Below are 56905 nucleotides of genomic sequence, written 5' to 3'. Positions count from 1 at the left end.
GATAGCCCTCGACCTGGGTCGCGTAGGGGTGGTCGTAGTGGAAGCGGTGGCCGTTGAAGGTCATGGCCGAGTAGCGGAACAGCAGCACCGGCGTGGCCGGGACGGTCCAGGCGGCCTCGGCGGGCGGGCTCTCGGGCGCCGGCGGCGGTGCCGCGGCCGGCGCCCCCGGCCGGGCGGCCTCCCGGTAGACGATGTCCTGGCGCTCGCGGATGGCGAGGCCGCGCGCCGTCTCGTACGCGTGGCGCACCGTCACGAAGCACAGGGTGCCGGTGCGGCCCTCCTTCGCGGCGACGTCCGCCACGGTCTCGCGGCGGGCCACCCGGTCGCCGAGGCGCAAAGGCTGCAGGATCTCGATCTCGCCCCCGGCCCACATCCGGCGCGGCAGCGGCACCGGCGGCAGGAAGCCGCCCTTCGCCGCGTGGCCGTCCGGCCCGAGCGTCTCGGCGGCGGGGGTCTCGGGGGCGAGGCACCAGTGCAGGGCGAGGGGCGCCTCCCCCTCCCCCACCGGGGCGAGGTGCGGCGCGAAGGTCGCCCGGTACTCCGCCGCGAGGCGGGGCGTGACGACGTCCTCCACGATGCGGCTGCGGCCGATCCAGCCGCGCAGGTGGTCGAGGTCGAGAGCGGTCATCACAGGCTCGAAGCGAGGGCGGGGGCGAATTCGGCCCGGATCGCGGCGCTCTGGGCGCCGATCCCCGGCACCGGCCCGAGCGGGCGGCCGCGCCCGTCGATCAGCGCCGGCGGCGCCACGATCACGGCCGGGCCCGCCGGCGTCTCGACGGCGACGCGGCGCAGGGCCGGATGGGTGACGAGGTCGGCGACCGCGTTGACGAAGCCGTAGGCGGTGCCGCTCGCGGTGAGCCGGGCGGCGGCCTCGTCCCGGGTGAGGGCCGCGAAGGCGGTGGCGACCCGCGCGTCCACCGCGGCCCGGTTCGCGACCCGGGCGGTGTTCGAGCCGTAGCCCTCGCGGGACGGCAGGTCGGGCTCGCCCAGGACGCCGGCGCAGAAGGCGGCCCATTCGCGCTCGTTCTGGATCGAGATCAGCACCAGGCTGTCGTCGGCGGTGCGGAACGCCCCGTAGGGGCAGATCGACGGGTGGGCGAGGCCGACCCGCTCCGGGGCGCGGCCGGTCCCCTCGAAGTACAGGAGCGGCACAGTCATCCAATCCGCCATGCCGTCGAACAGGCTGACGTCGAGCCGCGCGCCCTCCCCGGTGCGCTCGCGCCCGATCAGCGCCTCCAGCACGGCGGCGTGGGCGGCCATCCCGCAGGCGATGTCGCAGACCGAGACGCCGACCCGGCCCGGCCCGGCCGGGTGCCCGGTGATCGCCGCGAGCCCGCTCTCGGCCTGGACCAGGAGGTCGTAGGCCTTCATCGGCGCGTAGGCGTGGCCGCTGCCGTAGCCGGTGATGTCGACGGTGATGAGCCGCCGGTGGCGCGCCCGCAGGGCCTCGGCGCCGAACCCGGCCCGGGCGGCCGCGCCGGGCGCGAGGTTCTGGATGAACACGTCCGCGTCGGAGAGGATCGCGTGCAGCAGGGCCGCGTCGGCCGGGTCCTTGATGTCGGCGACGAGGCTCTCCTTGCCCCGGTTCAGCCAGACGAAGTAGGTCGAGAGCCCGTTCACGGCGGCGTCGTAGCCCCGCGCGAAGTCGCCCTCCGGCCGCTCGACCTTGATCACCCGCGCGCCCGCATCGGCGAGCCGCGACGAGCAGTAGGGCGCCGCCACCGCCTGTTCGAGCGCCAGCACCGTGAGACCGCCGAGCGGCCGCGCGTCCGTTCCGCTCCCCGACATCGCGCCTCCCGCCGCCTCGTCGCCGGACCATGCGACGGCGCGGGGCGTCTGTCCAATGCGCGCGGCCGGTCAGCGGGCGAGGGACGTGCCGCGGGCGGGGCCGGCGCCTCCGGGGATGCCGTGGGCGGCGGAGTAGCCGATCGCCAGCGCGAGGAGCGCCAGGGCCGCGAGCCAGCCGAGCCGGAACAGGAACAGAGCGGGGGGCATGACACGTCTCCCGGTCGAGGGGGCGGGCGTCGATCGCGCCCCCGGGCCCGCTCCGCGCGCGGAGATGGTCGTGGCGTTCCCTCCCGGCCGTCTCGGGCCCGCCGGCTCGCTGCCGCGCGGCGCGCCCCGGTGCCGGCCGCGAGGATGGCGGGCCGCGCGCGGCGCGGCGCCCCCCGAATGGAGGAGGCGTCCCGCGCCATCCCGCCGCGCCCGGAAACCTGCCTGGACCCCGGCCCGGCCCGGTGCTTAACTCCCCGGTCAAGTGCTCACCGAGAGGGCACGCACACGAGGAGGCGTCACGTGGCTGGGCAGACCCGGTGCATCGCGATCGTCGGACCTTTCCAGAGCGGCAAGACCGCCCTCCTGGAAGCCATCCTCCACCGCACGGGCGCGATCGACCGCCCCGGCCGCGCGGCCTCGGGCAACCGGGTCGGCGACACCTCCGCGGAGGCCAAGGCCCACGGCATGAGCGTGGAGCCGGCCGTCGCCACCGTGAGCTTCCTGGGCGACAGCTTCACCTTCGTCGACTGTCCGGGCTCGGTGGAGTTCGCGCACGACGTGCGGGCGGTGCTGCCGGTCTGCGACGCCGCGATCGTCGTCTGCGAGGCGGATGAGCGCAAGCGGCCGGCCCTCGAACTCTGCCTGCGCGACCTGGAGGCCGCCGGTCTCCCCCGCCTCCTGTTCATCAACAAGGCGGACGCCGCGGCGGGCTCGCTGCGCGACGCGCTCGCCCTGCTCCAGCCCGCATCGTCCGTGCCGCTCCTGCTGCGCCAGATCCCGCTCTGGCAGGGGGAGGCGGCGGTCGGCTTCATCGACCTCGCCCTGGAGCGGGCCTTCGTCTACCGCGAGCAGGCCCCGAGCGAGGTGGTGGACCTGCCGGAGGGCGAGTGGCCGCGGGAGAAGGCCGAGCGCTTCACCATGCTGGAGCGGCTCGCCGACCACGACGACGCGCTGATGGAGGACCTGATCTCGGAGGTCGAGCCGGCCCGCGACCGGGTCTTCTCGGACCTCGCCCGGGAGCTGCGCGAGGGGCAGGTGGTCTCGGTGCTGTTCGGGTCGGCCGAGCACGGACACGGCGTCACGCGGCTCCTCAAGGCCCTGCGGCACGAGGCGCCCGGCCTGCCCGAGACCTGCGCGCGCCTCGGCGTCGCGCCGGAGGGGCCGGCGCTGGCCCAGGTGGTCAAGACCCTGCACTCGGGATTCGGCGGCAAGCTCTCGGTGGCGCGGGTGCTGCGCGGGACCCTGCGCGAGGGCGAGGCGGTCGCCGGCAGCGGCGGCGGGGGCGGGCGCATCGCCGGCCTCGCCGCGCTCACGGGCGCGGGCGGCGCGCGCGTCCCGGAGGCCCGGGCGGGCGAGGTGGCGGGCCTCGCCAAGCTCGACGGCATCGCCACGGGCGAGACGCTCCAGGCCGGGAGCGAGGCCCCGGCCGCGCTCGCGGACCTGCCCCGCCCCGAGCCGGTCCACGCCGTGTCCCTGCGCATCCGCGACCGCAAGGACGACGTGCGCCTCGCCGGCGCGCTGGCCAAGGTGCTGGAGGAGGATCCGGCCCTGGCCCTGGAGCAGCACGCGGACCTCGGCGAGATGCGCCTCACCGGCCAGGGCGAGATGCACCTGCGGGTGGCGGTGGAGCGACTCGCCTCCCGGTTCGGCATCGGGGTCGAGACCGACCGCGCCAAGGTCGGCTACCGGGAGACGATCCGGGGCGCGGCCTCGGCGCGGGCGCGCCACAAGAAGCAGACCGGCGGCCACGGCCAGTTCGCCGACGTGGCGCTCTCGGTGCGGCCGCTGCCGCGGGGCGAGGGCTTCCTGTTCGAGGACGAGGTGGTGGGCGGGGCGGTGCCGCGCCAGTATATCGGCTCGGTGGAGGCGGGCGCCCGCGCCTGCATGGCCCGCGGGCCGCTCGGCTTCCCGGTGGTCGACGTCGCCGTGACCCTGACGGACGGGGCCGCCCACGCGGTCGATTCCTCCGACGCCGCCTTCCAGGCCGCGACCCGGCTCGCCCTGGAGGAGGCCCTGCCCAAGGCCGGGCCGGTGCTGCTGGAGCCGATCCTGGCGGTGTCGCTGGCGGTGCCGTCCGCCGCCACCGCCCGCGCCACCGGCCTCGTCACGGCGCGCCGCGGCCAGATCCTGGGCTTCGACGCGCGGCCCGGCTGGCCGGGCTGGGATCGCGTCGAGGCGCTGATCCCGGAGGCGGAGATGAGCGGCCTGATCGTGGAGCTGCGCTCGATCACCGCGGGCGTCGGCAGCTACACGGCCCGGTTCGACCATCGCGCCGAACTGACCGGCCGCCCGGCCGACGCGGTCCTCGCCGCGCAGCCCGTGCGCCGGGCCGGCTGAGCCGCGATCGATCGTGTCGATCGCCGCGATCGATCGCCAGCGATCCAGGGGATTGCCCGCGATCCACAGGGATCCACCGCGATTGCGTCGATTGCCGCGGATCCGGGCGACGCGCCCTTAAGCCTTCCTCCTCCATCGTCGCGCCGGGACGAGGAGAGCACCATGCGCAGAGTTCTTGCGATCGCCGCCCTGGCGGCCGCCCTGCCGGCCGCCGCTCGGGCCGAGGGCCGGTTCGGGGGCGTCGGCATCCAGCACGTCGATGCCCGATTCGCGCCGCGGCCCGTGCGGACGGCCTCGGCGGAGACCGAGGGGCCCGTGCCGACCACCACCGGCTCGACGGCCGCCTCCCCTCCGGCGGCGGCCAAGCCCGGGCCCGCCAAGCCCTCCCGCCCCTGGTGCGAGGGCGGGCGCGTGTTCGGCAGCGGCAGCGGCTTCTGCGAGATCAACTGAGGGCGAAGTCGTCGGGCCGCGCTCAGTCCCGCGCGGCGGCGTTCCCGCTCAGGCGATCGGCATTCGCCCGCACGTGCTCGCGGTAGCGCGCGATCACGGCGTCGGGCGTGCCGCCGGTCAGCAGCGTGTCGGCCGCCTCGACGGCGGCGCCGATCTTCTCGGTGATCATCCGCTCCGCCTCCGCGCGGGCGGAGGCGCCGCCCGCCGCCAGGGCGACGAGGCGCAAAGCGATCACGGTCTGCGACTCGATGGCGAGCATCGCCGCCGCGTGCCACGGTGGAAGCATCGATGGTCCTTCAGGAGACGGGCGGCGGAGAGCGGCGCGGGCCGCCCGGATCGGGAGGTCGGCCCCGCGCCGGCCTGCGACGCGGGGCCGCCCCCACCCTCACGCCTTGTCGGTCGAGGCCTTGCCGGCCTCCTCGGTGAGGGTGGTGAACTCCTTCGCCTGCGTCTGCAGCGCGGCGATCTGGTTGCGCATGTACTCGCCCTGGAGGTCCATCGCCTCCTTGAGGTTCTTCGACCGGACCAGCTTCTCGGCCAGGTCGAAGGTCGCCGCGAGGTGCTGCTCCGTGTAGTCGAAGCCCTTGGTCACGGCGGTGCCGGCCTTGGTCTGTGCCGTCTCGCTCGACGTCTGGACCGATTCGGCGACCTTGCGGGCCGTCCCGAGCAGGTTGCCCAGGGCCGACTTGGCCTGCTGAAGGCCCTTCTCGGCGGTCTCCCGCATCTCGTTGGGGATCTCGAAACCCTTGTTGCTCATGGTCGCTTCCCCGAAGGATCCGGCGGCACCGTCGGCCGTGCTGCGGTGCGGCAGGATTTTGTTGCAGTGCAGCGCAAGTGTCAACCGGCGGGCGGACGGCGCCGCGGGCGAGGTCCGCCCGGCCCCGACGCTAGATCAGGACCCGGGCGCATGGCAACCGGCTCTCGATGAGGCCTTTGTTTTCGCAGCATTTTCCGCGACGGGACGGGTCCCGCCTCAGGGCCCCGCAGGGTCGGCCAGGGCCTCGCGGGCCGGGCGGGCGCTCGGGCCCTTCGCCGTGCGGGCGGCCGCGGCGGCGGTGTGCGGCAGCGACAGGGCCAGGTAGCCGCCCAGGCCGACATTGACCGCGAGCAGCAGGACGATGGCGGCGAGGAGGCCGGCGATGATCGCCTGCCCGCGGGACTCGAACAGCGGCGCCGCCGGGATCCGGGGCGGCGGGGGAGGTGCGACCGGGAAGAGGTTCGCCACGGGCGGCGGGGGCGGGGCGTCCTCGCAGACCTCGAAGACCGGGCGGTAGCCGCCGACCGGGACGCTGATGCGCACCGGGCGCGCCGCCCCCTCCTGCGCCTCCTCCAGCGCCCGGCGCAGGCGTCCGGCCTCGACCCGGACGCTGGGGTCGTTGGCCGGATCGAAGCTCGTCGCCCGGTTCAGGGCGCGGGTGGCGATCGTGTAGGCCTTGATCGCGTCGCCGCGCCCGCCGAGTTCCTCCTCGACGATGAAGGTCAGGAAGGCCGCGAGCTTCGGCGAGCGCCGGAAGGTCGGGGATTGCAGGCACTCGGCCAGGGCCTGGCGGATCTCGGCCTCGGTCGCACCGGGCCGGGTCTCCATCACGGCATCGATCATCGCCCCTCGCCACCGACGTGGTGCAGCCTGGGGCTGCCATAATAATGTATTCGATATACCGCTAGGATCGCCGCAGCGTCAAGTCCTGCCGCAGCAGGAGTAATGGAGTGCGGCGGGAAACAAGACAAGGCCGGTGTTTTCTTCGCCGGCTGCGGCCGAGGCGCGCGCCTCGGCGGGCCGTGAGCGGAGCAAGAACTGGCGTCATGCCGGGGCCGAAACTGCGATCGCGTGCGATTCGACCGCGCGTGGCGGGCCAAAACGGGACGTTACCGGGCTCGGGCCGGTGCCGGACATTGGTTCTCAGTTCGCCAAAGAGTTGCACTCCAGCATGGTCAACAATTGGGGCGATCACGGGGCGTGGGACTCCGCCGGCCTGATTAATCCTTCGCTAACCCTGTCGGCGGATCGTCGCCTCCTCGACATGCCGGAGGTGGCCCGTGGCTCACAATCAGGTTCGGCCGATGCCCAAGGCCTTCGCCCAGTACCCGATCCCCCTCGAATTGCTGGCCGCCCTGCACCGCGCGGGCGACGGGGAGGTGGAGGCGATGGTCGCCCGGGTGCCGCAGACCGGGCGGGCCCGGCTGGCCGCCTACTGCACCGACAAGGACCACCTGCACCGGCTGGGCCTGCGCATCGCCGGCACCTGCGACGAGGCCAGCCTGATGCGGGTGGTGGGCACCGATGCGGGCGCGAACCTCTACGCGCAGTCCCGTCCGCGGGCGTCGATGCCGCTCTAGACCATTGTCCGACCAAATGGACACCGGTTCGTCGCAGAAAATGCGGCAAAAACAAAAACCTAGAGCAGGGTGCGGCCAGACTGAAGCGTGGCGCCTGCCTGAGGTCTTCGATTGTGCCGCACGTCCGACGCTGAACCGGCACCCACGTCAGTGGGATAGGCTCGAGCCGGGGCGGAGCCGGGCGCGACCGTCGGCCGTTGTCCCGGCACAGGGGCCGCGGCGGATCGTCCCGGCCCGACGCCCGGTGGTGCCATGTCGACCCGTACGCCCGAGGAAGCCCGCGCGCAGCTCGCCTTCGTCCTGACGGCGAAGCGCGAATCTCTCCGCGCCGCCCGCCACGCCGCCGAGGCCCTGCCCGGCGACCCTGCCGCGCGGCGCGCCCTCGACCGTCTCCAGGAGGAAATCGGGCGCCTGGAGATCAGGCTGCGCGGGATCGAGACCTGAGGCCGGGCGCGCGGTCAGGGCGGCGCGTCGCGTTCCAGCGCGTCGAGGGCCGTGAGCGCCTCCGCGCAGGAGGCGGGCGGCAGCGCGGCGGCGAGGCTCGCCGCATCGTTGAAGGCCGGCAGGAACCGGTCCTGCCAGGGGCTTGGCCCGGCCAGGCGGCGCATCCGCTCGGACGCGGCGCGCGCGGCCGCCTGCGTGCGCGCCTCAGGGGCGCCGCAGGCGATGGCCCGGCCCAGGATGGTGCCCTGGCGCTCGCCCTCCACATGCGGCAGGACGAGGGACCGCTCCTGGCCCGAGGCCCCGCCCGCCGCGCCGAGGAGCGCGCCGGCCGCCAGCAGACGGGTCGTGCGGCAGGGCCCGCGACGGGGCCTCATGCGCGCGGCGGTCCCTTGAGGTAGCCCTTCAGGCGCAGGTAGTCGGCCAGGATGGCGCAGATCGCCTCGCCGCGGCTGAGCTGCTCGACGGCGGCGAACTCGGTGAGGGCGGCCGCGACCTCGTCGGGGATCTGGAAGGCCTCCTCCCGGCTCATCTCCTCGGCGGGTTCGGGATCGGGCATCGCGTGTCTCCTCGGGCGGCGCTGGCCTGTGAGCGCCGGACCCGGTTCGGCCGCGGCGGGCGCGGCCCTCACGGCGTCGACGGGTCGCACCGTCCCGGGGCCGCGACGGCGGCCCCTTCGGCGCGACCCCGTGCGCCTACTCGCAGACGCGGACCCGGCGGATCACCACGTCCCCGTAGGGGTCGATGGCGCGGCGGCGCTCGAAATGGCACACCACCGCGTCGTCCTCGACGTAGACGGGCGCCGGCGCGCGGTAGACGGGCCTGCCCGGGTAGTAGCCGTTATTGGCCGAGGCGATGGCGCCGCCGACGGCGAGGCCGCCCAGCACGCCGAGCGCCGCCGCGCCGCCGGGCCCGATGCCGTCGCGGGCCTGCGCCTGCGGAAGGCCGGTCCCGGCCAGGGCCCCGGCGACGAGCGCCGCGGACAGGATCCTCTTCATCTCTCTTCCCCTGCATGTCGAGCGGATGGACCGCAGCAGACAATCCGGGCTTTGCGGCGATTCTGCGCCAAGGCTGGTCGCGCCGGGGGCTTAACCCCTCGTTGACCGCGCTGCCCGACTCTGCCCGGCGACGGCAACGAAGGAGCAACCATGAGCGAGACGGCAGGCATTCCGGGCGATCGCATCCGCACCATCATCGAGCGCGTCGAGCGCCTGGAAGAGGAGATCAAGGATCTCAACGAGGCCAAGAAGGAGATCTTCCTGGAGGCCAAGAGCGACGGGCTCGACGTGAAGATCCTCAAGGAGATCATCAAGCTGCGCAAGCTCGACAAGGACGAGCGCGACGAGCACGAGACGCTCCTCGACGTCTACCTGCGGGCTATGGACGCGCCCCAGCCCGTCCCGAGCGCGGTCGCCGCCTGAGGCGCCGCGACCGGCCGCGCCCCGGCCGCGGCCCTGCGCCGCCGTCGGCGGCGCAGCGCGATCCGCGCACCCGGGCGGGACGGCCGGATGGGGCGCGGGGACACGTGCACCTCTCCTCCCCCTTCCGACCGCGTGGAGCGTCGGCGGAACGCGGCGCAAGGCGCCGCCACGCGGCTGATCCCCCGTCCCGATCCTGTCATCCGCAGCCGCGTCGCGGCGATCCATGATCCGGTTTGCGGATCTCCATCCGCCGCCGCGGCGGCCGCCCGGACAAGACGGCGCCTGCGGCAGACCGGGTGTCCCTCGAGGTGATCGGCCGGAATCCGCATCGGCATGCGCGTTCGGCGCACGGAGCCGATGGACCGGCCCATCGCGGGTCCGGAGCGGCGGGCCGCCAATCCTCAGGCGATCTTCCGGTCGATCCGGTTAAATCGAAGGAGCTAAGTCCCTCCTGCTGCCGCGAGCGCGAAGTTTCATGATAGTTCAAGACTGACATCGCCTGCTCCGGGCCGGAGACGCTGTGGTCGATGACCGATCGGAGAGTTCATGGTCTTTCAACGACCGCGCCCGTTGTCCTATTCGATCGCCGCGCTGGCGCTGTTGCTGCTGATCCCCAGCCTCCTGGTCTCGGCACTGCTCGCCCAGCGCTGGGTCGCGGCCGAGCAGGAGCGGCTGGAGAGCCGCATCGTCGCCCTCGACGCCCACGCGACGGATGCCGTCGATGCCTTCCTGACCGGGCAGATCGCGATGCTGCAGGCGCTCTCGACCTCGCCGGCCCTGGACATGCAGGACCTGCGCCGTTTCGACGCGCAGGCCCGCGAGCTGTTCACCCTGCAGGGCGTGATCATCATCCTCAGCCACTCCGGCGGGCAGCAGGTCGTCAACACCCGGCTCCCCTTCGGCGCCGGACTGCCCCGGACCGAGCGTCCCGTCGATGCGGCCGTGCTCGCGACCGGCCGGCCCGCCGTGTCCGACCTCTTCACCGGCGCGGTGACCGGCCGGCCGATGGTCCGGGTCGCGGTCCCGGTGATGCGCGCCGGCCGGCCCGTGGCCAGCCTCAGCGCGAGCTACGACCCGGCGGTGTTCGGCCACCTGCTCGCCGCGGCCGGCATCGCCGCGCCCTATTCCGGCTCGCTCACCGACCGGACCGGCACGATCATCGGCCGCTCGGACAACGGCGAGACCACGACGGGCAAGCCCCTGCCCGGCTTCGCCTCCATCGCGGGGGAGCGCGGCACGTGGTCGGGCCGCAACATTCTCGGGGTGCCGGTCTTCGCGACGTACCAGCGCTCCGCCCTGGCCGGCTGGACGGTCAGCGTCGGCATCGAGCGCGCGGCCCTGCAGGCGCCGCTCACCCGATCCCTGCGGGTGGTCCTGCCCGCCCTCCTCGGGTTGATGCTGGTGGCGCTCGCCGCCTCGGCGACGGTCGGGCGCCGCATCGTCGCCGCCCAGCGCCGGCTCGCCGCCGCCGCGCAGGGGCTCGGCGGGCGCGCGGTCGCCGCGGTGGCGGCCACGCCGTTCCGGGAGGTGAACGAGGTCGGCGCCGCGCTCGCGGCGGCGGCGGAGCGGCTGCACGAGCAGGCGGACGCCCTGCGCGCCGCGAACCGGGACCTGGAGGAGCGGGTCGCCGCCCGCACGCGGGAACTCGCCGCGCAGCGCGCCCTCCTCGAAGCCACCCTCGACGCCATGGACCAGGGGCTGGTGGTCACCGACGCCGCCGGCCTCGTCGCGGTCTGGAACCGGCGGGCGGGCGAACTGCTCGGCCTCGTGGCGGACGGGCCGTCCCGGCACCTCTCCCCGGCCGCCCTGCCGGCGGAGGCGCCCGGCGATCCCGCCCGCGAATGCGTCCGCCCGGACGGGCGCGTGCTGGAGATCCGCAGCACCGGGCTGCCGGACGGGAGCGTCGTGCGCACCTACACGGACGTCACCGCCCGCCGCCGGGCCGAGGCGGCCCTGCGCGACAAGACCGCGCTCCTCGACGCGACCCTCGCCCACATGGACCAGGGCGTGCTCGTCGTCGACGCGGAGGGGATCGTCCAGCTCTGCAACGGGCGGGCGCTGGCGCTGCTCGACCTGCCCGCGCGCTTCTCCCACGAGCGGCTGCCCTTCGCGGACCTCGTCGCGCACCAGGAGCGGGCGGGCGAATTCGCCGGCGCGGCGGCGGGGCGGGACGCGTGGCTGAAGCTGCGGGGGGACCTCCTGGCGGCGCCGAAGGTCTACGAGCGCGCGCGCCCGGACGGCACCGTGCTGGAGGTCCGCACCGTGCGGCTGGCGGAGGGCGGCGCGATCCGCACCTTCTCGGACGTCACCGCCCACCGGCAGCGCGAGCAGGCGATCGCGCTGAGCGAGGCGCGCTACCGCGCGCTGGCCGAGGCGCTGCCGCAGCTGGTCTGGACCCTGCGGCCCGACACGCGCGAGGCGATCTACCGGAACGCGCAGTTCGACCGCTTCTACGGTCCGATCTCGAACGCGCTCGGCGACCGCCTCGCCCACAACCACCCGGCCGACCGGGACCGCATGGCGCAGGCCTGGGCGCGCGCCGAGGCGGCGGGCTTGCCCCTCACCGTCGAGGGCCGCCTGCGCCGCCGCGACGGGGCCTACCGCTGGCACCGGCTCGTGATGGTGCCGCTCACCGCGAACGGGACGGTGAGCGAGTGGCTGGGAACCGCCCTCGACATCGACGACATCATCGCGGCCAAGGAGCGGATCCGCGAGGCGAACGATCTGCTGCAGATGGCCCAGAACGCCGCGGGCGCCGGCGTCTGGGAGTGGGACCTGCGGACCGGGCGGATGGTCCTGTCGCGGGCGAGCGCCCTGCGGCTCGGCCTCGCCCCGGGCCCCGCCGAAACCGGGGCGGCACTCCCGTTCGTGGAGTGGATCGCGCGGATCCATCCGGAGGATGCGGGGCGGGTCGCGGAGGTCACCGGGGCGGCCGTTGCGGCGCGGGGACCCTACGCCATCGCCTTCCGGGCGGCCGAGGCCGCGGGCGATGGGGCGGAGTGCTGGATCGAGAGCCACGGGCGGGTCGTCTGCGACGAGACCGGCGCGCCGCTGCGCGTCGTCGGGCTCGACCTCGACATCACGCCGCGGATGCGCACCGAGCGCGCCCTTAAGGAGGCGACGCGCCTCGCCGAGACCGCCCGCGCGGCCGCGGAGGCGGCGAGCCGGGCCAAGTCCGAGTTCCTGGCGATGATCAGCCACGAGATCCGCACCCCGCTCCACGGCATCCTGGGCTACGCGGACCTGCTGCTCGCGCGCGGGAGCCTCGCCCCCGACGAGCAGCGCCAGGTCGAGACGATCGGCCGGACCGGGCGGGCGCTGCTGCGGATCGTGAACGACGTCCTCGACCTCTCGGCGATCGAGGCGGGGCGGGTCGGGCTGCAGCCGCGGCCCTTCGCCCTGCGCGGCCTCGTCGAGGAGGTCGCGGCGATCGTGCGCGAGCCGGCGACCCGCAAGGGGCTGGCGCTGGCCGTGACGGTCGATCCCGCCCTTCCCGACCGCCTCGTCGGCGACCCGGACCGGCTGCGCCAAGTGCTCCTCAACCTCGCGGCGAACGCCCAGAAGTTCTGCCACCAGGGCACCATCGGCGTGTCGGTGACCCGCGGGGCGGATGCCGCCGGGGGCGACGTCGCGCTCCGCTTCGCGGTGAGCGACACCGGCATCGGCATCCCGGAATCCTCGCTCGGCCGGCTGTTCCAGCGCTTCAGCCAGGCGGACGGCTCGATCCGCCGCGAATTCGGCGGCACCGGCCTGGGGCTCGCGATCTCGAAGGCCCTGGTCGAGGCGATGGGCGGCCGGATCGGCGTCGAGAGCGCGCCGGGATCCGGCTCGACCTTCTGGTTCACCCTCGCGCTCCCGGCCGCCGATCCCGCCGGGCGCTGCGCGCCGGATCCCCTGCCACCGCCGAGCCGGCCGGCCGCGCGGCCCGCCCGGGTGCTCCTGGCCGACGACGGCGAGATCAACCGCGACATCGCCCGCCGGATGCTCGAGGCCGCCGGCCACGCGGTGGTCGCGGTGGAGACCGGCGAGGAGGCGGTCCGGGCGGTCGAGGCCCAGCCCTTCGACCTGGTGCTGATGGATGTCCAGATGCCGCAGGTCGACGGCCTCACGGCGACCCGGCGCATCCGCGCCCTGGCGTCTCCGGCCCGGTCCCTGCCGATCATCGCCATGACGGCGAACGTGCTGCCCGCGCAGGTGGCGGAGTTCCGCGCCGCCGGCATGGACGACCATGTCGGCAAGCCCTTCGGGCGCGAGGCCCTGCTCGCGGTAGTGCGGCGCTGGACGCGCGACGGAGAGGGCGGGGCCGGCCCCGCGGACGGGACCCGCCCGGCCGCGCCGGCGCCCGGCCCGACCGCCACCGAGGGCGAGGCCGCCTGAGCATCATCCGCTGAGACGGTCACCGGTTCGACGGCGACAAGGATGCAGGAACAAGCATCTCAGCAGAGTTGCGCAACGCAGCGCCGCTGAGGCGTTCGGCGCCGTGGTCCGGGCGCACCCCGCCGACGCTGCGCTGCCGATGTCATCTCGCCAGGCGACGGTGAGCCGCAGTATCATACCAGCGGTCCAGGATGCTGACTCATCGATTCGATCTCGGGCAGGCCCGAGATCGACGGGGCCGTTGACCCTCTCGAATTTTCGATGCCAAGCCCAAGGTTCAGGGTTCCGGGCTTGACGAAAATTCGAGAACTGAACCAGCGGTCATTAAAAAATGACCCCTGGTATCAGACCCGGCCGATGGCCACGAACCCAAACCCCTCATGCTGCGCAACCATCATCATAGTTGCGCAGCATGAGGGGTGTTGAGCCGTTCAGCTGAAGAGCTGGCGGCAGAGATGGGTGCACACGGTAGGGCCGACGCCCGGGGGCCCTGCGGGCGCAGGCCCGTCGCCCTCCGCGCGATCCCTCGGCGATGACGGGTGCGCCGCAGCGTCTTCGATGACCCAGCGTGCGAGGTGATTCCGGCCGCTGATCCGCGATGAGGCAGGCGGGCCTGCGCGATGTCGAGCTCTCATTCCAATTTAAGGGATCCGGGGGACATTGCGCGAATGAGGCGCGACAGCATCGACGTCGAGGGATTTTCATCGTGCTTGCCTGTCTGATGGCGGAGACCGGGATCCATGCCATTGCGTCCGGTATCGATGCGACCCTGCCCGAGGCCCGCGATGCCTGATCCGGTGCGCATCCCCCGCGGTCGGACCCGCGCGGTTGCCGAGAGGCTGGCCGGGTCGGCCGGCACCTTCCTCAGCGGTGTGCGGGTCGACGCGGCGCACGGGCAGATGGCGGTGCGCCAGCTCACCGAACTGCGCAAGCAGGTCCTGTCGCTCTACGCGCTGCTCTGCGTGAATGCCTGCGCGCTCGCCGCCACCCACCTGACGCTCGCCCCGGCCTGGCTGACCTTCGGCGTGCCCGTTCCCCTCGTGGTCCTGTGCGCGGTCCGCGCCGTGCACTGGAGCCGCCTGCGCCCCCAGGACCACACGGAGGTTCAGGCCGTGCGCTGCCTCCGGCGCGTCTCCGCGATCACCGCACTCCTGTCGGTGTGCTTCGTGACCTGGGCGATGCTGCTGAACGCCTACGGGGGCCCTTTCGAGCACGGGCACGTCGCGATCTTCGTCGCCATCACGGTGGTGGCCTGCATCTTCTGCCTCACCCACCTGCCGCTCGCCGCCTTCACGGCCACGGCCATCGTGCTCGGCGTGTTCCTGATCCACCACCTCGCGACTGGAAACCACATCCAGGTGGCCATCGCCCTCAACGTCGGCTTCGTGACGATCGTGATGGTGCGCGTCCTCGCCAACAACTTCCTGGTCTTCACCCAACTCGTCGTCTCGCAGGCGCGGGCCGAGCGGCTCGGCGAGGAGAATGCGCGCCTCGCCCACACCGACAGCCTGACCGGGTTGCCGAACCGGCGCTACTTCTTCCAGCGGCTGGACGCGCTCATCGCGGCGGCCGAGCGGCAGGGGGCGCCCTTCGCGCTCGCGATCTTCGACCTCGACCGCTTCAAGCCGGTCAACGACACCTACGGCCACACGGCCGGCGACCGCGTCCTCGCCGAGGTCGGAGCGCGCCTCTCGGCCTTCGCCGACGAGGCGGTGTCGGTCGCCCGGCTCGGCGGCGACGAGTTCGGGATGCTCATCCGCGCTCCCGCCAACGCCGCGGAGGCCATCGCGCTCTGCGACCGGCTGTGCCGGACGCTGCAGGCCCCGATCCGTGTCGGGGAGGCGCAGGTCGTCACCGGCTGCTCGGGCGGGCTCGCGCTCTATCCAAGCGCCGGCCGCCGGGCCGACGCGCTGTTCGACCGCGCCGACTACGCCCTCTACCACTCCAAGCAGGGCCGCCGCGGCGTCACGACCCTGTTCTCGCAGGAGCACGAGGACGCGATCCGGGCCGAGCGGGCCGTGGAGTCCGCTCTCGGCAGCGCCGACCTCGCCGCCGAGATGGCGGTGCATTACCAGCCCATCCTCGATACGGCGACGGGCAGGGTCGCGCTGGTCGAGGGGCTGGCGCGCTGGACCAGCCCGACGCTGGGCCCGGTGCCGCCGGACCGCTTCATCGCGGCCGCCGAGCGCTGCGGCATCATCCACGCGCTGACGCTCCTGCTCATGCGCAAGGCCCTGGCCGAGGCGGCCCGGCTGCCACCCGGGATCGGCCTGTCCTTCAACCTCTCCGCGCACGACCTCGCCTCCCCCGAGACGGTGATCGGGATCGTGGCGGCGGTGCGGGAGAGCGGGTTCGACCCGCACCGCCTCACCCTCGAACTGACCGAGACGGCGCTGATGCGCGACTTCGCCCGCGCCGAGGCGGCCCTGCGGACCCTGCGGGCGCTCGGGATCACCATCGCGCTGGACGATTTCGGCACCGGCTATTCCAGCCTGGGCTACGTCCACCGCCTGCCGCTCGACAAGATCAAGACCGACCGCAGCTTCATGGCCGATATCGGGTCGGATCGCGGCTCGGGCATCGTCACGACGATCGTGCATCTCTGCCGCACCCTCGGTCTCGACAGCATCGCCGAGGGGGTCGAGACGGCGGACCACCTCGCCGCGGTGCGCCAGCACGGCTTCCGCTACGCGCAGGGCTACCTGATCGGCCGGCCGGTCCCGATCGAGGTCCTGCTGGCGCAGCTGCCGGAGGACGGGGCGGCGCCCGAGGCGCTCTGTGCGTGAGGCCCAGCTCGGAACCGCCTCGACCGGCCGCCGGTTGGTGGGCCACGACGCCAACGAGGGTCCGCATGTCCCGCCGCCATCTCGCGCTGCTGCCGCTCCTCGCCGCGCTGGCCGGCCCCGCCGCCGCGCAGACGACGCCCGGCGAGATCAAGGGCCAGGACGTGATGGGCGACAGGAGCCGCAGCACCGAGGACGGCTACGTGCAGGCCCCGATCCCGCGCGAGACCTCCCCGGCCAAGGACGCCCCGAACCCGGGCGGCACCTCGACGCTGCAGAACGCCCAGCGCAACGTCCCCGACGCCCCGACCTCCTACCCGCCCGGCGCCGACCCGCAGGCCCCGATGCCCAACCGCACGCCGGGCCCGTCGGGACAGAACCCGGCCGCCCCGTCCCGGTGAGGCGCTCGGCCGCGCGCAATGGCATCGTGCGCGCAGATGCCGCCGCCCGCTGATTGGAACGCGTCCAAATCACTCTTGAACCCGCTCCCCCGAGGGGTGTTAATGGGGCGCGGCATCAGCGACGGGGTTGCGGGATGACGGTTCAGGTTTCTCGGCGCGGCTTGCTCAAGGGGCTCGGCGCGGGCCTGGCGGGGGGATCGCTCGGCGCCCTCGGCTTCGGCGCCCTGGAGCCCGCCCTGGCGGCTTCGGTTCGGCCCTTCAAGCTCGCGCAGATGCGCGAGACCCGCAACACCTGCCCGTACTGCTCGGTGGCCTGCGGGGTCATCCTGTACAGCCTCGGGGACCGGTCCAAGAACGCCCGCTCGGCGGTGATGCACGTCGAGGGCGACCCGGACCACCCGGTCAACCGCGGCACGCTCTGCCCGAAGGGCGCGAGCCTCCTCGACTTCGTGCGCTCCGAGACCCGGACCAAGTACCCGATGCACCGCGCGCCGGGCTCGTCCGAGTTCAAGCGCGTGACCTGGGACTTCGCCCTCGACCGGATCGCCACCCTCCTCAAGGAGGACCGCGACCGGAACTTCGTGGCGAAGAACGGCGACCTCACGGTCAACCGCTGGATCACCACCGGCTTCCTCGGCGCCTCGGCCTCGACGAACGAGACCGCGTGGCTCACCTACCGGACGGTCCGAAGCATGGGGGCCCTGGTCTTCGACAACCAGGCCAGGGTCTGACACGGCCCATCGGTCGCCAGTTTGGCGCCCTCCTTCGGCCGCGGTGCGATGACCAACCTCTGGATGGACATCAAGCACGCGGACGTCATCACGGTGATGGGCGGCAACGCCGCCGAGGCGCACCCCTGCGGGTTCAAGTGGGTGGTGGAGGCCAAGGCGCACAACAACGCCAAGCTCATCGTCGTCGATCCGCGCTTCACCCGCACCGCCTCGGTGGCGGACCTCTACTGCCCGATCCGGCAGGGCACCGACATCGCGTTCCTGTCCGGCCTGACCAAGTACCTGCTCGACACCGACAAGATCCAGCACCGCTACGTCGCCGCCTACAGCAACGCCGGCTACATCGTGCGCGAGGGCTACGCCTTCGAGGAGGGCCTGTTCACCGGCTACGACCCGGAAACGCGCGACTACGACAAGACCACCTGGGACTACGAGATCGGCCCCGACGGCTACGCGGTGGTCGACGAGACGATGCAGCACCCGCGCTGCGTGATGCAGCTGCTGAAGAAGCACGTCGCGATCTACACGCCCGAGATGGTCGAGCGGATCTGCGGCTCGCCCAAGGAGACGGTGCTCAAGGTCTACGAGCTGATCGCCACCACCTCCAGCCCGGAGCGGACCATGGCGTCGCTCTACGCGCTCGGCTGGACGCACCATTCCAAGGGCTCGCAGAACATCCGCGCGATGACCATCGTGCAGACGCTGCTCGGCAATATCGGCATGCTCGGCGGCGGCATGCAGGCCCTGCGCGGCCACTCCAACATCCAGGGCCTCACCGATATGGGGCTCATGAGCAACCTGATCCCCGGCTACCTCAACCTGCCGATCGAGAAGGAGCCGACCTTCACCGAATACATGTCGCGCCGGCAGTTCAAGCCGCTGCGGCCCGGCCAGGTCAGCTACTGGCAGAACTACGGCAAGTTCTTCGTCTCCTTCCAGAAGGCGATGTGGGGCGACAAGGCCACCAAGGAGAACGACTGGGCCTACGACTACCTGCCCAAGCTCGACCTGCCGCTCTACGACGTGATCCGCGGCTTCGAGCTGGCCAAGCAGGGCAAGATGACCGGCTACGTCATCCAGGGCTTCAACCCCCTGCTGACGTTCCCCAACCGCGCCAAGATGACCGAGGCGCTCTCGAACCTGAAGTTCCTGGTCGTGATGGACCCGCTTCAGACCGAGACGGCCCGGTTCTGGCAGAATCACGGCGAGTACAACGACGTCGATCCCTCGAAGATCCAGACCGAGGTGTTCGAGCTGCCGACGACGTTGTTCGCCGAGGAGGAGGGCTCGCTCTCCAATTCGAGCCGCTGGCTGCAATGGCACTGGCAGGCGCAGGACGCGCCCGGCGAGTGCCGCTCCGACATCGAGATCATGTCGGGCCTGTTCCTGCGCCTGCGCGAGCGCTACGCCAAGGAGGGCGGCGCCTATCCGGACCCGATCCTCAACCTGACTTGGCGCTACGCCATCGCCGAATCCCCGACGCCGGACGAGCTCGCCCGCGAGATCAACGGCTACGCGGTCGCCCCGATCCAGGGCGCGAACGGTCAGGCGATCGCGGCCGGGCGGCAGGTCGACGGCTTCGCCGACCTCAAGGACGACGGCAGCACGGCCTGCGCCTGCTGGGTCTACTCGGGCTGCTACACCGAGAAGGGCAACATCATGGCCCGCCGGGACAACACCGATCCCGGCAACCGCGGCATCGCGCCGAACTGGGCCTTCGCCTGGCCGGCCAACCGCCGCGTCCTCTACAACCGCGCCTCCTGCGACCCCGAGGGGCGGCCCTGGTCGGAGAAGAAGAAGCTCATCGAGTGGAACGGCAAGCAGTGGGTCGGCTTCGACGTGCCCGATTTCGGGGTCACGACGCCGCCCGACAAGGGCGTGGGACCGTTCATCCTCAACCAGGAGGGCGTCGCGCGCCTCTGGACCCGCAGCCTGATGCGCGACGGGCCCTTCCCGGTCCATTACGAGCCCTTCGAGTCGCCGGTCGCCAACGTGGTCTTCCCGAAGATCAAGGGCGCGCCCGCGGCCCGGATCTTCAAGGACGACCTCGCGGATCTCGGCACCTCGGCGGAGTTCCCCTACGCGGCGACGAGCTACCGGCTCACCGAGCACTTCCACGGCTGGACCAAGCACGCGCGCATCAACGCGATCCTGCAGCCGGAGGCCTTCGTGGAGATCTCGGAGGAGCTCGCCCGCGAGAAGGGCATCGCCAAGGGCTCCTGGGTGCGGGTGTGGTCGAAGCGCGGCTCGCTCAAGGCCAAGGCGGTGGTGACGAAGCGCATCAAGCCGCTCCTCTGCGACGGCAAGCCCGTCCACGTGGTCGGCATCCCGCAGCACTGGGGCTTCATGGGGCTGACCCGCAAGGGCTGGCACCCGAACTCGCTCACCCCGGTGGTGGGCGACGCCAACACGGAGACGCCCGAGTTCAAGGCCTGGCTCGTCAACATCGAGCCGACCACCCCGCCCTCGGATGCGGTGGCGTGAGGAGCTGAGAGATGGCCGATTACAGCTCCCTCGACATCCGCCAGCGCTCCGCCTCCACCGAGCAGCCGCCGGCCATCCGGCGGCACGAGGAGGTGGCCAAGCTCATCGACGTCTCGAAATGCATCGGCTGCAAGGCCTGCCAGGCGGCCTGCGAGGAATGGAACGACCTGCGCGACGGGATCGGCGAGAACACCGGCGTCTACGACAACCCGCACGACCTCACGCCGCGGACATGGACCCTGATGCGGTTCATGGAATACGAGAACCCGCAGACCAACCACCTCGAATGGCTGATCCGCAAGGATGGCTGCATGCACTGCACCGATCCGGGCTGCCTCAAGGCCTGCCCGTCACCGGGCGCGATCGTGCAGTACTCGAACGGCATCGTCGACTTCGTCGAGGAGAACTGCATCGGCTGCGGCTACTGCATCAAGGGCTGCCCGTTCAACATCCCGCGCGTGTCCCAGGTCGACCACAAGGCCTACAAGTGCACGCTGTGCTCGGACCGCGTCGCGGTCGGTCAGGCCCCGGCCTGCGCCAAGACCTGCCCGACCGGCGCGATCATGTTCGGCACCAAGGAGGCGATGATCGAGCAGGCCCACGACCGGGTCGAGGACCTGAAGTCGCGGGGCTTCGACAAGGCCGGCCTCTACGACCCGCAGGGGGTGGGCGGCACCCACGTGATGTACGTGCTCCACCACGCCGACCAGCCGACCCTCTACAACGGATTGCCGGAGAACCCGCGGATCTCCCCGCTCGTTCAGTTCTGGAAGGGCGGCGCCAAGGTGATCGGCCTCGCCACGATGGGCCTCGCGGCGATCGGGGGCTTCTTCCACTACATCACGGCCGGCCCCAACGAGGTCGTGCCGGAGGAGGAGGAGGAGGCGGTCGCGGTCGAGCGGGGCGGCCGGGACGGCGACGCGGCGCGGCCGCAGTGACGGACGGGTCGGGCGGCCGAGAGGCCGCGGCGGCCCGAAGGGACGGGTGAGCCTGATGACGATCCATTCCGACATCCGGGACGGCGAGCCGCGCCCCCTGCGGGAGGTGAGGTCCGGGGCGCCCGAGATCCTCTACGTGCCGCGCTACACGGGCCTGCAGCGGGTGAACCACTGGATCACCGCGATCCTGTTCAGCCTGCTGACCCTGTCGGGGCTCGCCATGTTCACGCCCTTCCTGTTCTTCCTGAGCGGGCTGTTCGGCGGCGGGCCGGCGACCCGGGCGATCCATCCCTGGTTCGGCGTCGCGCTGGTGGTCAGCTTCGCGTTCCTGTTCGTGCGCTTCTGGCGGCTCAACATTCCCAACCGCGACGACGTCGCCTGGTCGATGAAGATCGGCGACGTGCTCACCAACCGCGAGGACCGGCTGCCCGAGCTCGGCAAGTACAATGCCGGCCAGAAGGGCGTGTTCTGGGGCCAGACCGCGCTCATCCTGATCATGTTCGTGACCGGGCTGGTGATCTGGGACCAGTACTTCTACGAGTACACGGTGATCGAGACGAAGCGCTGGGCGGTGCTGGCGCACTCGCTGGCGGCGGTGGTCGCCATCGCGATCATCTTCGTCCACATCTACGCGGGCATCTGGGTGCGCGGCACCGGCCGGGCGATGGTGCGCGGCACGGTGACGGGCGGCTGGGCCTACCGCCACCATCGCAAGTGGCTGCGCCAGATCGTGGGCGTCAAGCGGGTCGAGCGCGGCTCGGTCGACAAGCGGGGTTCCTGAGGCGTGGCGCGCTTCTTCCGCCGCGGCCCGCGCACCGACGCGGCGCCCGAGGCGTCCCCCTCCCCGCGCGAGGCAGCGTCCGCGCCCCGCGACCTGAAGCCGGACCCCGACCGCATCGGCATCGCGGGCTCCGTGCCCTTCGCGCGCCTGCCCGCGCCCGGCAGCCTGTTCGGGGACCGGGCGAAGCGCCTGCGGGCAGTGGCGCCCGGTCACCCGCTCGAAGGCTACCTCCTGTTCCTCGCCGAACTCGCCGCCGCCCAGGACCGGGTGCAGGCGCGGCGCAGGGAGGCCGGTGTCGGCGCGTCGCTCCCGCCGAGTTCCCTGGAGCGCGCCGCCCACGGCATGCCGCCGCTGGGGCGCGACCTCGTGGAGCACGATCCCGCCCTGCTCACCCTCCTCGCCGCCCTGCTCGCCGCGATCGACGTCGCCGGGGCGCCGGAGCCCGTGCGGGCCGCGCGCGAGCGCCTGCTCGCCGCCCCGCCCGAGGAGACGCGCGACCTCGCGCTGCAGGTCTTCGAGGGCGCCATCCCGCTGGAGCGGCTCGCCGAATGCACCTTCGCGGCGGCGGCTCTGCAGCTGTTCCTCGCGGAATGCACGACCGGCCTCGACGCGCGCGCCCTGAACCCGGTGGCCGACGGGGTCTGCCCCTGCTGCGGCGGGGCGCCCGTGGCGAGCCTGATCGTCGGCTGGACGCCCGCCGACAAGGCCCGCTACCTCGCCTGCGGGCTCTGCGGCACGCAGTGGAACCACGTCCGCATCCGCTGCACCGCCTGCGGCTCGGGCGAGGGGATCAGCTATTACGGGCTCGACGAGGTCTCGAAGGACGTCCAGGTCGAGACCTGCACCGCCTGCCATTCCTCGCTCAAGCACCTCCACCAGGACCGCGCGCCCGGTCTCGACCCGATCGCCGACGACGTCGCCACCTATGGCCTCGACCTCAAGGTGGCCGAGGAGGGCTTCCACCGCGCCGGGCTCAACCCGCTGTTCGTCGCCTGAGCGGGAACGGTCGCCCCGTCCGGATCCTTGGTCTCGCCGGAGGCGCCGCGCCGGCCCCGGCGCGCGCCCGGATGGAGGCTCGCGCGTTGAGACGTCTCAGGATCGCCCTCGCCACCACCGCCCTCGTCGCGACTGCCCTCCTGGCGGGCGGGCTCGCCGTCGCGCAGGAGAGCGTGTCGTCCAGCAGCAAGGCGGACAGCCCGAATTCCCGCGGGCTCGGGCCCGGTCATTCCGCCCAGGCGCCGCATACCGGCGGCACCGGCGACGCCGCATCGACCGGTAAGAGCAGCCCCGGCGATTCCCGCGACACCGCGCCGAAGGACGCGCTGTCGGGATCGGCCCTCGGCCGCACGCCCGACGCGGTCACGAAGGGCGGCAAGCAGGGACCCTGAGCGGGTCCCCGCGGCGGCCGGCCGGTCCCGACCGCGATCCTGCTGACGCACCTGTCGGGCGGCTGGACGGTGCCGGAGGCGCTGCGCGCGCGACACCATCGGCCCAGGATGCCAACGCAGCGAGGGCGGCGGGCGGGACCAGACGCCCACCCACGCAACACCCCGAGTCGAGCCCGGCAGCCATCGGGACGACACGGCCGCGATCGTCTCGCCGATCACAATTGACAAAGATCGAGGCATGCCTCCTCATGCGGCAATCCGCTGTAGCGGCCAGACGTCCGCTATAAGGGACATGCGGGATTGGGGGATGGCAATGGATGGGAAAGCTCTGGTGCTGGGTCTCGCGGCGGCCGCGTCCGTCGCCCTCCTCCCGGATGACGCGGCGGCCGGGAAGCTCGAGAGCGTGCTCTCGCGTGGAACGCTGATCGTCGGCACCGGATCGACCAACGCCCCCTGGCATTTCAAGGATGCCAGCGACACGCTCCAGGGTTTCGACATCGACATCGCGAAGATCATCGCCAAAGCTCTGTTCGGAAATCCGGACAAAGTGAAGTTCGTCAACCAATCGTCAGACGCGCGCATCCCGAATATCACGACCGGCAAGGTCGATATCACCTGCCAGTTCATGACCGTCACGGGAGAGCGCGCGCAGCAGGTCAACTTCACCGTTCCCTACTATCGCGAGGGTGTCGGCCTGATGCTGAAGGAAGGCGGCAAATACGGGGATTACGCGGCGCTCAAGGCGGCCGGCTCCTCCGCCACGGTCGCGGTGCTCCAGAACGTCTATGCCGAGGCGCTGGTGCGCAAGGCGCTGCCCAAGGCGACGGTCGACCAGTACGAGTCGCAGGATCTGCTCTATCAGGCGCTGCAATCGGGCCGGGCGGACGCGGCGGCCACCGACCAGTCCTCCATTGCCTGGTACGTCACGCAGAATCCCGGGCAGTACAAGGATGCCGGCTACGGCTGGAGCCCGCAGACCTATGCCTGCGCCGTCGCCAAGGGCGACCAGGACTGGTTGAACTTCGTCAACACGGCGCTGCACGAGGCGATGACGGGCGTCGAGTTCGATACCTACGCCGCCTCGTACAAGACGTGGTTCGGCAAGGACCTGCCCCCGCCGGCGATCGGCTTTCCCGTCGAGTTCAAGTAGGCGCCCGGGCGGCCCGGGTGCCTCGTCCGGGCCGCCGCCCCGATCCCTGCCGCCGCGCGAGCGATCCCGATGGGATACACCCTGAATTTCGACGCCGTCTGGCGGAATGTCGGCGACCTGCTGTGGGGGCTTGGCCTCAGCCTCGTCCTCGCCTTCGTCGCGATCGGCATCGGCGCGCTTCTCGGTCTCGTCCTCGCCTTCTGCCGGATCAGCCGCTCCAGGCTCCTGTCCGTGCCGGCGGGCGCCTACGTCACGCTCCTGCGCAACCTGCCGCTCCTCGTCCTGGTGCTCTTCTCCTTCTTCGCGCTGCCCCAGTTGGGCTTGCGCCTGTCGAAGCAGAATTCCTTCGTGCTGGCCCTCGCGCTCTACGCGGCCGCCTACCTCGCGGAGGTCTTCCGCGGCGGGCTTCTCGGCGTGCCCAGGGGCCTGCGCGAGGCGGGCCTCGCCATCGGCCTGACCGAAGGCCAGATCCGCCGGCACATCGTCCTGCCGGTCATGATCCGTGCCGTCCTGCCCGCGCTCGGCAGCACCTTCATCGGCCTGTTCAAGGACACCTCGCTCGCCGCGGCGATCGCCGTGCCCGAACTCACCTTCGAAGCGCGCAAGATCAACGTCGAGACCTTCCGGGTCGTCGAGACCTGGATCGTGGCGAGCGGCCTGTACGTCGCGACCTGCTCGATCCTGGCTGCCCTCCTGCGCCGCGTCGAAGCGCGGCTCGCCGCGTCGAGGTAAGCCCGTGACCACGCCTCCGTCCTTCCTCGCCATCGTCTGGCTCGCGCGCTGGCCGCTCCTCTACGGGCTCGGCACCACGGTTGCCGTCTCTCTGCTCGCCATCCTCGGCGGCACGGTGCTCGGCACGGGGCTCGGCCTCGCGCTCACCTACGGCAACCGGGGCGTGCGGCTGCTCGCCCGGATCTACACCGACATCGTGCGCGGCACGCCGGTCCTCGTGCTGATCCTGGCCAGCTTCTATAGCCTCGGCACCGTCGGGCTCGACCTCTCGGCCTTTCAGGCGGGCGTCCTCGCGCTCACCCTCTTTTGTGCCTCGCATGTCGGCGAGATCACGCGCGGCGCGCTCCAGACCCTGCCCCAGGGGCAGACGGAAGCGGCCAAGGCGATCGGCCTCACCTTCGGCCAGACCTTCCGCCACGTCCTGGGGCCGCAGGCGCTGCGCCTCGCGCTGCCGCCGCTCGTAAACACGGCGGCCGAGATGGTGAAGGCCTCGACGCTCCTCTCCGTCATCGGCGTGTCGGAACTCCTCCTGCGCACGCAGGAGGTCATTTCCCGCGCCTTCCACAGCCTCGAATTCTACCTTCTGGCCGGCTGTCTCTACTTCATCGTCAACGTCGCCATCGAGCGACTCGGCCGCATGGTCGAGCGCCGCGTGAGCATCGCGTGAAAGGCGCTTCCGTGACCGCGAACCTTCTGGAAATCCGGGGCCTGCGCAAGAGCTACGGTTCGGTGGAGGTGCTCAAGGGCGTCGATTGCGACGTGCGGGCCGGGGAGGTGATCTCCATCATCGGCGCGTCCGGCTCCGGCAAGACCACGATGCTGCGCTGCGTCAACATGCTGGAGGAGTTCGAGGGCGGCACGATCCGCATCGACGGCGAGGAGATCGGCTTCACGACCAGCGGCGGCCAGCGCCGGCGCAAGAGCGACAAGGACATCGCCCGCCAGCGCGCGCTGACCGGCATGGCCTTCCAGCAGTTCAACCTCTTCCCGCACATGACGGCGCTCGAGAACGTCACGCTCGGCCTCGTCCTGGTCCGCAAGATGGGGCGCGACGCGGCACGGGCGCTGGGCGAGACCTGGCTCGACCGGGTCGGCCTCCTGTCGCGCAAGGACGTCTACCCGTCCAAGCTCTCGGGTGGCCAGCAGCAGCGCGTCGCGATCGCCCGCGCCATCGCCATGAGCCCGCGCCTGATGCTCTTCGACGAGGTGACCTCGGCGCTCGACCCGGAGCTGGTCGCCGAGGTGCTCCAGGTCGTGCGTGCGCTCGCCGAGGACGGCATGACCATGCTTCTCGTCACCCACGAGATGCGCTTCGCCTACGAGGTGTCGAGCCGCGTCATCTTCATGAATGGCGGCCGCATCGGCGAGGAGGGGAACCCGCGCGAGATGTTCGCGGCCCCCAAGACCGAGCGCCTGGCCGCCTTCCTCCAATCCTACCGCTTCGCCTGAGACAGGAGGACCGCGACGCATGACCCGCGACCGCGATGGGGCTGGCGAGACCGGAGCCGGCGGCGGGCCGCGGCCCTTCGCCCGGGCGGTGGGGGCCGACGGCTGACCCTTCGTCTCCGGCCGGGGGACCATGGAGAACGGCGAGGATTTCTGAAGCTTCGATGGCATCCACGCCCAGTCTTTCGACAATCATTCTCCGGCCCGCGCCTGCGTGTACGCCTCCATGAGGGCCGATCGCACGGTCGAGATTGACGGCGTGGCCGACACGCGGAATCAAGCCGGGAGGCGACGGAGCCGGGACGGGATGGGCCAGCGCGTGGACGACACCGCCAACCGGCGGGCTCGCGGGATCGACCGCGCCTTCGACATCCTGGATGCGCTGCGCGCGGCGGGCCGTCCCCTGCGCCCCAACGAGATCGCATCCGCCCTGTCGGCGCCGCGATCCACCGTCTACGAGGTCGTCGCGGCGCTCCTGAAGCTCGACGTGCTGGAAGCGGCGGACGCGGAGGGCCGCGTCTTCCTCGGCCGCCGCCTCTTTCTCTACGGTCAAGCCTACGGCCACCACTCCGACCTGCCGCGCCGCGTCGCCGCCGTCCTCGAGCGTCTGACGGAGGAGACGCGCGAAACCGCCCAGTTCTGCCTGCTCGACGGCCCCAAATACACGGTCGCGATGATGCGCGAGAGCCCGCGGCCCTTCCGCATCTCGTCCAGCGTCGGCGAGCGCACGCCGATCCCCTGGACGGCGTCGGGCCGGCTTCTGCTCGGTCATCTCAGCGAGGCGGACATCCGCGCTTTCGTGCCGCCGGAGGATTTCCGGCTGCCCTCCGGCCAATGGCTCGACCCCTCCGACTTCGCCGCCCAGGGACGCCGAGCGGTGGCGGACGGCTATTTCACCTTCGACTCCATCGTCGACAGCTACACGCATTGCTTCGCCGTCCCGGTCAACCGACCCGACGGCACGGCCGCCGCGACGCTCTGCCTCGTCGCCCCCAAGGCCGACGCGCGGCGCAACCACGCGGATTACCTCGCGAGACTTCGCTCCGCCGCGGCCTCCCTGGAGCCGTCCTTCGGTGGCGCCGCGACGTGACGCGGCGCCCGGTCGCCGCCGACGTGGCGGCCCGGGTCCCTCAGCCCCGCCACGGCGAGTGGCGGATGACGCGGCAGAAGTCGCCCCGGTGGAAGTGAGGGTCCTTGTCGGCGAGGACGTCGGCCTTGACGTTGCCGAAGGTCGTCGCCGGCTTGTGCCGGATCCCGTCGTAGAAGGCCTGGATGATGGCCTCCTTGAAATGCGGCGGGCGGGGGAAGTCGGCCACGACCGCCTCGCGCTCCGCATCCGAGTAATCGCGGTAGGTCAGGCCGAGCACGTCCATCTCGACGCCCGCCGTGACCAGGGCGACGACCGGATGCATGTGGACCGGGATGCCGGGCGTGGTGTGGAGCGCGATGGCCGTCCACACCGTCGTGATCTCCTCCTCCGGGACGCCATGCGACCTCAGGAAGGCGCGGGCGGCGTCGGCCCCGTCGACCTCGAAGCGCTCCCCCGCGCTGCTGTAGCCCGGCATCAGGCCGAGATCGTGGAACATTGCCCCTGCGTAGAGCAGTTTGCGGTCGAAGGTCAGGCCGCGGTGGAGGCCGGCCAGGGCACCGAACCGGTAGACCCGGCTCGAATGGTTGAACAGCAGCTCGGTCTCGTTGTCGCGGATGAACTCGGTGATGGCCCGGGCCAGGCGGCTGTCGGGGATGGCGGTCTGCGATGCATCGGTCATGGCGGAACCTCGGTTGCGGATGGCGCCGCGACGGGGTACGCCCGGGCTGCTACGGCAGCAATCGTCTGTTTCCGACGATTTCTGCCATCATGCAGGTTTGGACGGACATGCCGAAGATGCGGGAGGATGGCCCAACGGAACTGAGCGTGGCGGTTCTGGCCCTGCCGGGGGTGCAACTTCTCGATGTCGCGGGTCCGCTCGACGTGTTCGCCGAGGCGAATGCTCAGGCCGGGCGGACGGTCTACCACCTCGCCGTCGTCGGCATGCGCGCGGGCCCGGTCGAGACCTCCTCCGGACGGCGGCTCGTCGCCGACCTCGCGGCGGGCGCGGAGGAGGCGATGGACTTCGACACCCTCCTGGTGGCGGGGGCGCCCCGCATGCACGCGGTCGCGATGCCGGCGCCGCTCCTCGACTGGCTCGCCGCGGCGGCGGCGAAGGCCCGGCGCTACGGCTCGGTCTGCAGCGGAGCCTTCCTGCTCGGACAAGCGGGCCTGCTGAAGGGGCGCCGCGTCACCACGCACTGGGCGGTGGCGGAGGAACTGGCTCGCCGCCATCCCGAGGCGGCGATCGAGGGCGACGCGATCTGCGTCTTCGACGGTCCGCTGCGGACATCGGCCGGTGTGACCGCGGGGCTCGACCTTGCGCTGGCCCTGGTGGAGGAGGACCTGGGTGCCGAACTGGCGCGCCGGGTCGCGGCGCAGCTTGTCATGTACTTCAGGCGCGGCGGTCAGATGCAGTTCAGCCGCCGGGGCGTCGGCGCGCCGGCCGGGCGCTCCGCCCTGCAGGAGGTCCAGCGCTTCGTGGCGGCCCACCCTGAGGCCGAGCACGACGTCGTCACCCTGGCCGCTCGGGCCCGCATCAGCCCGCGCCATTTCGCGCGCCTGTTCCGGGCGGAGACCGGCCTGACGCCGGCGGCCTTCGTGGAGAATGTCCGCATCGATGCGGCCCGTCGGCTCCTGGAGGGCGGAGCGGCCGCCAAGCAGGTGGCCGGCGCCTGCGGGTTCCATGACACCGACACGCTGCGACGCGCCTTCGTCCGACGCCTCGGCCTCACACCGGCGGAATACCGGCAGCGCCACGCCGCGGCGAGACGCTGACCGCCCCGAGCGCTGCGCGAGAGGAGCCTGCACCGCCGCTCACGGGCAGGCTCGCCGTCAGCCGCGCGGCGATCTCCTCGCTCGTCGCGACGCCCTCCGGCGTGAGCGCGATCAGCAGCACCAGGAGCAGCGCGGCCGCGACCGCGAGCAGCACCACGCCGACGCGCTCCGCATCGAAGCGGCGGGTGTGCAGCAGCGTGCAGCCGAGGGTGAACGCCGCCGCCTCGGTGAGGGGCACGACACTGGTCAGTCCCACGGAGATCTCCCCGATGCGCGCGGCCGGCCGCGGCGCCTATTCCTGCGCGACGCCCGCCCTCGGCTCGACCGCCCCGAGGGCGGAAGCGGCCGCCCTCAGGTCGCGCCGCGCCTGCGCCACGGCGGCGGACCTCGCGTCGCTCTGCGCCGCCAGGGCCTCCAGGAAGGCCGTCCAATCGGCGCGCGCCGAGGCCGGGATCTCGCCGTCGAGCTTCTGCCGCAGCTGCGCCACCCGCCCGTCGGGCGTCGTCTCGGCGGGCCCGGCCGTGTCCGCATCGTAGACGCCGACCGCGCAGGTCTGGTCTCCCGCCTTCGTGTAGTAGGTGGTCTTGGGCTCCTCGACGGTGCTGCCGGGCTTCGGGAACAGGTAGTGGATCTCCGAGACCTGCCCGGCCCGGGCGGTCTGCAGCATCGTGCGGATGAAGTAGTTGCCGGTCCGGTCGTGAAGGTCGCGCACGTCGTGCCCGCGCAGGATCGGGTTGGGGTGGGCGCTCATCACGCCGTCCGCGCCGATGCAGAACACGTAGGTGTCGGCGGTGCGGAAGCCGTCGCTGCCCTTCGTGAACTTGTCGAGGGCGACCGTCCGGTCGGCCTGCACGGCGCTCGTCACGCGCTGGAGCATCCACTTCGCCCCCGCCTCCTGGCCGGTCTCGCCGCAGGGCGTCGGCGCCTCCCCGTCCCCGCAGGCGAGCGCGGGCAGCGGCGCCACGATCCCGATCAGCAGAACGGCCGTGGTCAGCGAGCGGCGTGCCATCGTGAAGCCCCTTCCTCACCGGGTTCCGGAGATGCTCGCCGGCATCTGACTGCAAACGCTCCGATTCGACAAGCGGCGTCGGAAGTCATCCGGCCATGATGCGCCGAGGGACACTGCCTTTCGAAGTGGATCCGAGGCCGTTTCCTGTGCACGTCGACCACGACTTGCCTCGCTTCGGACGGCTGGACAGAACAGGCAACGATCTCCCGGGCGGATCGCCCGGTGTGCCCATGTGTTTGAGGCGGCGGCGAAATCGCGCTTCGCTTGCGGACAGGTGCGTGATGCGAAGCCGTCTTCCGAAATCACCCGCTGTGTCGTTGGGAACCGGCTGGTGCGGAAGCGCACCGACCGTGTCGCGGGGATGGGCGTGCCGCGGTGCGCTGGGTCGCCCGAACGGTGCATCGCACGGGGCTGCCCCGCGCGGCGTCGGCAGATCGGATGGGGTTTCGCGGGAATGTCAGGTGGTACCGCCACCCCGGCTCGAACGGGGGACCTCTAGATCCACAATCTAGCGCTCTAACCAACTGAGCTATGGCGGCCGACGTGGGGCGCTGTGTAATCCCCGCGCGGCCCGCTGACAAGCGGTCGGGCCGCGATACCGGGGAGAATCGGTGGAGCCGGTGGTCGCAGGCGGCGGTGGGCGGCGAAAATCCATCGACCCCGGCGCCGCGCCCCCCTAAACAGCCGGTGCCGCCCGGGTCCGGTCCCGGGCGGACGTTCCGCGCTCCCTCCGCGCTCCCTTGCCCCGATGACGGCGAAGCCCGAGACGATCCGACGCTCCCTCACCGACGCTCCCGTGGTCCAGGCGCCCGGGGGCTTGCGCGCCCTGGTCCGCGGCAGCGAGATCGGACTCGTCGGTCTCGCTCTCCTGATCGGGCTCGTCTCGGGCCTCGCCGTCAGCGGCATGGCCTGGACCACGCAGGGCCTGCACCGGCTGTTCTACGGCATCCAGGCCGACGGCCGCCTCAGCGCCGTGCCGATGCTCCCTCCCCTGCTGGCGCTCACCGTCCCGACCCTCGCGGGCGTGGCCCTCGCCCTCGCGGTGCGCTTCGGCAACCGCCTGCGCCGCGCGCCCGGCCGCCCGGTCGTCGATCCGATCGAGGCCAACGCCCTCCACGGCGGGCGGCTCTCCCTGCGCGACTCGGTCCTCGTGGCGGTGCAGAACCTGATCTCCAACGGCGGCGGCGCCTCGGTCGGGCTGGAGGCCGGCTACACCCAGATCTCGGCGGGGATCGCCTCGCGGATCGGCCTCGGCTTCGAACTCCGGCGCACCGACATGCGGGTGCTCGTCGGCTGCGGGGCCGCCGCCGCCATCGCGGCCGCCTTCGACGCGCCGCTCACCGGCGCCTTCTACGCCTTCGAATTGATCATCGGCACCTACGCCATCGCCTCGCTCACGCCGGTCGTGGCGGCGGCCCTGGCCGGCGCGCTCGTGTCCCGCTCCATCCTGCCCCACCCGGCGGCGATCGCCCTCGATCCCACCCCGCCGGTCGGCGCCGCCGATTACCTGCCGACGATCGGGCTCGGCCTCGTCTGCGCGGGTCTCGGCATCCTGATCATGCAGGGCGTCACCCTGGTCGAGGCGAGCGTGCGCCGCAGCGGCGTGCCCGCCCTCGCCCGCCCGGCGCTGGGCGGCTTCCTGGTCGGGCTGCTGGCGCTCCTCGCCTCGCCGCAGGTGCTCTCGGCCGGGCACGGGGCGCTCCACCTCAACCTCACGCAGGACGGGCCGGTGCTCGGGGCGGGCGCCCTCGTCGGCCTGTTCTGCGCCAAGGCGCTCGCCTCCGCGATCTCGATCGGCACGGGCTTCCGGGGCGGCCTGTTCTTCGCCTCGCTGTTCCTCGGCGCCATCGCCGGCAAGGTCTACGCGATCGTGATGCCGCCCCTCATCGCCACCGCCCTGCCGCCCACCACCTACGCCATCGTCGGCATGAGCGCGCTCGCGGTGGCGGTGATCGGCGGGCCCCTCACCATGACCTTCCTGGCGCTCGAGACGACGGGCGACTTCCCGGTCACGGTGCTGGTGCTGGTCGCGGTGATCGCCTCCTCGCTCACCGTGCGCAAGACGTTCGGCTACTCCTTCGCGACCTGGCGCTTCCACCTGCGCGGCGAGTCGATCCGCTCGGCCCACGACATCGGCTGGATCCGCAGCCTCACGGTCGGCCAGATGATGCGGCGCGACGTGCGGACGGTCCGGGCCGACACCACGCTCTCCGCCTTCCGGCGCGCCTTCCCGCTCGGCTCGGCGAGCCAGGTCGTGGCCACCGACGAGGCCGGGCTCTATGCCGGGATCGTGCTGGTGCCCGAGGCCCACGCCGCCCCGATCGACGAGAAGGCCGACACCATGCGGGTCGCCGACATCCTGCGCTGCCGGGGCGAGGTGCTGCTGCCGCAGATGAACGCCAAGGAGGCCGCGGCCCTGTTCGACCGCTCCGAGAGCGAGGCGCTCGCGGTCGTCGAGAGCCGCCAGTCCGCCCGGGTGATCGGGCTCCTCACCGAGAAGCACACGCTGCGCCGCTACAGCGAGGAACTCGACCGCCAGCGGGCCGCGAGCGTGGGCGAGGTGCGGTAGGAAGCGGTCGCGCCGGGCCAGCGGGACAAGGTCGCCGAGGCCCGGGGAGCGATCCCGGAGACGGGCCGGCGCCGCAAGCCCTCGGTTGACCGGCGTCCCCGGATGCGCGAGCGATGGCGCGCGACACCAATACCGGGAGAAACGCCATGGCCTCACCCTCGCGCCGCTACCGCATCGCCGTGATCCCCGGGGACGGGATCGGCAAGGAGACGGTGCCGGAGGGCGTCCGGGTGCTGGAGCAGGCCGCCAAGCGCCACGGCTTCACCCTCGAGCAGAACTGGTTCGACTTCTCGTCCTACGACTACTACGCCAAGCACGGCCGCATGATGCCGGAGGATTGGCGCCAGCAGGTCGAGGGCCACGACGCCATCTTCTTCGGCGCGGTCGGCTGGCCGGAGAAGATCCCGGATCACGTCTCGCTCTGGGGCTCGCTGATCCTGTTCCGCCGCGACTTCGACCAGTACGTGAACCTGCGCCCGGTGCGGCTGATGCCCGGCGTCCCCTGCCCGCTCGCGGGCCGCAAGCCCGGCGACATCGACTTCTGGGTCGTGCGCGAGAACACCGAGGGCGAGTATTCCAACGCGGGCGGGCGGATGTTCGCCGGCACCGAGCGGGAATTCGCCGTCCAGGAATCGATCTTCACCCGTCACGGCACCGACCGGGTGCTGCGCTTCGCCTTCGACCTCGCGCAGAGCCGCCCGAAGAAGCACCTGACCTCGGCCACGAAGTCGAACGGCATCTCGATCACCATGCCGTACTGGGACGAGCGGGTGGAGGCGATGGCCGCGCACTACCCCGAGGTGCGCTGGGACAAGTACCACATCGACATCCTGACCGCGCATTTCGTGCTGAACCCGGACCGGTTCGACGTCGTGGTGGCCTCGAACCTGTTCGGCGACATCCTGTCGGATCTCGGCCCAGCCTGCACCGGCACGATCGGCATCGCGCCCTCGGGCAACATCAACCCGGACCGCAGCTTCCCCTCGCTGTTCGAGCCCGTGCACGGCTCGGCCCCGGACATCGCCGGCCAGGGCATCGCCAACCCGATCGGCCAGATCTGGTCGGGGGCGATGATGCTGGAGCATCTCGGCGAGCACGCGGCCGCCGCCGAGATCGTGGCGGGGATCGAGCGGGTGCTGGCCGAGCGCACCCTGCGCACCCGGGATCTGGGGGGCAATGCCGACACCACGGCCTGCGGCGAGGCCGTGGCGGACGCGCTGGGCTAGGGCCCCTGCCGGGCGCGGGCGGGGAGCCCCCGCCCTACACGGCCATCGTGGTCTTCACCGTCTCGACGAGCTGCTTCAGGCTGAAGGGCTTGGGCAGGAAGTTGAATTCCTCGCCCTCGGGCAGGTTCTTCTGGAAGGCGTCCTCGGCGTAGCCCGAGACGAAGATCACCTTCAGGGTCGGGTGCAGCTTGCGCAGCTCGCGCAGGAGGGTCGGGCCATCCATCTCGGGCATCACCACGTCCGAGACCACGAGGTCCACCGGCGCCTCGCGCTCGCCCATGATGGCGAGCGCCTCCAGGCCCGAGGCGGCCTCCAGCACCGTGTAGCCGCGCGCCGCCAGCGCCCGCGCGTTCACGGCCCGCACCGGGTCCTCGTCCTCCACGAGCAGGATGGTGCCGCGGCCGGTGAGGTCCGGGGCCGGGGCCTTCTTGGCCGGCTCGCCGGCGGCGGACGCGGGCGCCGCCGCGGAGGCGGCCGGCGCGGCGGGCTCGGGCGCGGGCGCCTCCTCGGGCACCGGCACGTGCCGCGGCAGGTAGATGCCGAAGACCGTCCCCTCCCCGAGCTTCGACTTCACGTCGATGTAGCCGCCCGACTGCTTGACGATGCCGAACACCGTGGAGAGGCCGAGCCCCGTGCCCTTGTTCACCTCCTTGGTGGTGAAGAAGGGCTCGAAGATCTTCTCCATGATCTCGGGCGTCATGCCGGTGCCGGTATCGGCCACCTCGACCAGGACGTAGTCGGCCGCCGGCAGCCCGGTGAGCTGGAGCGCGCCCGCCGCCTCGGCGGCCACGTTCGCGGTGCGGATGGCGAGGCGGCCCCCCTCCGGCATCGCGTCGCGGGCGTTCACCGCGAGGTTCACGACCACCTGCTCGAACTGGTTCACGTCCGCCTTGACCGGCCAGAGGTCGCGTCCGTGCTTGAGGTCGAGTTCCACCCGCTCGCCGAGCAGGCGCTTGAGGAGCAGCGTCAGGTCCGAGAGCGCGTCCCCGAGATGGATCACCTCCGGCCGCAGGGTCTGGCGGCGCGAGAAGGCGAGCAGCTGGCGCACCAGGCTCGCGGCCCGGTTCGCGTTCTGCTTGATCTGCATGATGTCCTGGAAGGCCGGGTCCACCGGGCGGTGGCTGGCGAGCAGCAGGTCCGAGTAGCCGATGATCGCCTGCAGCACGTTGTTGAAGTCGTGGGCGATGCCGCCCGCGAGCTGGCCCACCATCTCCATCTTCTGGGCTTGGTTGATCTGCTGCTGGAGCTGGAGCTGCGCCGTGGTGTCGAGGGCGTAGAGGATCACCGCCTCGCGCCCGCCCTCCTCGTCCGGGCCTTCCGTGGCGCGCGCCTCGGGGCTGAGCCAGATCCGGGCCGAGCGGTTGCCGGGCGCCGCGACGCCGACCTCCACGGGCGCCACGTCGCCCCGTCCCTCGGCGGCGAGCCGGAAGGCGCCGTCGAAGCCCTGGCGGTCGCGCTCGGCGATGCACTCGTGGGCCGAGGGGCCGATCTCGCCGCCCTCGCCGCCCTCGCCGGTCCGCGGCAGGGTGCCGAACAGCCGCGCGAAGGAGGCGTTCGCCCGCACGAGGCGCCCCTGCGGATCGAGGGTCGCCACCGCGATCGGGCTGGTGTTGAAGAAGCGGGCGAAGCGCACCTCGGCGGCGCGCTGCGGCTCGTCGGTGGCCTCGCCGGCGGAGCGGTTGAGGACCAGGGTGCGCGAATCGCCCGGCTTGCCGTCCTGCCCGTAGGCGACCCGGTGGTAGATCCGCACCGGCAGCGGGTGGCCGTTGCGGCGCCGCAGGTCGAGGTCGAACACGTCGGTGCGCACCTCGCCGGGCTGGGCGTTGCCGGCCACCAGCACGTCGCCCACCGTGGCGGGCAGGATCTCGCCGAGGCGCAGGCCCCCGGAGCCGACCTGGGCGAGGTCGTGCCCGAGCCAGGCGGCGAGCGTCGCGTTCATGTAGACGATGCCCCCGCGCGGATCGACCGACAGGAAGCCGGCCGGCGCGTGGTCCAGGAAGGCGATCGTGTGCTGGAGGACCTGGAAGACGTTCTCCTGGCGCTCGCGCTCGTGGGTGATGTCGGTGACGCTCCACAGCGCCACCGGCCGGCGGGGCAGCGGCAGGGGCCGCACGGCGATCCGGTACCACGCGAAGTCCCGCCCGCCCCCGCCCGGCGGCGGCGCCATGCGGATCTCCTCCGCGAGGCTGCGGCCCTCGCGGGCGGCCTGGGCGAGGCGGTAGACCGCCTCCGACACGTCCGGGCTGCCGACGAAGACCCGCTCGACGAGGCGCAGGTCCGAGAAGCTGTCGCTGCCGGCCAGCGCCAGGTAGGCGGCGTTGGCGTAGATCGGCCGCGTGCCGTCCTCGACGGCGATCATACCCTCGGGGGCCGCATCCACCACCGCCTTGGTGACGTCGTTGCGGGTGCCCTGGCCGGTGAGCTGGAGCGCCCCGATCGCCAGCGCGAAGAGCGAGAACACGCCCGCCATGGCGAGGATCGCCAGCAGCCCGAGGATGAGCGGCTGGGCCTGCTCGCTCGCCACGAAGCTCAGGCCCACCGCCGCCCCGACGAGGAGGCCCGCGAGGAGCAGGAGCAGGCTGACCCGGCCCGGGCGCTCCGAGCGGTCGAGCGCGGCCGCCTCCGGCAAGGGGGGGGGACTCAACTCGGGCATGACGCCGCCATCCATCCTGTCCAGCCGGTCCGACGCCCGCGACGCCCCATCTTGCCGGACAAGGCTTGCGCGGAGGTTGAGACGGGCCCCCTGCGCGTTATGCCCGAGCGGTTGAGTCCGGCAAGTGCGGCAGACGAGGAAGTGCGGCAGACCAGGAAGTGCGGCAGACCGGCGGGTCGCGGCGGCGTGACCTCCGGCAGCGGGCTCAGCGGCGGCGCTGGCGCAGCACGAAGCCGATCACCTCGGCCACCGCTTTGTAATGCTCGGCCGGGATCGGCGCGTCGATCTCCACGGTAGCGTGGAGCGCCCGGGCGAGGGGCGGGTTCTCCACCACCGGCACGCGGTTCTCCGCGGCGACCTCGCGGATCTTGAGGGCGAGGGCGTCGACGCCCTTGGCGACGCAGACCGGGGCGGCCATGCCGGTCTCGTAGAGCAGCGCCACCGCGAAGTGGGTCGGGTTGGCGACGATGACGGTGGCGCCCGGCACCGCCGCCATCATGCGCTTCTTGGCGCGCGACAGGCGGATGCGGCGCAGGCGGCCCTTCACCTCCGGGCTGCCCTCGCTCTCCTTCATCTCCTCCTTGATCTCGGCCTTGGTCATGCGCAGGCGCGCCCGCCAGCGCACCCGCTGGTAGACGGCGTCGCCGAGCGCCAGCGCGACGTAGGCGGCCAGGATGCCGGCCATCAGGCGGAGCGCCAGCACCAGGGTGGCGGGCAGGAGCGAGGCCGGCTCCAGCCGCGCCAGGGCGTCGAGCCGGTCCCGGTCGCCCCACAGCACGAGCCCCGCCACCGTGCCGACGAGGGCGACCTTCACCACGCCCTTGCCGAACTGGAACCACGCCTCGGGGCCGAACAGGCGGCGCAGGCCCGCGGCGGGGGAGACGCGCTCCCACTTCGCGCCGAGGGTCTCGGTGGTCCAGACGAAGCGATGCTGGAGGAGCCCGCCCGCGAGGCCCGCCGCGAGGGCGGCGCCCACCGGGGCGGCGAGCGCGAGGGCGAGGGCCGAGAGGGCGCGGCGCGCGACCGCCGCGTAGCCCGCCGCGTCGGGCGGGACCTGGTGGAGGCCGCCGAGGAGGGCGCGCAGCTCAGCCGTGAGCTGCTGCGCGATGGCGCCCGCGCCCGCGAGCAGCACCAGGGTGAAGCCGCCGAGCACCAGCAGCGTGTTGATCTCCGTGCTGGTGGCGACGTCGCCCCGCCGGATCGCGTCGTCGAGGCGCTTCTGCGTCGGCTCCTCGGTGCGGTCCTCCTGCTCGCTCTCGCCGGCCACGGCTCAGACCCTCCCGAAGGCGCCGAGCCAGCGCCCGAGATCGTCCACGAACACGCCCATGACCACGCCCAGCGTCGCCAGCAGCACCGCCATGCCGATCAGGATCGCCGCCGGCGTGGCGACGAAGAACACCTGCATCTGCGGCATCAGGCGCGAGAGCACCCCGAGGCCGAGATTGAACAGGATGCCGAAGGCGATGAAGGGCGCGGAGATCCGCACGGCGAGCGAGAAGCCGCGGGCCACGGCCCGGATGGCGAGGTCCGCCGCGTCGCCGGTCGCCGGCACGCCCACGGGGGGCATCAGCGCGTAGCTGTCGCGGATGCCCGCGATGGCGAGGTGGTGCAGGTCGGTGGCCAGCACGAGGGTGATGCCCAGCAGCGTCAGGAAGGTGCCGAGCGTCGCCTGCTGGCCCGCGGTGGTCGGGTCGACGGTCATCGCGTAGGCGAGGCCGAGCTGCTGGGCGATGACCGTTCCGGCGGTCTGGAGCGCCGCGAGCACGGCGCGGACCGCGAGGCCCAGCACCAGCCCGACCGCGATCTCGCCGATCAGCGTGCCGATGAGATCGGGCCCGGTTCCGCCCTGTTGCGGCAGCAGCGGCCGCACGACCGGGAACAGCACCAGGGCGACGAGGAGCGCGAAGGCGAGCCGCAGGCGCGGCGACACGACGGTCTCGCCGATCCCCGGCATCAGCATCACGAGCGTGCCGACCCGCGCGAAGACCAGCAGGTAGGCGGCGGCGATGCCGGGGAGGAGGAGGTTCACGGGGCGAATCGTCCGGGCTCACCCGCCCGCGGCGATCCGGGCGGCGATCCGGGTCATGTAGCCCGAGAGCGCGTCGCCCATGAAGGGCAGCATCAGCAGCAGGGCGGCGAAGACCGCGACGATCTTGGGCACGTAGATCAGGGTCTGCTCCTGGATCTGGGTCAGGGCCTGGAGCAGCGACACGGCGAGGCCGACCAGCAGGGCCACCACCATCAGGGGCCCGGCCACCTTCAGGAAGGTGAGGATGCCGTCGCGGGCGATGTCGAGGATGGCGAGGCCGGTCATGGGGAGGTCATCTGAGGGGTGAGGGCGTTCGGATGGCACCGCACGGGGACCCTTCCTTCCGCTGCGGGCCGACGGTTCGCACCGTTCGGCATGGGCTGACGGTCTGAAAAGGGGCGCAGGATCCCCTCTCCCAATTGGGCTAGCGTGTTCACACTTCGCCTCCCGGCATCAAAAAAGCGCTTCTTTCGCAGTCGTTTGAACGGAACCGAGGAGACCCGCGGGATCCCCTCTCCCGTGCGGGAGAGGGGTTCCCCGCGCCACATCCGGGAACCATCGTGTGTCGACGCAAGTATCTGCCCTGTTTTTATTTTTCGCGTTCTGTGAATCCGCTAGCCCAATTGGGAGAGGGGTCAGGGGATCGAAGATCCCGCGTGAGGGTGGCTCGGCTTCAGGATTGAACGCCGAAGGTCGAGCCGGCGGCGGTACGGCTGCGTCTTCTTGCTGAAGCGTCCGGCCCTCACCCCTCCCCCTCTCCCACCCGGGAGAGGGGATCCCGCGCCCCCGCGTCGAACCGGGGCGTGTGGATGCGTCGAGGCGTGTGGGACGGATCCTCAGATCTGCATCCGCATGATGTCCTCGTAGGCGGAGATCACCCGGTCGCGCACGGCCACCAGGGTCTGGAGGGCGGTCTCGCTCTCGGCCACCGCCGTCACCACGTCGACGACGTTGGCCTTGCCGGCGCCCACCGCCATCATCTGCTGCTCCGACTTCTTCCCGGCCGCCTCGACGCCGTCGAGGGTCGAGGCGAGGAACTGGCCGAACCCGGCCTGCGGCGCGGCGGGCTTGGCCGCGGCGTCGGGCCGCCCGAGACTCTGGATCGCCGCGTAGGCACCGGCCGCGAAGGCGTTCGTGGGCATGGGTCAGGCCTTCAGGATGTCGATGGTGCGGGAGATCATCCGGCGGGCCGCCGTGACCATGTTGAGGTTCGCCTCGTAGCTGCGCTGGGCCTCGCGCATGTCGACGGTCTCGACCAGCAGGTTGACGTTCGGCAGCTGCACGTCGCCGTTGGCGTCCGCGACCGGGTTGCCGGGGTCGTGCTTGGTGCGGAAGGGGCTCTGGTCGCGGCGCACCCGGGCGAGCTCGACCACGCTCGCGTCGAGGTCGCGGTCGAGGTGGTTGGTGAAGCTCGGGACCTTGCGGCGGTAGGGCGAGGCCCCCGCCCGCAGCGGCTCGGAATCCGCGTTGGCGATGTTCTCCGAGATCACCCGCATCCGTCCGGACTGCACCCGCAAGCCCGAGGCCGCGATGCCGATCGCCTTCATGAAGTCCACGGCGCGCCCCTTCCCTACTTGCCGACGGCGGTGCGCAGCATCTGCAGGCTCTTCTGGTAGAGAGAGGCGGCGAGCTGGTAGTCGGCCTGGTTGTCGGCGGACTTGATCATCTCGTCCTCGAGGCTCACGGCGTTGCCGCTGGGCACCGCGTCGAAGCGGGTGCGCGCGCGGTCCTCGGACGTCTCCGCCGAGGCGGTCCCGGCGAGGTGCAGCGGGCTCGTGCGCTCGACCGGCACGCCCTGCGACTGCGAGGCCGCGAGGCTGCCGTCCGGCCGGAAGACCGGCGCCCGCAGGTCGCGGGCCCGGAAGCCCGGCGTGTTGGCGTTGGCGACGTTCTCGGCCAGGACCTTCTGACGCGTCTGGTGCCACTGCATGCGGTTGCGCAGCATGCTGACGAGCGGGAGATCGGCGACTGGCACGGGCGGCCCCGGTTTCGGCCGGACCGGAGGGTGCGGCCGGCAAAATCTGCCGGGTTCATGGTTAAGGGGCGGTTAACCGATCCGCGGGCACACCGCACCGACCTGCCGCCGGGTCGCCAACCCCTTCATGAAGTTGTTAAGACGTCTTAACGCGGCCTGCGCGGGAATGGCGGCCTCGTGTTAGAAACCCCTCGTATCGCGTCGGTGCTCCGGCACCTCACCTGTGAGAGATCGTGCATTGCTCTCGTCGATTCTCGGGACGGACGGTTCGCCCCTGATCTCCTACCTGATCGTGTTCCTGATCATGGTGGTGCTCCTCAGCGCCTTCGCGTTCGGCGCGAAGCGCCTCGCCCGCGGGCGCCTGAGCCTGGGCAACGGCGGCGGGCAGCGGGGCCGCCAGCCGCGCCTGGGGATCGTCGACATCTACGAACTCGACCGGCAGCGGCAGCTGATCCTGCTGCGCCGCGACAACGTCGAGCACCTCCTGCTGGTGGGCGGCCCCAACGACGTGGTGGTGGAGCGCAACATCGTGCGGGTGGCGGGCGCGCGCCTGCCGGCCGACCTCGCCGAGCGCTCGGAGCCCCAGCCCGAGCCGCCCCTGTCCCTGCCGGCGGAGCCGGAGCGCACGTCGCTTCCCCCACCCCTGCCGCCCTTCCCGGAGCCGCCCCTCTCCGCACCGCCCTTCGCGGTCGAGGAGACCCGTCCCGAGCCGGCGCTCGCCGAACCGGACGCGGCGGCTTTCGCCCCCGCGGCGGCGGCCTTCACGCCCGTGGCCGTGCCGCCGGCCGAGCCCGCCGCCCCGCCGCCGGAGCCGCCGGCCCGGCCCGTGATGCCGCCGCGCCCGACCGCGCGCTTCGGCGCGGCGCGCCGGGCCGAGCCGCCGAGCCCGCGCGGGGCCCGGCAGACGCCCCCGCCCCTCGACATCCCGTCCCGCCCGCCGGAAGCCCCGGTCGGCCCCGTGCCGGCGCCGGCGGGGGCCCGCGGGAGCGAGCCGCGGGCGGTCGACGCCGCCATCCTCAACGATATGGCGCGCCAGCTGGAGGAGGCCCTGCGCCGGCCCGCCTCGGCCGTGGCTCCCTCCCGCCCGACCGTGCCGGTCCGGGAGCGGCCGCCCGAGCCCGTGACGCCGCCGCCCGCCCCGGAGGCTGTCGCCCCGCCCGTCGCCCCCCTGCCCGAGCCGGTGCCCCTGCCGGAACCCGAGCCCGAGCCGGTCTTCGAGCCGGAGCCCGCACCGGTGCGCGTGCCTGAGTCGGAGCACCGGCCGGAGCCGCCCGCGGCCAAGCGGCCGCCCGAGCCGCCTCAGCCCATCGCGGCGCCGCCACCACCGGCCCCGGTGGAGCCCGTCCCGGCGCCGGCCGCGCCGGAGCCGGCTGTCCCGCCGCCGCCCACCCCGGAGCCGGTGCATCTGCCGGAGCCGCCGGCCCCGGTGGCGGCCCCCGCGCCCGAGCCGCCCCCGCCGCCGCCTCCCCTGCCCGAGCCGGAGCCGGAGCCCAAGAAGCCGGCCTCCGCGCCCAATCCGTTCTCCGTGGAGGAGATCGAGGCGGAGTTCGCGCGGCTGCTCGGGCGTCCCCTCGACCGCCGCTGAGGCGCCCGCCTGTTGCACGCCCGCCGCGAGGACGCAGAAGCGCGCGGCGGGGGCGGGCCGCGCCCTTGCGCCGGATGCGGGCCGGGCGCCAGGGTGCGCGCATGGCCCGCGCGACCCGATCCGCCCGGAGCCGGTGCGCCGCGGCGCTCGCCGGGCTCCTCCTCCTCGTCTCCGCGACCGGGGCGCTCGCCCAGAGCGTGACGGTCGATCTCGGGCCGAATGGCGGGGTGACCGAGCGGGCGCTCCAGCTCGTCGCGCTCATCACCGTCCTGGCGCTGGCGCCCTCGGTGCTGGTGATGGCGACCGCCTTCACCCGCATCGTGGTGGTGCTCTCGATCCTGCGCTCGGCGCTGGGAACGCAGACGGCGCCGCCGAACGCGGTGATCGTGAGCCTCGCCCTGTTCCTCACCGCCTTCGTGATGGCGCCCACCGCCCGCGAGGCCTACCGGGCCGGGATCGAGCCGCTGGTGGCCGGGCAGATCCAGCAATCCCAGGCCTTCGAGCGGGCCTCGGCGCCGTTCAAGACCTTCATGCTGCGCTCGGTGCGCGAGAAGGACCTGCGCCTGTTCCTCGACCTCGCGGGGGGCGCCCGGCCGGCGACGCCGGAGGCGGTGGGGCTCGAGATCCTCACCCCGGCCTTCATGATCTCGGAGCTGCGCCGCGCCTTCGAGATCGGCTTCCTGCTGTTCATCCCCTTCCTGATCATCGACCTCGTGGTCGCCTCGGTGCTGATGTCGGTCGGCATGATGATGCTGCCGCCCGCCACCGTGGCGCTGCCGTTCAAGCTGATCTTCTTCGTGCTGGTCGACGGCTGGACGCTGGTGGCGGGCTCGCTGGTGCAGAGCTACGGGGGCTGACGCGGGATCCGCCCGATCAGGCGCGGAGGGCGCATCCGGCGCGTCGGCGGCGTCGCCGTTCCGTGCGGACGAACAGGTGTTCTGATGGGCGGCACCGACCGTCCAACATCGATGCGGCGCTTCGGGACGGGTCGCTTCGCAACGCAGGCGAACTATAGATTTGCCGGAAAAAATAGAACTAAGAGTTGTAGAATTCAGTTTATTGAGTTAACGTGCACAGACACACCGATTTTGAATTGAGCGCAGGAGATATCCGATGGCGCATCATTCACATGCGATCAAAAATCCGGTGTTCCATGAGCCTGTCTTCTCCGAGTCGAAGCAGAGCGCCGATCCATTCGGGTTCGAAGTCAGGCATGCCTCCGATAACGAGACGTACAAACAGATCGAGGATCTGCTGAAGTCGCAAGTCGTCTCGTTTCCGAAATCGCGTCTGGCCGACGACGACGTGGTGTCTCTCTCTCAGATCTACGGCGCGCGCGGATCCGACGTCGAGGCCGCGATCCGCAAGGCCGGGCGGCTGGTGTTCCACGCGGTCGGTGACACCGGCTCCTCGGACGTGCGGAAGTACCGCAACGAGCTTCGGGTCGCCGACCAACTCGCCCTCGATTGCCGCACCGCCGAGGCGAACAACCGTCCGGCCTTCTTCTTCCATCTCGGGGACGTCGTCTACAGCTTCGGGGAATCCGCCTACTACTACGACCAGTTCTACGAGCCCTACCGGGATTACCCGGCCCCGATCCTGGCGATCCCGGGCAACCACGATTCCTTCGTGCTGCCCGGGACGCCGCAGGGCGAGGAGCCGCTGACGACCTTCGCGCGGAATTTCTGCGCGGCGGCGCCGGCCATCACCCGCGAGGCGGGCTCGCTCCACCGCACCGCCAGCACGCAACCCGGCGTTTACTTCGCCCTGGACGCTCCCTTCGCGCGCGTCATCGGCCTGTTCAGCAACGCCCTGGAGGATCCCGGTGTCATCTCGAGCGAGCGCGGCCGCTGGCCGGGCGTCCCGGATCACCAGCTGGCCTTCCTGCGCGCCCAGTGCCAGCGCATCAAGCGGGAGGGGTACAGGGGCGCGGTGATCATCGCCACGCATCATCCGCCCTTCACCTACGAGCCGCGCCACACCGGCGCGACCGCGGGCGGCCACCACGGAGGCTCGCCGAACCTGCTGCACGACGTCGACGCGATCTGCGCCGCGGAGGGGGTCTACCCGCACGCGTGGCTCTCCGCGCACGCGCACAATTACCAGCGGTTCACCCGGACGGTGACGCTGGGCGGCGCCGTCCGGCAGGTGCCCTTCATCGTCTGCGGCAACGGGGGGCACAACGTGAACCCGCTCGTGCGCGGCTCGCGCCACGGCCCGGCCGAGGAGCCCGAGAACGGGACGGACGTCACCTACCTCGACGCGAAGTCGGACGTCGCGGCGACCGGTCTGCGCTTCGACAAGTACGACGACCACACTTACGGCTACCTGCGCGTGACCGCCGATGCCGAGCACCTGCGGATCGCCTACCATCAGGCCGGCGTGCGCAGCATCCTTCAGTCGCGCTACGACCTCGCGACGGTCGACCTCGCCCGGCACGTGCTCGTGGCGAATTGACGGGCGGCCTCACCCCGGCGGCGGCCCGCCGGCCCGGCGCGCCTCCGCCCCCGGCTCGGCGGCGGGCGGGGTCTCGGGCGGCGGCGCCTTCGGCCGCTCGGGCACCGCGCTCTCGGGGTAGCGCGCCCGGTAGGCGGAGAGGAAGGCCGCCAGGGTGTCGGCGCTGATGGCGCGGCCGGCGACCTCCCGGAAGGCGGCCGTGCGGGTGGCGTTCGGGGCCGCGATCAGCGCGAAGGTGCGCGCATCCGGGCTCTCGGCCATCTTCGGGGTGAACTTCGCCCGCAGCCGGTCGAGGCTCATGCCCTCCTCCGCCAGGGCGTAGGCGATGGCCGCCCGCATCACGTCCGCCCGCTCCGCGTCGGTGAGCGGGCCGGGCTCGCGCCAGCGGCTGCCGGCCAGCGCCTCGTGGGCCTCGCCGGCCTCGCGCCAGCGCCGGGCCGACCACAGGATGTCGGCGCGCAGCCGCGCCGCGTCCGCCCCCTCCGCCCCCTCCAGCAGTTCCAGGGCGAGGTCGGTCCGCGACAGGTCCGACAGGGCGCGCGCCTCCAGCAGGGTGCGGGCCTCGCGCACCCGCTCGGGCAGTTCCGGCAGGCGGGTGGCCTGCAGCACCTGCAGGGCCTGGAGGGGCTTGTCGTCCATCAGGCGGATGCTGGCGAGGCGGGCGGCGACGCTCGCCCGCGCGGCGCCGGTGAGCCGCTTGTCGACCTGGTGCTGGAGCAGGTCGGCGGCGGCGTCGAGGAGGTCGAGGGAGACGAGGCGGTCGGCGAGCCCGCGCACGATCTCGTCGCCCCGCCGCCCCAGCGGCGTGAACTCCTTGAAGTCGTAGAACAGCGCCAGCGCCTCGACCCGCCCGAGGCTCGCCCCCCGGTCGGTCAGGAACAGGTCGGCGAAGAGCGCCACCGTGTCCTGGTGCAGGCCGCGCGTCGCCGGGTGCTCGGGGAAGAGCCGGTTGGCCTTGCGGGCGGTCGCGAAGGCGTGCCGCCAGCGCCCGGCCTCCCCGTAGGCCCGGCTCAGGCGCGCGAGCGTCTCGGCCTCGACATCCCCCCCGTGCCAGACCAGGGCGAGGCGCTCCAGCCGGGTCAGGAGGTCGTCCCGGGGCACGGTCCCGGCCGCGCGGGCGAGGTCGATGAAGCGCAGGGCCGCCTCCGCGGCGACCGGCGGCTCGGCGGCGTCGATGAGCCGCTGGTAATCCCGCCGCGCCAGCGCCTCCTGGCCGAGCTGCTCGGTCAGCCGCGCGCGCAGCAGCGCCACCTCGTCGTGGGCCAGGGGCGTCGCGGCGATCGCCCCGGCCGCCGTGATCATCCGCTGCGCGAAGGTGAGGTCGCGGGCGTCGAGGCCGAGCGCGGCCGCCGCCGTCAGGAAGGGCAGCCGCAGGTCCTCCGGATAGGCCTCCACCACCGGCAGCGCCGCCCGCAGGGCGGCCAGCGCCACCGGGCCGGCGATCCGGCGGGCGCGCGCGTCGAGCAGGGCGCGCCACAGGCGCGCCTCCGGGTCGCGCGCGAGCTTGACGTCGCCGCCGAGGAACTCGGCCGCGCGGGAGTCCCGCCGCATCCGGGTCGCGGCGATGGCCGAGAGGATGCGGGCGGTGCGGTCGATGGCGAGGACCGGGTCCTCCTTGGCGGCGAAGGCCAGCACGCCGCTCGCCTCCGCGTCGAGGCCGTTGGCGAGGTAGAGGCGGGCGAGGTCGAGGCGCGCCGGCGCGCGCCCGGCCCGGTCCGCCGTGGCCGCCGCACGCTCGGCCTCGCGGATGCGGGCGCGCACGTCGCCGCTGCGGTCCGCCCGCCAGCGGTCGGGCTGCACCGCGAGTCCGTCGGGCGAGAGCGGCGCCCCCTCCTCGCTCCCCTCGGCCACGACCGGGCTCACCGCCAGGCCGCCCGGCCGGCTGATCGCCACGTCGGCGAGGCCCGGCCGCACCACGAGGTCGTCGGCGAGCGCCAGGACGGCGACGCCCTGGCGGCTCGCCAGCAATTCGAACTCCACGAAGCGCGCCCGCTTGGGCACGCCCGCGAGGCCGGGCCCGCGGGCGGTGACGACGGCGATCCGCTCGCCGTCCTGCTTCAGCCACACCGCGGTGGCGGCCCGGGCGAGCGCCAGCGTGACCGCGGGCCGGCCGGCGGCGTCGGCCGCCCGCTGGGGGGCGAGGAGGTCGCCGGGCGGCAGGCTTCCGTCCCCGAGGACGAGCGTCCAGCCGCCGCCCTCGGCGGCGAGCTGCGGGATGGTGCCGCGGTCGAGGGCGAAGCGCAGCACCGCCACCGGCCCCTCGCTCCGCGGCGGCTCGGCGAGTCGCACGGGGGCGCTGGCGGACAGGGCGGCGGGATCGAGGCGCACCGGGGCCGGGGTCTCGAAGACCAGGGTGGCGACGCCGCCGCGCTCGAACAGGGCGGCGGGCGGGCGGGCGGCGAACGGAAAGGCGATGCGGAGGGCCGTCCCGGCCCGGGTCACCCGGCCCTCGACGGGGCCGGCGGGCGGCGCCCCGGGGGCCGGCGGCGGATCCTCGGCCGGCGGCGGGTCGGGGGCGCGCGCCTCCCGCACCGGCGGGACCGTAGCCCCGGCGGCCGGCGGCGGTTTCGCCGCCTCGCCCCGGGAGGGAGCGGCCGGCAGGTCCGGCACCGGCGGGGCCGCGCGATCGCCGGCCTTGCGGATGTCGATCGTGTAGCCGTCCTCCTCCCGGTAGCCCTCCGCCTCGTAGCCCTCCGCGAGGGTCAGGGCGATGCGGGCCCGCTCGGGGCCGGCCTCGGCCGAGAGGGCCTCCACGGCGGGCCGCAGCCGGGTGCGGGCGTCGCCGGGCTGCACCGCGTAGGCGCCGTCGAGGGCGAGGCGGAGCGTGCGGTCGCTGCGCTCCAGCACGGCCGGCGCGCCTGCGGGCAGGCGCACCGTCAGCCGCGACAGGGTCGGCAGCGCGGCGGTCTCGAGGCGCAGCGGCTGGGGCGGGTGGGCGCGGGCGGCCTCGCGGCGCAGGCGCGCCTCGGCCTCCTCGGCGCGCCGCGCGAGCTCCGCCACCACCTCGGGCGGCAGGCCCGGCGGCAGGCCGGTCCAGGTCTCGGGCAGGAGGTCGACGAAGACCTTCTCGGCCGCCTCCAGCACGTTGACCGTGACGGGGCGCTGCAGGGCGAGGCGCAGGCCGCTCCCGTCGGGGTCGCGGCGCACCTGCGCCACGTAGTCCGGCATCTCGGCGGCGAGCCGGTCGCGCAAGAGGCCCCCCGCCGGCTCGCGGAAGCGCAGCACCAGGACGCTGCCGGAGAGCTTGGCGGTGACCTTGACGCTCTGGTCGAAGGTGAGCGCGATCCGCCCGAAGCCGCGCGGCTGCGTCCCCGTCACCGACACGAGCGCCGCCGCCGCCGCTCCGGCCGTGCCGAGGAGCAGCGCCGCGAGGGCGATGAGGAGCCGCGCTCCGCACCGGCCTGTGCCCGTACGACCCATCCGCACACCGCTTCCCGACCGGGACGCGAGTCTGGCAGAGCAGGGCTAACGGGGGCTTAACCTCGGGGCAGGCGGGGAGCAGCCGCGGGGGAGAGCCGCCTCACTCCCCCACCGCGATCCGCGCCTCGACGCCGATCAGGCGGCCGAGGCCGCGCAGGCGGTTCGACAGGCGGTCGCTCGCCAGCGCCCGCAGCTCCGCGGGCAGGTGCAGCACCAGGGCGCCGTCCCGCAGCAGGAGCGGCGTGCGCGGCAGCACCCCCTCCATGGCGACCGAGATCGGGAAGGCGACCCGCAGGGCCGTGCCGAGGAGCCGCGCCAGTTCGAACAGCCGCCCGCCCGCGAGCTGGCGGAGCGTCGGGCTGACCTTGTCGGGCGCCACGCCCTCGTGGCGGAAGAACACCGCCACCGCCAGGTAGGCCCGGCCCGGATGGTCGATCCCCACGAAGGCGCCGTGGGCGATCAGGTTCAGGCTCTGCTCGCCCCGATAATCGGGATGGGTCCGCCAGCCGATATCGGCGAGCAGGCAGGCCGCGTGGCGCAGGCGCCGCTCGTCGGCGGTCTCGGGCCGGTCGAGGCTCGCCATGAGGGCGTCGGTCCAGGCCTGGAGCTCGGCACCGTGACCCGGACAGCGCGAGCGCAGGCGGTTCAGTTCATCGGCCGCGACCAGGAGCGGGTCGAGATTGCGCCCCGCCGGGTCGAGCAGCTCGTAGAGCAGCCCCTCGCGCACGCCCGTGGCGGAGATCGCGATCTCGCGCGGGCGCCCGCTGCGGATGATCTCCTCCAGCACCACCGCCCCGTAGGCGAGCAGCGGCCGGCGCGCCTCCGAGACGCTCTCCACCGCGGCGAGCGTCGCCGCGTCGACGCGCTCCACCACCTCCAGGAAGGAGAGTTCGTCGTCCGGCTCGATCGTGTGGCCGTGCATCACGTGCAGCGGATAGCCGCGGGCGGCCTGGTGCAGCCGGGCGAGCGCCCGCCACGTCCCGCCCACCGCGTAGAAGGTGCGCCCGCGCAGGGTCTCGAGCTGGGGCGCGGCCTTCTTGAGCGTGTCGGCGGCGATCTTGCGCGCCTTCTTCAGGGAGCCGCCGCTGAGATCCTGGAGCGCCAGCCCGCCGAGCGGCGTGGTCACGCCCTGCCCCACCGCCGCGCCGCGCACGTCCACGAGTTCGAGGGAGCCGCCGCCGAGATCGCCCACCACCCCGTCCGGGGCGTAGAAGCCGGCGATCACCCCGTAGGCCGAGAGTTCCGCCTCGCGCCGGCCCGACAGGAGCTCGATCGGCTGGCCGCAGGCTTCCTCGGCGGCGCGCAGGAAGTCGGGGCCGTTCTCCGCGTCGCGGGCCGCCGCCGTGGCCAGCACGTGGATCCGCCCGACCCGCATGGTGCGGCACAATTCGCGGAAGCGCGCCAGGGCCTGGAGGGCGCGCCGGATCCCCTCCTCGTTGAGCCGCCCCGTGGTCAGCACGTTGCGCCCGAGGGCGCACATCGCCTTCTCGTTGTAGAGCGGCGTCGGCGCCCGCGAGAGCCCCGAATAGGCGACGAGCCGCACCGAGTTGGAGCCGATATCGATGATGGCGATCGGCTCGCCGGGCTCGATCCGGGCGGCGGCGTAGGGGGGCAGCGTCTTGCGGACGAAGGTTTCCAGATCCATCGGGGCCTCGCGGCGGGGTCGCCGGGGAGCAGAGGGGCGCCGAGAGGCGCCCGCGAAGAGGGCCGCGGGACCCTCGCCCCTGACCCAGAGGAACGGCCCGGCGGCGCGCGCCCCTTATGACCGGAACCGGCCGCCCTGTCAGCCGGCCCGTCAGCCCCCCTGGCCGCGGCGGCTGAGGGAGCGGGGGCTCGACTTCTTCGAGGCCTTGCCGCGTCCCGAGAGGCTCGGGTTGGTCATGAAATAGTTGTGCGCGTTGAACGGTTCCTCGCCGGAGGCGGCCTGGATCCGCTCGCTGGCGCCCGAGGCCAGGACCCGCCAGCTCTGCTGGTTGTCGAGGAGGTTCGCCAGCATGATCTGGTCGAGCACCTGCTGGTGCACGGTCGGGTTGAGGATCGGCAGCAGCGCCTCGACCCGCCGGTCGAGGTTGCGGCTCATCAGGTCGGCCGAGGAGATGTAGAGCTTGGCCTTCGGGTTCGGCAGGCCGACACCGTTGCCGAAGGCGTAGACCCGCTCGTGCTCCAGGAAGCGCCCGACGATCGACTTCACCCGGATGTTGTCGGACAGGCCCGGCACGCCGGGGCGCAGGCAGCAGATGCCGCGCACGATGCAGTCGATCTGCACGCCCGACTGGCTCGCGTCGTAGAGCGCGTCGATCACCGGCGCGTCGACGAGGGAGTTGCACTTGATCCAGATCGAGGCCGGGCGCCCGGCCTTGGCGTGCGCGATCTCCTCCTCGATGTGCTGGAGGAGGCGCGGCTTGAGGGTGAGCGGCGAGACCGCCATGCGCTCCAGCTCGGCCGGCTCCGCGTAGCCGGTGACGAAGTTGAAGATCCGGGAGACGTCCCGGGCGATCACCGGGTCGGCGGTGAAGAAGGACAGGTCCGTGTAGATGCGCGCGGTGATCGGGTGGTAGTTGCCGGTGCCGACGTGGCAGTAGGTGACGAGCCGGTCGCCCTCCCGGCGCACCACCATCGAGAGCTTGGCGTGGGTCTTGAGCTCGATGAAGCCGAACACGACCTGCGCGCCGGCCTTCTCCAGGTTGCGCGCCCAGCGGATATTGGCCTCCTCGTCGAAGCGGGCCTTGAGCTCGACGAGGGCCGTCACCGACTTGCCGGCCTCGGCGGCTTCCGCGAGCGCCGCCACGATCGGCGAGTTCGAGGAGGTGCGGTAGAGGGTCTGCTTGATCGCCACCACGTTCGGGTCGCGGGCGGCCTGGGACAGGAACTGCACCACCGCGTCGAAGGATTCGTAGGGGTGGTGGACCACGAAGTCCTTCTGGCGGATCGCCGCGAAACAGTCGCCGCCGCTCTCGCGGATGCGCTCGGGGAAGCGCGGGTTGTAGGGCTTGAACTTCAGGTCGGGCCGGTCGATCGCCACGATCTGCGACAATTCGTTGAGGGCGAGCATGCCCTCGACGAGGAAGACCCCGTCGGCCGGGATCTCGAGTTCGTCGGCCACGAAGCCGCGCAGGTCGTCCGGCATGGTGGCCTCGACCTCGAGCCGGATGACGATGCCGCGGCGGCGCTGCTTGAGGGCGGTCTCGAAGTGGCGGACGAGATCCTCCGCCTCCTCCTCGATCTCGAGGTCCGAATCGCGCACCACCCGGAATCCGCCCTGGCCCTTCACGAGGTAGCCGGGGAAGAGCCGGCTCGTGAACAGCACGATCACCTGCTCGACGGCGATGAAGCGGGCGGGGCTCGCCCCGGTCGGGTCGGGCAGGCGCACGAAGCGCTCGACCACGGCGGGCAGGCGGATGAGCGCCCGCAGCACCCGCGCGTCGCGGGGGCGCACCAGCATCAGGGCCAGCGTCGAGCCGAGATTCGGGATGAACGGGAAGGGGTGGGCCGGGTCGATGGCGAGCGGCGTCAGGACCGGGAAGATGTGCTGGAGGAAGTACTCTTCGAGCCAGGACGCCTCCGCGGCGGTGAGCCCCATCCCGTCCACGAGCTCGATGCCGTTCTGCTGCAGGTCCCCGCGCAGCTCGCGCCAGCGCCGCTGCTGGTCGCGGGCGAGTTCGGACACCTCGGCCCCGATCCGGGCGAGCTGCTCGCTCGGCGTCAGCCCGTCCTGGGACGGAGTCGCGATGCCGGCCCGGACCTGGTCGTGCAGGCCCGCCACCCGCACCATGAAGAACTCGTCGAGGTTGTTGGCCGAGATCGAGAGGAAGCGCAGCTGCTCCAGGAGCGGGTGGCCGGTATTGGAGGCCTCCTCCAGCACCCGGCGGTTGAACTGCAGCCAGGACAATTCCCGGTTCACGAACCGCCCGGGCTCGTGCCGCAGGGCCCGTCCGGCCGCGATCGCCTCGTCCACCGGCTTCTCCAGGACGGCCGGCGGCTCGGGCGCAGCGGGCAGTCCGGCGGCCTCCCGGTTCGCGTCCTGCCCGGCGGCATCCGGCGCGAGGACGTCCTGGAGGTCGACGGCGGAGGGATCTGTCACGGGCGATCTCCTTCAGAAGCGCGATCCCGTCGGCGGCGGCGGCGCCCGGCCTGACAGGGGGGAGGCGATGGGATGAAGCCTTGTCTCAGGGGCCTCCTTCTTCCGCAAGGTCGTCGAGCGTCGCGAGGGTGGAGAGCGCGAGCGGCCGGGTGATGCGGCGGCCGCGGCTCAGGCCCTCGCGGTCGAGGGCCGCCACGACCTCGCGGGCGCGCCCGAGCGAGCGGTCGAGGCGCAAAGCCAGGGCGTCGACCACGCTCGTGTCCACGACGAGCTGGCGGTCGACGAAGAGCTTCACCAGCACCGCCCGCAGCAGCGCCTCGTCGGGGGGCGCGATGGCGACGGTAGGCGCGAGCCGCAGCCGCGAGCGCAGGTCCGGGGTGGCGAGGCCCCAGGTCTCGACCGGTCCCGCCCCGGTGATCACCAGGAAGCTCCGGCGCTCGCGCACGAGGTTGAGGAGGTGGAACAGGGCGGCCTCGTCCCGGCCCTCCCGGCGGTCGGCATCCTCCACCACCAGGGGGTCGTGCCCCGCGAGGAGCGGCAGGCTCGCCGGCGTCACCTCGGCGATCCCGACGCTGCGGGCGCCCGCCGCGGCGGCCCAGATCGCCGCGAGGTGGCTCTTGCCGCTGCCCGCCGGGCCGGTGAGGACGAGGATCGGGTCGGGCCAGTCCGGCCAGGCCTCGATCCGCGCGTAGGCGGCGTCGTTGGAGGGCCCGATCAGGAAATCCTCGCGGCCGAAGCGGGGATCCAGGGGCAGGTCGAGGGCGAGCTGGCGGGCGGGCGGCATCAGGCGCGGCTCCGGGCGTCGCGGTCGGCCAAGGTCAGCGGGGTCGGGGGCGCCGGCAGCGGCGGGGCGCCGGCCCGGTAGAGGGCACTCTCCAGGTAGCGCCGCACCGCGAACCGCGCCAGCACCCCGAGGGACGCGGCGAGCGGCACGGCGAGGAGCAGGCCGAGGAAGCCGAACAGCGACCCGAAGGCGAGGAGCGCGAACATCAGCCAGACCGGGTGCAGCCGCACCGCGTCGCCGACGAGCTTGGGCTGCAGCACGTTGCCTTCGAGGAACTGCCCGACCAGGAACACCCCCAGCGTCGCGACGATCCAGGGCCAATCCGGCCAGAACTGCACCACCGCGACGCCGGTCGAGAGCAGGAAGCCGGTGAGGGAGCCGACATACGGGATGAAGGTGAGGAACCCGGCCATCAGGCCGATCAGCACGCCGAAATTGAGCCCGATCAGCCACAGGCCGAGGGCGTAGAAGCTGCCGAGGATCAGGCAGACGAGGCTCTGGCCGCGGATGAAGCTGGTGATGGCCCCGTCGATCTCGCGGCCGAGCGCCCGCACCGTGTCCTGGTGGCGGGGCGGCACCCAGCCGTCGAGGGTGGCGATCATCCGGTCCCAGTCGACGAGGAGGTAGAAGGCGACGACCGGCGTGACCACGAGGAGCGACAGGATCCCCACCACCGCCTGGCTCCCCGACCACAGCGAGCCCACGAGGTTGACGAGGAAGCGCCCGCCCTCCGCCACGAGGCGGCCGACCGAGGATTGCAGGTCCTGCAGGGTGCCGGCTCCGCCCGCCCGGTCGAGGAGCGGCCCGGCATGGTCCCCGATGATCGCCTGGATGCGCGACACCACGCCCGGCAGCGCGGCCGCCAGCGCGCCGATCTGGCGGGCGGCGAGCGGCACCGCGATGATCAGGGCGAGGACGAGCCCGAGCACGAAGACGGCCAGGATCACGAAGGTGGCGGAGAGCCGCCCGATGCCGAGGCGCTCCAGGCGGTCGGCGATCGGGTCGAGCAGGTAGGCGAGCGCCGCCCCCGCCACGAAGGGCACCAGCACCTCGCGCAGTTCGTAGAGCAGGACCACCACGGCCGCGAGCACGGCGAGCCCGATCGTGGCGCGGCGCTGGAGCATGCCCGTCCCCTTCGGCGGCGCGCGGGCCGCGATCCCCTCGCGGCGATTCCCGGCCGCCGGGGCAGATAGGAACGCCCGCGGGCGGGGGTCAAGCGAGGGCGCGGGCGCCGGGGGCGACTCGCCGCCCGGCCCGGAAGCCGCTACACGGGGCGCGCGCGGCGCCGCAGGATCGGGGCGGGATCGAGGCGAAGGGTCGAGGCAAAGGGTCGAGGCGAAGGATCGAGGAATGACGGGCGAGAACGGGCTGACCTACGCGCAGGCGGGCGTCGACATCGACGCGGGCAACGCCATGGTCGAGGCGATCAAGCCTCTGGTGCGCGCGACGCGCCGCCCGGGCGCGGACGCGGAGATCGGCGGCTTCGGCGGGCTGTTCGACCTCAAGGCGGCCGGCTTCACCGACCCGATCCTGGTCGCGGCCAATGACGGCGTCGGCACCAAGGTGAAGATCGCCATCGAGACCGGGCGCCACGACACGATCGGCATCGACCTCGTGGCGATGTGCGTCAACGACCTCGTGGTGCAGGGGGCCGAGCCCCTGTTCTTCCTCGACTACTACGCGACGGCCAAGCTGGTGCCGGGCGTGGGCGCGGCGATCGTGACGGGCATCGCGGAGGGCTGCCGCCAAGCGGGCTGCGCGCTGATCGGCGGCGAGACCGCCGAGATGCCGGGCCTCTACGACGGCTCCGACTACGACCTCGCGGGTTTCGCGGTGGGCGCGGCGGAGCGCGGCACGCTGCTGCCGGTCGACGGCATCGCGCCGGGCGACCTCGTGCTGGGCCTGCCCTCTTCCGGCGTGCACTCGAACGGCTTCTCGCTGGTGCGCCGGATCGTGGCGGCCTCCGGCCTGTCCTGGGACGCACCGGCGCCCTTCGCGCCGGGGCAGAGCCTCGGCGAGGCCCTGCTGACCCCGACCCGGATCTATGTCCGCCCGCTGCTCGCCGCGCTCAAGGCGACGGAGCGCGGCGCCATCAAGGCGCTCGCCCACATCACGGGCGGCGGCTTCCCCGACAACCTGCCCCGCGTGCTGCCGGACGCGGTCGGGATCGAGGTCGATCTCGGCGCGGTAGCGGTGCCGCCGGTCTTCGGCTGGCTCGCCCGCACGGGCGGCGTGGCGGAGGCCGAGATGCTGCGCACCTTCAACTGCGGCATCGGCATGGTGGCGGTGGTCACCGCCGACCGGGCCGCTTCCGTGGAGGAGGCCCTGCGGGCGGCCGGCGAGGCGCCCGTGCGGCTCGGCCGCATCACCGCCCGGGGCGCGGCCCCCGTGACCTTCGCGGGCCGGCTCGCCCTGTGACCCGCCCCCGCACCGCGATCCTGATCTCGGGCCGCGGCTCGAACATGGTCTCGCTGCTCCAGGCGGCGGCGGATCCGGCCTATCCGGCGGAGTTCGTGCTCGCGGCCTCGAACCGCCCGGAGGCGCCGGGCCTCGCCCGCGCGGCCGCGTCCGGGCTCGCGACCCTTGCCCTCGACCACCGGGGCTATCCGGACCGGGCCGCCTTCGACGCGGCCCTCGACGCGGCGCTGCGCCAGCACCGCATCGACCTCGTGGTGCTGGCGGGCTTCATGCGGGTTCTGACGCCGGCCTTCGTCGAGGCCTGGGCGGGGCGGATGGTCAACATCCACCCCTCGCTGCTGCCGCTGTTCCGCGGCACGCACACGCACGACCAGGCCCTGGCGGCGGGGGTGCGGCTCCACGGCTGCACGGTCCATTTCGTGGTGCCCGAACTCGATGCCGGGCCGATCATCGCGCAGGGCGCGGTGCCGGTGCACCCGGGCGACGATGCGGAGGCGCTCGCCGCCCGCGTGCTGGTGCAGGAGCACCGCCTCTACCCGGCCGCGGTGGCGCTCGTGGCCTCCGGCCGGGCGCGGCTGGAGGGTGGGCGCGTGGTCTTCGCCGCGGATGTGAGCCCGGAGGACGGCGCGCTCCTGTCGCTCCCGGCCTGATCAGGTCGGGGCGGTCTCCCGCAGCCGGCGGGGCGCGAGGCTCACGAGGCCGAGAAGCGCGAGGACGAGGCCGACCCAGAGCGGCGCGGTGAGGCCGTAGCCGGCCGCGATGGCGCGCCCGCCGGCCCAGGTGCCGAAGGCGAGGCCGGCGGTGATCACGGCGGCGTGCAGCGTGTTCACCAGCGTCCCGGGGGAAGCGGCGCGCATCACCCGCGCCACCAAGGCGGGGTTGAGGGTCACGCCGGACAGGCCGATCACCAGGAAGGCCGCGACCGCCACCGGCAGGCTCCCGGCGAACAGGGCGAACGCCGCCAGCGCCGCCGCGAGCAGCGCGAGGCCGCCCGCCAGAACGGGGATTGTGTGGCGGTCCGCGAGGCGGCCGACCACGAGGTTGCCGAGGACGTTGGCGCCCCCGTAGGCGGCGAGCACACCCGGTAGGAGGGAGGCCGGCAGCCCTGCCACCTCGATGAGGAGCGGCGCCGCGTAGCTGAAGGCCGCGAAGGTGGCGCCGATGACGAGGCCACTCGTCGCGTAGGCGGCCCAGAGCCGGGTGCTCCGCAGGGCCGGGAGTTCCGCGCCGAGGCCCGAGCCCCCTCCCCGCCTCGTCTCCGGCACCGCGGCCGCGACCAGGACGGTGCAGGCGAGCGCCAGCAGGGCGACGCTCCAGAAGCTCGCGCGCCAGCCGAGGTGCTGGGCGAGGGCGGTCGTGACCGGGAGCCCCAGCACGGGCGAGAGGGTCAGGCCGGCCAGCACGATCGAGGCGGCCCGGCCCCGCTCCTGCGGCGCGACGAGCCCGGCCGCGATCGTCAGCGCGACCCCGAAACAGGCCGAGGCCGCCGCTCCCATGCCGACCCGGACCGCCGCCATGATGGCATAGCCCGGTGCCAGGGCGCAGACCACGGCCCCCGCTGCCGACAGGGCCAGCAGGACCACGAGGGCGGCCTTGTCGGGCGTCCCGAACCGCAGGAACAGGATCGTCAACAGGGGCCCG

General features: G+C 72.9%; 51 protein-coding genes and 1 tRNA gene (2 of these 52 cut by a window edge). 26 read left to right on the top strand and 26 right to left on the bottom strand.

All coding sequences use genetic code 11. From position 1 onward, the window contains the following. The 3 genes from ACW9J6_RS14265 to ACW9J6_RS14255 all read right to left on the bottom strand — a co-directional run. Positions 1-628 carry the 5' portion of an FAS1-like dehydratase domain-containing protein gene (locus tag ACW9J6_RS14265; protein WP_457117138.1) on the bottom strand. 215 nt of this gene lie to the left of the window's left edge, so only the first 628 of its 843 coding nucleotides appear in the window; it begins with the start codon at positions 626-628; the stop codon falls past the left edge of the window. Next, a complete protein-coding gene (locus ACW9J6_RS14260) occupies positions 628-1788 on the bottom strand; it encodes a CaiB/BaiF CoA transferase family protein (RefSeq protein ID WP_457117137.1) in 1161 nt (386 codons plus the stop codon). Before ACW9J6_RS14260 ends, ACW9J6_RS14265 begins: the two co-directional genes overlap by 1 nt. A 69-nt stretch (positions 1789-1857) precedes the next feature. After that, positions 1858-1995: a hypothetical protein gene (locus tag ACW9J6_RS14255; protein ID WP_457117136.1), complete on the bottom strand. Its 138-nt coding sequence runs from the start codon at positions 1993-1995 to the stop codon at positions 1858-1860. Between the two features lie 300 nt (positions 1996-2295). Here ACW9J6_RS14255 and ACW9J6_RS14250 point away from each other — a divergent pair, with 300 nt between their 5' ends. Further along, complete coding sequence (locus tag ACW9J6_RS14250) at positions 2296-4332, top strand: elongation factor G (RefSeq protein ID WP_457117135.1); 2037 nt, start codon at positions 2296-2298, stop codon at positions 4330-4332. Positions 4333-4494: 162 nt separating this feature from the next. After that, positions 4495-4782: a hypothetical protein gene (locus tag ACW9J6_RS14245; RefSeq protein WP_457117134.1), complete on the top strand. Its 288-nt coding sequence runs from the start codon at positions 4495-4497 to the stop codon at positions 4780-4782. A gap of 22 nt (positions 4783-4804) precedes the next feature. On the opposite strand, the gene ACW9J6_RS14240 is transcribed toward ACW9J6_RS14245, so the two are convergent. The 3 genes from ACW9J6_RS14240 to ACW9J6_RS14230 all read right to left on the bottom strand — a co-directional run bounded on the left by ACW9J6_RS14240 (position 4805) and on the right by ACW9J6_RS14230 (position 6382). Next, positions 4805-5068, bottom strand: coding sequence for a hypothetical protein (locus tag ACW9J6_RS14240; protein ID WP_457117133.1), 264 nt, complete (start codon positions 5066-5068; stop codon positions 4805-4807). Positions 5069-5167: 99 nt separating this feature from the next. After that, complete coding sequence (locus tag ACW9J6_RS14235; RefSeq protein WP_457117132.1) at positions 5168-5539, bottom strand: phasin family protein; 372 nt, start codon at positions 5537-5539, stop codon at positions 5168-5170. A gap of 216 nt (positions 5540-5755) precedes the next feature. Further along, on the bottom strand, positions 5756-6382 hold the full coding sequence (locus tag ACW9J6_RS14230) for a hypothetical protein (protein WP_457117131.1): 627 nt from the start codon (positions 6380-6382) through the stop codon (positions 5756-5758). 437 nt (positions 6383-6819) lie between these two features. Between ACW9J6_RS14230 and ACW9J6_RS14225 the strand changes: the two genes are divergently transcribed. Both ACW9J6_RS14225 and ACW9J6_RS14220 read left to right on the top strand, forming a co-directional pair. Further along, positions 6820-7119, top strand: coding sequence for a hypothetical protein (locus ACW9J6_RS14225; RefSeq protein WP_457117130.1), 300 nt, complete (start codon positions 6820-6822; stop codon positions 7117-7119). Positions 7120-7371: 252 nt separating this feature from the next. Then, entirely contained in the window at positions 7372-7563 is a 192-nt protein-coding gene (locus ACW9J6_RS14220) for a hypothetical protein (protein WP_457117129.1), read from the top strand. A 14-nt stretch (positions 7564-7577) separates the two neighbouring features. On the opposite strand, the gene ACW9J6_RS14215 is transcribed toward ACW9J6_RS14220, so the two are convergent. The 3 genes from ACW9J6_RS14215 to ACW9J6_RS14205 form a co-directional block, all read right to left on the bottom strand. Continuing rightward, on the bottom strand, positions 7578-7937 hold the full coding sequence (locus tag ACW9J6_RS14215; RefSeq protein ID WP_457117128.1) for a hypothetical protein: 360 nt from the start codon (positions 7935-7937) through the stop codon (positions 7578-7580). Further along, positions 7934-8119, bottom strand: coding sequence for a hypothetical protein (locus tag ACW9J6_RS14210; RefSeq protein WP_457117127.1), 186 nt, complete (start codon positions 8117-8119; stop codon positions 7934-7936). Before ACW9J6_RS14210 ends, ACW9J6_RS14215 begins: the two co-directional genes overlap by 4 nt. Before the next feature lie 136 nt (positions 8120-8255). Continuing rightward, positions 8256-8558 (bottom strand): hypothetical protein, encoded by a 303-nt coding sequence (locus ACW9J6_RS14205; RefSeq protein WP_457117126.1) that lies wholly within the window; start codon positions 8556-8558, stop codon positions 8256-8258. 150 nt (positions 8559-8708) lie between these two features. On the opposite strand from ACW9J6_RS14205, the gene ACW9J6_RS14200 reads away from it, so the two are divergent. The 14 genes from ACW9J6_RS14200 (at position 8709) to ACW9J6_RS14135 (ending at position 27282) form a co-directional block, all read left to right on the top strand. Then, positions 8709-8981, top strand: coding sequence for a DUF2312 domain-containing protein (locus ACW9J6_RS14200; RefSeq protein WP_457117125.1), 273 nt, complete (start codon positions 8709-8711; stop codon positions 8979-8981). A gap of 570 nt (positions 8982-9551) precedes the next feature. Continuing rightward, positions 9552-13358 (top strand): PAS-domain containing protein, encoded by a 3807-nt coding sequence (locus ACW9J6_RS14195; RefSeq protein WP_457117124.1) that lies wholly within the window; start codon positions 9552-9554, stop codon positions 13356-13358. Positions 13359-14257: 899 nt separating this feature from the next. Continuing rightward, positions 14258-16144 (top strand): putative bifunctional diguanylate cyclase/phosphodiesterase, encoded by a 1887-nt coding sequence (locus ACW9J6_RS14190; protein WP_457117201.1) that lies wholly within the window; start codon positions 14258-14260, stop codon positions 16142-16144. A gap of 65 nt (positions 16145-16209) precedes the next feature. Then, positions 16210-16542, top strand: a complete 333-nt coding sequence (locus ACW9J6_RS14185) for a hypothetical protein (RefSeq protein ID WP_457117123.1) — start codon at positions 16210-16212, stop codon at positions 16540-16542. A 134-nt stretch (positions 16543-16676) separates the two neighbouring features. Next, a complete protein-coding gene (gene fdnG / locus ACW9J6_RS14180; protein WP_457117122.1) occupies positions 16677-19757 on the top strand; it encodes a formate dehydrogenase-N subunit alpha in 3081 nt (1026 codons plus the stop codon). An 11-nt stretch (positions 19758-19768) separates the two neighbouring features. Further along, a complete protein-coding gene (gene fdxH, locus ACW9J6_RS14175) occupies positions 19769-20695 on the top strand; it encodes a formate dehydrogenase subunit beta (RefSeq protein WP_457117121.1) in 927 nt (308 codons plus the stop codon). 55 nt (positions 20696-20750) lie between these two features. Further along, positions 20751-21476 (top strand): formate dehydrogenase subunit gamma, encoded by a 726-nt coding sequence (locus ACW9J6_RS14170; protein WP_457117120.1) that lies wholly within the window; start codon positions 20751-20753, stop codon positions 21474-21476. Positions 21477-21479: 3 nt separating this feature from the next. Further along, positions 21480-22472, top strand: a complete 993-nt coding sequence (gene fdhE / locus ACW9J6_RS14165) for a formate dehydrogenase accessory protein FdhE (protein WP_457117119.1) — start codon at positions 21480-21482, stop codon at positions 22470-22472. A gap of 86 nt (positions 22473-22558) precedes the next feature. Then, positions 22559-22864 carry a hypothetical protein gene (locus ACW9J6_RS14160; RefSeq protein ID WP_457117118.1) on the top strand — a complete coding sequence of 102 codons (306 nt, stop codon included), beginning with the start codon at positions 22559-22561 and terminating at the stop codon, positions 22862-22864. A gap of 313 nt (positions 22865-23177) precedes the next feature. Next, on the top strand, positions 23178-24014 hold the full coding sequence (locus tag ACW9J6_RS14155; protein WP_457117200.1) for a transporter substrate-binding domain-containing protein: 837 nt from the start codon (positions 23178-23180) through the stop codon (positions 24012-24014). Positions 24015-24083: 69 nt separating this feature from the next. Then, positions 24084-24746 carry an amino acid ABC transporter permease gene (locus ACW9J6_RS14150; protein ID WP_457117117.1) on the top strand — a complete coding sequence of 221 codons (663 nt, stop codon included), beginning with the start codon at positions 24084-24086 and terminating at the stop codon, positions 24744-24746. Positions 24747-24750: 4 nt separating this feature from the next. Continuing rightward, a complete protein-coding gene (locus tag ACW9J6_RS14145; protein WP_457117116.1) occupies positions 24751-25413 on the top strand; it encodes an amino acid ABC transporter permease in 663 nt (220 codons plus the stop codon). A gap of 11 nt (positions 25414-25424) precedes the next feature. After that, positions 25425-26195: an amino acid ABC transporter ATP-binding protein gene (locus ACW9J6_RS14140; RefSeq protein WP_457117115.1), complete on the top strand. Its 771-nt coding sequence runs from the start codon at positions 25425-25427 to the stop codon at positions 26193-26195. Between the two features lie 304 nt (positions 26196-26499). Next, on the top strand, positions 26500-27282 hold the full coding sequence (locus ACW9J6_RS14135) for an IclR family transcriptional regulator (RefSeq protein WP_457117114.1): 783 nt from the start codon (positions 26500-26502) through the stop codon (positions 27280-27282). 40 nt (positions 27283-27322) lie between these two features. On the opposite strand, the gene ACW9J6_RS14130 is transcribed toward ACW9J6_RS14135, so the two are convergent. Then, the gene (locus ACW9J6_RS14130; protein ID WP_457117113.1) at positions 27323-27961 is read right to left on the bottom strand and encodes an HD domain-containing protein; all 639 of its coding nucleotides are present in this window, start codon (positions 27959-27961) and stop codon (positions 27323-27325) included. Positions 27962-28050: 89 nt separating this feature from the next. Here ACW9J6_RS14130 and ACW9J6_RS14125 point away from each other — a divergent pair, with 89 nt between their 5' ends. Next, on the top strand, positions 28051-29058 hold the full coding sequence (locus tag ACW9J6_RS14125; RefSeq protein WP_457117112.1) for a GlxA family transcriptional regulator: 1008 nt from the start codon (positions 28051-28053) through the stop codon (positions 29056-29058). Here the strand turns inward: ACW9J6_RS14125 and ACW9J6_RS14120 are convergent. The 3 genes from ACW9J6_RS14120 to ACW9J6_RS14110 form a co-directional block, all read right to left on the bottom strand. After that, positions 29012-29314, bottom strand: a complete 303-nt coding sequence (locus tag ACW9J6_RS14120; protein WP_457117111.1) for a hypothetical protein — start codon at positions 29312-29314, stop codon at positions 29012-29014. The two genes, ACW9J6_RS14125 and ACW9J6_RS14120, sit on opposite strands and share 47 nt — an antisense overlap. Before the next feature lie 36 nt (positions 29315-29350). Further along, positions 29351-30067, bottom strand: a complete 717-nt coding sequence (locus ACW9J6_RS14115; RefSeq protein ID WP_457117110.1) for a cache domain-containing protein — start codon at positions 30065-30067, stop codon at positions 29351-29353. A 462-nt stretch (positions 30068-30529) separates the two neighbouring features. Then, positions 30530-30606 (bottom strand) — tRNA-His (locus ACW9J6_RS14110). Between the two features lie 209 nt (positions 30607-30815). On the opposite strand from ACW9J6_RS14110, the gene ACW9J6_RS14105 reads away from it, so the two are divergent. Then, entirely contained in the window at positions 30816-32636 is a 1821-nt protein-coding gene (locus tag ACW9J6_RS14105) for a chloride channel protein (RefSeq protein ID WP_457117109.1), read from the top strand. 146 nt (positions 32637-32782) lie between these two features. Further along, positions 32783-33862 (top strand): tartrate dehydrogenase, encoded by a 1080-nt coding sequence (locus ACW9J6_RS14100; protein ID WP_457117108.1) that lies wholly within the window; start codon positions 32783-32785, stop codon positions 33860-33862. Positions 33863-33896: 34 nt separating this feature from the next. On the opposite strand, the gene cckA is transcribed toward ACW9J6_RS14100, so the two are convergent. From cckA to flgB, 7 genes are all read right to left on the bottom strand, one after another. Then, positions 33897-36515 (bottom strand): cell cycle histidine kinase CckA, encoded by a 2619-nt coding sequence (gene cckA / locus ACW9J6_RS14095; RefSeq protein WP_457117107.1) that lies wholly within the window; start codon positions 36513-36515, stop codon positions 33897-33899. A 205-nt stretch (positions 36516-36720) separates the two neighbouring features. After that, a complete protein-coding gene (locus ACW9J6_RS14090) occupies positions 36721-37782 on the bottom strand; it encodes an EscU/YscU/HrcU family type III secretion system export apparatus switch protein (RefSeq protein ID WP_457117106.1) in 1062 nt (353 codons plus the stop codon). A gap of 3 nt (positions 37783-37785) precedes the next feature. Next, a complete protein-coding gene (gene fliR / locus ACW9J6_RS14085) occupies positions 37786-38544 on the bottom strand; it encodes a flagellar biosynthetic protein FliR (RefSeq protein WP_457117105.1) in 759 nt (252 codons plus the stop codon). An 18-nt stretch (positions 38545-38562) separates the two neighbouring features. Next, a complete protein-coding gene (fliQ, locus tag ACW9J6_RS14080; RefSeq protein ID WP_457117104.1) occupies positions 38563-38829 on the bottom strand; it encodes a flagellar biosynthesis protein FliQ in 267 nt (88 codons plus the stop codon). A 551-nt stretch (positions 38830-39380) separates the two neighbouring features. Continuing rightward, positions 39381-39686, bottom strand: a complete 306-nt coding sequence (locus ACW9J6_RS14075) for a flagellar hook-basal body complex protein FliE (RefSeq protein WP_457117103.1) — start codon at positions 39684-39686, stop codon at positions 39381-39383. A 3-nt stretch (positions 39687-39689) separates the two neighbouring features. Continuing rightward, positions 39690-40100, bottom strand: a complete 411-nt coding sequence (gene flgC / locus ACW9J6_RS14070; protein ID WP_457117102.1) for a flagellar basal body rod protein FlgC — start codon at positions 40098-40100, stop codon at positions 39690-39692. A gap of 14 nt (positions 40101-40114) precedes the next feature. Beyond that, positions 40115-40519: a flagellar basal body rod protein FlgB gene (gene flgB / locus ACW9J6_RS14065; RefSeq protein WP_457117101.1), complete on the bottom strand. Its 405-nt coding sequence runs from the start codon at positions 40517-40519 to the stop codon at positions 40115-40117. A gap of 238 nt (positions 40520-40757) precedes the next feature. Here flgB and ACW9J6_RS14060 point away from each other — a divergent pair, with 238 nt between their 5' ends. From ACW9J6_RS14060 to ACW9J6_RS14050, 3 genes are all read left to right on the top strand, one after another. Next, the gene (locus ACW9J6_RS14060; RefSeq protein WP_457117100.1) at positions 40758-42104 is read left to right on the top strand and encodes a hypothetical protein; all 1347 of its coding nucleotides are present in this window, start codon (positions 40758-40760) and stop codon (positions 42102-42104) included. Between the two features lie 101 nt (positions 42105-42205). After that, positions 42206-42961, top strand: coding sequence for a flagellar type III secretion system pore protein FliP (fliP, locus tag ACW9J6_RS14055; RefSeq protein WP_457117099.1), 756 nt, complete (start codon positions 42206-42208; stop codon positions 42959-42961). A 448-nt stretch (positions 42962-43409) separates the two neighbouring features. Beyond that, positions 43410-44561: a metallophosphoesterase family protein gene (locus ACW9J6_RS14050; protein ID WP_457117098.1), complete on the top strand. Its 1152-nt coding sequence runs from the start codon at positions 43410-43412 to the stop codon at positions 44559-44561. Positions 44562-44570: 9 nt separating this feature from the next. On the opposite strand, the gene ACW9J6_RS14045 is transcribed toward ACW9J6_RS14050, so the two are convergent. The 5 genes from ACW9J6_RS14045 to ACW9J6_RS14025 form a co-directional block, all read right to left on the bottom strand. Next, positions 44571-47981, bottom strand: a complete 3411-nt coding sequence (locus tag ACW9J6_RS14045; RefSeq protein WP_457117097.1) for a hypothetical protein — start codon at positions 47979-47981, stop codon at positions 44571-44573. Positions 47982-48081: 100 nt separating this feature from the next. Then, entirely contained in the window at positions 48082-49626 is a 1545-nt protein-coding gene (gene ppx / locus ACW9J6_RS14040; protein WP_457117096.1) for an exopolyphosphatase, read from the bottom strand. 150 nt (positions 49627-49776) lie between these two features. Next, positions 49777-52062 carry an RNA degradosome polyphosphate kinase gene (locus ACW9J6_RS14035; RefSeq protein ID WP_457117095.1) on the bottom strand — a complete coding sequence of 762 codons (2286 nt, stop codon included), beginning with the start codon at positions 52060-52062 and terminating at the stop codon, positions 49777-49779. Between the two features lie 85 nt (positions 52063-52147). Further along, complete coding sequence (locus ACW9J6_RS14030) at positions 52148-52846, bottom strand: hypothetical protein (RefSeq protein WP_457117094.1); 699 nt, start codon at positions 52844-52846, stop codon at positions 52148-52150. Next, a complete protein-coding gene (locus tag ACW9J6_RS14025) occupies positions 52846-53970 on the bottom strand; it encodes an AI-2E family transporter (RefSeq protein WP_457117093.1) in 1125 nt (374 codons plus the stop codon). Before ACW9J6_RS14025 ends, ACW9J6_RS14030 begins: the two co-directional genes overlap by 1 nt. Before the next feature lie 226 nt (positions 53971-54196). Here ACW9J6_RS14025 and purM point away from each other — a divergent pair, with 226 nt between their 5' ends. Beyond that, complete coding sequence (gene purM, locus ACW9J6_RS14020) at positions 54197-55264, top strand: phosphoribosylformylglycinamidine cyclo-ligase (RefSeq protein ID WP_457117092.1); 1068 nt, start codon at positions 54197-54199, stop codon at positions 55262-55264. Next, on the top strand, positions 55261-55914 hold the full coding sequence (purN, locus tag ACW9J6_RS14015; RefSeq protein ID WP_457117091.1) for a phosphoribosylglycinamide formyltransferase: 654 nt from the start codon (positions 55261-55263) through the stop codon (positions 55912-55914). The genes purM and purN overlap by 4 nt, the downstream gene beginning before the upstream one ends. Here purN and ACW9J6_RS14010 read toward each other — a convergent pair whose 3' ends face one another. Then, positions 55915-56905: the 3' portion of an MFS transporter gene (locus ACW9J6_RS14010; protein WP_457117090.1), read on the bottom strand. 218 nt of this gene lie beyond the right edge of the window; the window shows 991 of its 1209 coding nt (coding positions 219-1209); the start codon falls outside the window, past its right edge; its stop codon occupies positions 55915-55917.

It is taken from the genome of Methylobacterium sp. JK268, from assembly GCF_054052225.1.
The sequence above is the reverse complement of the archived record's forward strand: the minus strand, read 5'-3'. Positions and strand labels throughout refer to the sequence as shown.

Bases quoted from the DNA above. Each gene is read 5' to 3' on its own strand.
- ACW9J6_RS14185 (WP_457117123.1), top strand. From the start codon at position 16,210: ATGTCCCGCCGCCATCTCGCGCTGCTGCCGCTCCTCGCCGCGCTGGCC.
- ACW9J6_RS14100 (WP_457117108.1), top strand. From the start codon at position 32,783: ATGGCCTCACCCTCGCGCCGCTACCGCATCGCCGTGATCCCCGGGGAC.
- ACW9J6_RS14190 (WP_457117201.1), top strand. From the start codon at position 14,258: ATGGCGGTGCGCCAGCTCACCGAACTGCGCAAGCAGGTCCTGTCGCTC.
- ACW9J6_RS14075 (WP_457117103.1), bottom strand. From the start codon at position 39,686: ATGCCCACGAACGCCTTCGCGGCCGGTGCCTACGCGGCGATCCAGAGT.
- ACW9J6_RS14030 (WP_457117094.1), bottom strand. From the start codon at position 52,846: ATGCCGCCCGCCCGCCAGCTCGCCCTCGACCTGCCCCTGGATCCCCGC.
- ACW9J6_RS14215 (WP_457117128.1), bottom strand. From the start codon at position 7,937: ATGAGGCCCCGTCGCGGGCCCTGCCGCACGACCCGTCTGCTGGCGGCC.
- ACW9J6_RS14230 (WP_457117131.1), bottom strand. From the start codon at position 6,382: ATGATCGATGCCGTGATGGAGACCCGGCCCGGTGCGACCGAGGCCGAG.
- purM (WP_457117092.1), top strand. From the start codon at position 54,197: ATGACGGGCGAGAACGGGCTGACCTACGCGCAGGCGGGCGTCGACATC.
- ACW9J6_RS14125 (WP_457117112.1), top strand. From the start codon at position 28,051: ATGCAGGTTTGGACGGACATGCCGAAGATGCGGGAGGATGGCCCAACG.
- ACW9J6_RS14025 (WP_457117093.1), bottom strand. From the start codon at position 53,970: ATGCTCCAGCGCCGCGCCACGATCGGGCTCGCCGTGCTCGCGGCCGTG.
- ACW9J6_RS14220 (WP_457117129.1), top strand. From the start codon at position 7,372: ATGTCGACCCGTACGCCCGAGGAAGCCCGCGCGCAGCTCGCCTTCGTC.
- ACW9J6_RS14240 (WP_457117133.1), bottom strand. From the start codon at position 5,068: ATGCTTCCACCGTGGCACGCGGCGGCGATGCTCGCCATCGAGTCGCAG.
- fliQ (WP_457117104.1), bottom strand. From the start codon at position 38,829: ATGACCGGCCTCGCCATCCTCGACATCGCCCGCGACGGCATCCTCACC.
- cckA (WP_457117107.1), bottom strand. From the start codon at position 36,515: ATGCCCGAGTTGAGTCCCCCCCCCTTGCCGGAGGCGGCCGCGCTCGAC.
- ACW9J6_RS14045 (WP_457117097.1), bottom strand. From the start codon at position 47,981: ATGGGTCGTACGGGCACAGGCCGGTGCGGAGCGCGGCTCCTCATCGCC.
- ACW9J6_RS14155 (WP_457117200.1), top strand. From the start codon at position 23,178: ATGGATGGGAAAGCTCTGGTGCTGGGTCTCGCGGCGGCCGCGTCCGTC.
- ACW9J6_RS14260 (WP_457117137.1), bottom strand. From the start codon at position 1,788: ATGTCGGGGAGCGGAACGGACGCGCGGCCGCTCGGCGGTCTCACGGTG.
- ACW9J6_RS14150 (WP_457117117.1), top strand. From the start codon at position 24,084: ATGGGATACACCCTGAATTTCGACGCCGTCTGGCGGAATGTCGGCGAC.
- ACW9J6_RS14255 (WP_457117136.1), bottom strand. From the start codon at position 1,995: ATGCCCCCCGCTCTGTTCCTGTTCCGGCTCGGCTGGCTCGCGGCCCTG.
- ACW9J6_RS14205 (WP_457117126.1), bottom strand. From the start codon at position 8,558: ATGAAGAGGATCCTGTCCGCGGCGCTCGTCGCCGGGGCCCTGGCCGGG.
- fdxH (WP_457117121.1), top strand. From the start codon at position 19,769: ATGGCCGATTACAGCTCCCTCGACATCCGCCAGCGCTCCGCCTCCACC.
- ACW9J6_RS14105 (WP_457117109.1), top strand. From the start codon at position 30,816: ATGACGGCGAAGCCCGAGACGATCCGACGCTCCCTCACCGACGCTCCC.
- ppx (WP_457117096.1), bottom strand. From the start codon at position 49,626: ATGGATCTGGAAACCTTCGTCCGCAAGACGCTGCCCCCCTACGCCGCC.
- ACW9J6_RS14135 (WP_457117114.1), top strand. From the start codon at position 26,500: ATGGGCCAGCGCGTGGACGACACCGCCAACCGGCGGGCTCGCGGGATC.
- ACW9J6_RS14245 (WP_457117134.1), top strand. From the start codon at position 4,495: ATGCGCAGAGTTCTTGCGATCGCCGCCCTGGCGGCCGCCCTGCCGGCC.
- ACW9J6_RS14130 (WP_457117113.1), bottom strand. From the start codon at position 27,961: ATGACCGATGCATCGCAGACCGCCATCCCCGACAGCCGCCTGGCCCGG.
- ACW9J6_RS14200 (WP_457117125.1), top strand. From the start codon at position 8,709: ATGAGCGAGACGGCAGGCATTCCGGGCGATCGCATCCGCACCATCATC.
- ACW9J6_RS14210 (WP_457117127.1), bottom strand. From the start codon at position 8,119: ATGCCCGATCCCGAACCCGCCGAGGAGATGAGCCGGGAGGAGGCCTTC.
- ACW9J6_RS14115 (WP_457117110.1), bottom strand. From the start codon at position 30,067: ATGGCACGCCGCTCGCTGACCACGGCCGTTCTGCTGATCGGGATCGTG.
- ACW9J6_RS14235 (WP_457117132.1), bottom strand. From the start codon at position 5,539: ATGAGCAACAAGGGTTTCGAGATCCCCAACGAGATGCGGGAGACCGCC.
- ACW9J6_RS14170 (WP_457117120.1), top strand. From the start codon at position 20,751: ATGACGATCCATTCCGACATCCGGGACGGCGAGCCGCGCCCCCTGCGG.
- fliP (WP_457117099.1), top strand. From the start codon at position 42,206: ATGGCCCGCGCGACCCGATCCGCCCGGAGCCGGTGCGCCGCGGCGCTC.